A 57,671-nucleotide genomic window follows, 5' to 3' on the forward strand; every position below is an offset into this window, starting at 1 on the left:
CGGTCCCTCCCGCAGCACGCGGGAGGGACCGCCCGGTCCGTGTGCGCTTTCGCGGTCAGCGGCGACGCTTGCGCAGGGCCGCCAGGTTGTCGTAGCTGATCTTGGCCTCGCGCAGCGACTGCCCGGGGTCGGTGGCGCTCGGGGCGGTGTCGTCCTCGACCATCGGGTTGTGGTAGTTCCGCTGCCCGACCCGGGAGAAGAACGTCGTGTAGTCGATGACGCCGGTTCCGAAGGGCACCATCTCGTAGCCCATGCCGTTGGTCGTGCTGACGACGCCGTCCTTGGCGTGGAACAGCGGGTAGCGCTTGTTGTTGCGGGCGACCAGGCCGGCCGGGTCGAAGACGTTCCTGCGCGTGGAGCCGTCGTGGGCGGTGTACGTGTGGAACTTGTACTGGGCGACGTGCGCCCAGAAGATGTCCATCTCCAGCCAGACGGCCTTGGGGTCGGTGACCTTGAGGAAGTACTCCAGCTTCCGGATGCCCAAACTGCGGGTCGGCCGGCCCTGGTCGTCCAGCGGGCCGCCGTCGAGCAGGAAGCCGTAGGCGCCGTCGTGGTTGTGGGTGTAGAGCTTGATGCCCTCGCGGCGGGCGATCGCGCCGAGGGCGTTCCACTTGTCGGCGGCCACGTCCCAGTCGGCGCGGTGGGAGCTGCCGGTGGGGTCGCCGCCGGTGCCCATGTGGTCCAGGCCGAGGATGTTGGCGATCTCGAGGTGTTTCTTGAAGGTGTCCAGGTCCGCCGTGGTCAACGGCCAGGAGGACGGGATGAAGCCGTGGTTGCCCTGGGCGCGCAGGCCGTAGTCGTCGAGCCAGGAGCGCAGCAGCCTCGCTCCCGCGACGGATTCGAGACTGGCGCCGCCGGGTGCGTTCGCGTGCTGGTTGTAGCCGGCGAACTCCACCTGGCGGTAGCCGTGGCGGGCCAGTTGCTTGAAGACCTCGCGGAAGCCGGAGGGCAGATCGGTGGACAGGGGGTCGCGGCCGGTGGCGTCACGGACGGTGTAGAGGATGATGCCGCGCTTGTGCGGCGGGACGAGCACCTGCCCGCCGCTCCCGTGACCGTGGTCGTGCCCGTGGCCGTGGTCTCTGCCTCGGTCGTGGGCCAGGGCGGGGGCGGCCCCGAAGACGGGGAGCGCGACGGCCCCGGCCGCCGCGGCGGTGCAGGTGCTGAGGAAACGGCGCCGGTCCACGCCCAGGGAGCGGCGCAGCCCCTCGTCCGGGGCGTCGGTGGCCGAGGTGGTGACGGTCTCGGCGCGGGAGGGGTCGGAGTACAGGGTCACGAGTGGCCTGCCTTCTCGGTCGTGGCCGGTTCCGGTCCTGCCGGGACCGGCCGTTGTCAGTGCCGTGTGTTTCACTCTCCGTAGCTGGATCTCGGAGGGGCCTGCGTGGTGGTGCGTCAGCCGTGATGGTGCGTCAGTCGAGTCCGGCGAGCCGGAGCAGGAGTTGTTTGACATCGGTGGCCGCCACGCGGTCGCCGACGGCACGGGGGGTGGAGCAAATGAGGAGCGGACCGTCGTCGTCGCTCGCCGGGAGGCGGCCGTGGCTGCCCCGAATAGGTGACGGATCCAGGGGCACGACCGCCATCCGGTAGCGCATGCCGATCTTCTTGCGCGCCAGCGCGGTGGCCGCCTTGACCTTGACGTACGGGTCGAGGGGGTCCATGAAGAGCTCGACCGGGTCGTAGCCGGGTTTGCGGTGGATCTCGACGAGCTGCGCGAAGTCGGGCGCGCGGTCGTCGTCGAGCCAGTAGTAGTACGTGAACCAGGCGTCGGGTTCGGCGACGGCGACCAGTTCACCGGCGCGCGGGTGGTCGAGGTGGTGCGCCTTCTTGCCCTCGTCGTCGAGGAGTTGCTCGATCCCGGGGAGCCCTTCGAGGGCGGCCCGGGTGGCGTCGAGGTCCTCGGGGCGGCGTACGTAGACGTGGGCGATCTGGTGGTCGGCGACCGCGAAGGCGCGCGACGCCATCGGGTCGAGGTATTCCATGCCGTCCTGCGTGTGCACCTCCAGCAGGCCCGCGCGGCGCAGGGCGCGGTTGATGTCCACGGTCCGGTTCACCCGGGTGATGCCGTACTCGGACAGCGCGACGACGGTGCGGCCCTCGGCGCGGGCGTCGTCCAGGAGCGGGGCCAGGGCGGCGTCCAGGTCGGCGGCGGCTTTCAGGGAGCGCGGGTCGTCGGGGCCGAAGCGCTGCAGGTCGTAGTCGAGGTGAGGGAGGTAGCAGAGGGTCAGGTCGGGGTGGCGGGTGCGGTTGATGTGGCGGGTCGCGTCGATGATCCACCGGCTGGAGACGAGGTCCGCGCCGGGGCCCCAGAAGTGGAAGAGCGGGAAGGTGCCGAGTTCTTCGGTGAGTTCGTCGTGCAGGGCCGGGGGCCTGGTGTAGCAGTCGGGTTCCTTGCGGCCGTCGGCGTAGTAGACCGGGCGGGGGGTGACGGTGATGTCGGTGTCGGCGCCCATGGCGTACCACCAGCAGATGTTGGCGACGGTGTAGCCGGGGTGGGCGCGGCGGGCGGCGTCCCAGAGTTTGTCCCCGGCGACGAGACCGTTGTGCTGGCGCCACAGCAGTACGTCGCCGAGTTCGCGGAAGTACCAGCCGTTGCCGACGATGCCGTGCTCGGAGGGGAGGGTGCCGGTGAGGAAGGTGGACTGGGCGGCGCAGGTGACGGCGGGCAGCACGGTGCCGAGCGGTGCGCGGGAGCCGGACTGGCCGAGCTGCTTGAGGTGGGGCATGTGGTCGAGGAGGCGGGGGGTGAGGCCCACGACGTCGAGGACGAGGAGGGGGGTGGGGCCGGCGGTGCGGTCCGCTGTGGGGTTCGGGGTCAAGGGAGTTCCTTCAGGCCTAGGTCCGTCAGCAGGTCGCGGGCGAGGGTGAGTTCGGCGGCGATGCCGTCGGCGAGCTGGGCGCGGCCCCGGGGCCGCAGTTCGGGTGGGAGGGCCTGCCAGGTGTAGGTCTCGACCTCGAGGTGGCGGGTGAGCGGGTGCGGGCCGCCGACGAGCCGGGTCAGGGCGGTCTTCAGGACGGGCAGCGTGGAGGTGAGGGGTGCGGTGGGGGCCGCGTGCAGCGGGACGTGGAAGTGGGCGCGCCAGGGTGCCGCGTCGGGCAGGGCGTTGCCGGCCAGGGCCTCGGCGAGGTCGTCGGTGCCGCGCAGTCCGGCGGCGGTGGGGGTCCCTCCCGCTCGAGCGGAGTCGGGAGTGGGGAAGGTGCGGGTCTGGTGCAGGAAGCGGGGTTCCGCGAAGGCGGCCAAGGCCTCGCGGACCTCGGGGAGGTGGGGCTGTTCGGCGTGGAGTGCGGCGGAGAGCTGGGACTTGACCACGGGGACGCCGGCCCGGGTGAGGTCGTCCAGGGCGGTGTGCGGGTCTTCGAAGGAGGTGGCGAGGTGGCAGGTGTCGACACAGATGCCGATGCGGTCGTGGCCGATCGCGGTGAGCGGTTCGATGGCGTCGTGGGTGGTTTCGACGACGCAGCCGGGTTCCGGCTCCAGGGCGATGCGGATGGAGCGCCCGGTCAGCTCCTGGAGCGCGTCGAGGCGTTCGGCGAGGGTGCGCAGGGCGGTGCGGGAGGTTTCGGCGCGCTCCGGGTCGTGGGCGGTGCGCCAGGCCAGCGGCAGGGTGGAGATGCTGCCGTCGGGGACGTCGTCGGGGAGGAGTCCGGCGAGCAGGCGGGCCAGCGAGGTGGTGTGCTCCAGGCGTTCGGGATCGGCCCAGTCCGGCTTGTAGACGCGGTACTTGACCTCCTCGGCGCCGAAGCCCTCGTAGGGGAAGCCGTTGAGGGTGACGACCTCGAGGCCGCGCCGGTCGAGTTCGCAGCGCAGGCCGCGCAGGGCGGACGGGTCGGTGACCAGGGCGTGGGCGGCGTCCTTGGCGAGCCACAGGCCGATGCCGAGCCTGTCCCGGCCCAGGCGGCGGCGGACGGGCTCGCAGTGGTCCCGCAGCTGGGCGAGGACGCCGTCGAGGGTCTCGGCGGGGTGGACGTTGGTGCAGTAGGCCAGGTGGACGGTGGAGCCGTCGGGGTGGCGGAAGCGCATGGCTCACGCCTCCGCGGCGGGGGTGCCGGCGGCCCGCGCGGGCTCGTTCCCGGGCGCGCCGCGCAGGATGGAGTTGCCCTCGTGGGTGGCCTCGGTGGCGGTGACGTCGAGGGTGAGCCTGCCGCTGAGTCCGTAGAAGGCGACGGGGTTGCGCCACAGCACCCGGTCGACGTCGTCCTCGGTGAAGCCCTCGGCGAGCATCAGGTCGGCGACCTTGCGGGTCTTGAGCGGATCGCTCTTTCCCCAGTCGGCCGCGGAGTTGACCAGGACCCGCTCGGGGCCGTGGGCGCGCAGGATCGCGACCATCCGTTCCTCGTCCATCTTGGTGTCGGGATAGACGGAGAAGCCCAGCCAGCAGCCGCTGTCCTTGGCCTCCTTGACGGTGGTCTCGTTGAGGTGGTCCACCAGGACACGGTCCACGGGCAGCGCGGACTCCCGGACGACGTCGAGCGTGCGGCGCAGACCGGCGAGCTTGTCGCGGTGCGGGGTGTGCACCATCGCGGGCAGGCCGTGGTCGGCCGCGAGCTGGAGCTGGGCGGCGAGCGCGGTGTCCTCGGCGGGCGTCATGGAGTCGTAGCCGATCTCGCCGACGGCCACGACGTTGTCCTTGACGAGATACCGGGGCAGCAGGTCGAGGACGGGCGTGCAGCGCGGGTCGTTGGCCTCCTTGGGGTTGAGGGCGAGGGTGCAGTGGTGGGCGATGCCGTACTGGGCGGCCCGGAAGGGTTCCCAGCCGAGGAGGGCGTCGAAGTAGTCGAGGAAGGAGGCCGGGGAGGTGCGGGGCTGGCCGAGCCAGAAGGCGGGCTCGACGACGGCGCGGACACCCGCCGCGTACATGGCCTCGTAGTCGTCGGTGGTCCGCGAGGTCATGTGGATGTGGGGGTCGAAGAGGCGCATCAGGACTCCTTGCCGTGGGGGCCGTGGGGGTCGTCCGTGGCGGGCGTCGAGGGGGCGGACCCGGATCGGATCAGTGCCTGTACGCGGTGCAGGTCCTCCGGGACGGGGCGGCCCGCGGCGGTGCGTTCGTCGGCGTAGTCGCCGAGCATGCGGGCGAGTTCGCCGTCGCCCCGGGCGCGCCGGGGCAGGTCGGCCACGTGGTCGAGGGAGACGCCGGTGAAGAGGCACTTCAGTACGGCGTGCCGCCAGGCGTGGGCGTCGAGGTGCCGGGCACTGTACGGGCCGACGGCGGCGGAGACGAGCCGGGTGTCGTTGGTGCGCAGCGCGTCCTCGACAAGCGGGCGGGCCTCGGGGCCGGGCACGAGGTGGGGCAGGGCGTGCAGGACGGCCCGGCGTTCGTCGGCGGTGCCCTGGTGGTAGACCCGGGTCAGCGCTTCCAGGTCGGCGCGGGCCGCGTGCAGGATCAGGACGCGGGCGGCGTCGGCGTGGGCGGGGCCGCAGCGGCGGCCCGCCTCGGCCAAGCGCAGCTCCCAGAGGGAGATCGGCCCGTGGGTGCCGGGGCGGCCGGCCGCCTCCTCGAGGGCCTGGTCGAGCCAGGCGCGGGCGGCTCCGCCGAGCTCGGCGGTGAGGGCGGCGCGCAGGTCGGTGGGCGGTACGTGGGCGGGGGTGGTGCCCTGAGGGTCCTGCCCGGCGGGGGTGCCGTCCGCGTCCCGGGTGGCGTGGGTGGCGTGTGGCTGCGTCATGGGGGTGGCTCCCTTCAGTGGGTGGCGGAGGGCTCGCCCGAGCGGTTCGTGAGGGGGGACGCCGCCGCGGCCCGGTGGAGGAACGGGAGGGAGCGTTCGGCGAAGTGGGGCCCCGCGTGGGAGTGGCGGGGCAGTTCGACGACGGTCAGGCCCCGGTAGCCGGTGGCGGCGAGGGCCGCGAGGACGGGCGGGAAGTCGATCTCGCCGTCTCCGAAGGGCAGGTGTTCGTGGACGCCGCGGCGCATGTCCTCGATCTGGACGTGGCGCAGCCAGGGGGCGGCGTCGCGTACGCAGTCGGCGGGCGGGAGGGGTTCGAGGCACTGGCAGTGGCCGAGGTCCAGGGTGAGGCCGAGGGGCTCGGGGTCGCCGAGCGTGCGGCGCAGGTGGTGGAAGTCGGCGAGGGTGGCGAGGAGGTGGCCGGGTTCGGGTTCGACGGCGAGCGGGACGCCGGCGGTGGCGGCGGCGTCCAGGACGGGGGTGAGGGTCTCGGCGAGGCGTTCCCAGGCGGTGTCCTCGGCCGTGCCGTCGGGGACGGTGCCGCTGAAGCAGTGCACGGCGTGCGCGCCGAGGTCGGCGGCGACGCGGACCGCCCTCAGGAGGAGGTCGACGCGGCGGGCGCGGTCGTCCGGGTCGGGGTCCAGCAGCGACGGGCCGTGCTTGCGGCGGGGGTCGAGCACATAGCGGGCGCCGGTCTCCACGGTGACGCCGAGCCCGAGCGCGTCCAGCCGGTGCGCGACCCGGCGGGTGCGGGCGGCGAGGTCCGGGGCGAGCGGGTCGAGGTGCATGTGGTCGAGGGTCAGTCCGACCCCGTCGTAGCCCAGGTCGGCGAGCAGGGCGAGGGCGTCGTCGAGGCGGAGGTCGGCGAGGCCGTTGGTGCCGTAGCCGAAGCGGAGAGGGGGCGAAGAGACGCCGTTCGGGTTCCGGCTCACGTGATGCTCACCTTCCTCATGCCGGGCCTCCTCGCGAACATCCGGCCGGCCGGGGCCAGGGCCGCGACGAGCAGGGAGGTGACGGCCGAGCCGGAGCGGGCGGCGAGCGCGGCCTGGAGCGGGATCGTGGCCCGGATGCCGCTCCCGACGGCGCGTCGGGTGAGCGGGGGCGAGGGGTTGAGCGTGGCGTGGAAGTAGGGCCGGGCGGCCGTGGCGGCGTAGGCGGCGCCCAGGGCGGTGGCGAGGACGCCGGTGGCGCTGGGCGGGCCTTCGGCCGGGCTGGAGCCCGGCAGGCCGGGGGCGGCTGCTGCCCGTCGGCCTGCCGGGGGTCGGGTGGGGCGGGTGACCAGTCGTGTCAGCGCCCCCGTCGTCGCGAGGGCCGCCAGTGGGGCCAGGACCGAGCCGCCGGTGGTCTCCCGGCGGGAGACGGCCGTGACCGCGAGGGTGTGCGTGCCGAGCAGCGCGGCGGAGGGCAGCGCGGCCCGGGTGCCGCCGCCGGTGGCGGCCGCGCCCAGGAGCAGGTCCAGTCCGCGGGCGGCGGCCATGGCCGCGGGACCGGCGGGGGTGTGCTTCAGGGCGAGGTCGTAGGCCCAGACGGTCGCCGCCAGGGGCGCGGCCACCGCGAGGGCGGGGCGTCCCGCACCGGCGGCGAGCGCCAGTCCGGCGCCGGTGAGGGCACCGGCGGCGGTGAGGGCGGCGGCCGGGCGGATGCGGCCGGACGGAAGCGGGCGGTGCGGGCGTTCCACGGCGTCCTCGGCGCGGTCCGCCCAGTCGTTCAGGGCCATGCCGGCCTCGTACAGGCACAGGGAGGAGCCGATGGCGAGCAGGGTGCGGGGCCCGGGGCGCGCGCCGGCCGCCGCCGCGCCGGCCAGGGCGTCGCCGGGGACGGTGAACAGCGCGGGCAGGCGCAGCAGTTCGGCCCAGGCGCCCGCGCGGCCGGAGCGGGGGCGGGAGGTGCGGGGCGCGGCGCCGGAAAGGGGCGTGGCGGCGCTCCCGGGGGCCGGGCCGTCCGTCGCCGTCGGCCCGGCCGTCGCGGGCGTGTCCCGTGCCGGGGCGGCCGCGCGGCTCATCGCCGCACCCCGTGCTCGTCGGCGCCGTCCCGCAGCCGTCCGGCGAAGCGCCTCAGCTCCGCGTACTGCTCGGCCAGCGAGGACGGGCCGTCCCCCACCGGGTCCTTGAAGTAGAAGCCGAGCTCGCCCAGCGGGCCGGACAGGCCCCGCTGCCGGGCGCGGACGACCAGCCGGGCCAGGTCGAGGACGAGCGGCGCGGCGAGCGCCGAGTCGCAGCCCTGCCAGGTGGTCTGCAGGACCATGCGGGCGCCGAGGAAGCCGTCGAAGGCGATGTGGTCCCAGGCCGTCTTCCAGTCGCCGAGCGCGGGTACGTCGTCGATGTGGACCTCGCCCTCGGGGGTGGTGCCGAGGGTGTCGGCGAGGACGCGGTCCTTGCCGGCGTTCTTGGCGGCGGCGGCCGCGGGGTCGGCGAGGGCGGCACCATCGCCGCCGCCCAGGAGGTTGGTGCCGGACCAGGCGCGCACGGCGAGGGCGCGCTGCAGGAACATCGGGCCGAGCACGGAGCGCAGCAGGGTCTGCCCGGTCTTGCCGTCGCGGCCCGCGTACGGCAGACCCGAGGACTCGGCGAGCGGAGCCAGTGCCGGGTGGTGCAGGCCCGTGGAGGGGGTGAAGTTCACGTAGGGGCAGCCGGCGCGCAGGGCGGCCGCCGCGTAGCGGGAGCTCGGCGGCAGGGAGCCGTCGGCGGGAGCGGGCTCGGTGGAGGCGACGTTCACCACGACGGCGCCCGCGAGGCCCTGGCGGCGCACGAAGTCGCGGATGTCGTCGGCGAACACGTCGATCAGTTCGTCGTCGTGGCCGTCCGAGCCGCCGTCCGTGGCACCGGGCAGGGGGCCGCCGGGTCTGATCTCCCGGTCGGCGGCGACGAGTTCGGCGTGCACGGCGGAGGGCAGGCCGTGCGGCAGGACGCCGCCGGCGGCGAGGTGTTCGGCACGTTTGGGCAGCGGGCAGTCGACGGTGTCGTGGCCGCCGAAGACGAGGGAGGACAGCGGCGGCAGGCCGCACGAGGTGAAGTCGGGGGTCTCGGTGACCATGCCGGTCGGCGGGTGGAGTCCGGCGGTGACGGCGGCGCAGCCCGCGATCGCGGTCGTGGCCACGGATCCGCGCGCCCCGATGAGCCAGACGCCGAAGCGCGGGGCCGGGGAGGGGACGGAGGTGGGGGTGGGGAGGGACGGTTCGGCGGACATGGGCAGCCTCCTTGTCGTACGCGAACCGGGTGTGAGGCGCCGGAAGCGGGCCCGCGGGGGCCCGGCGGGGTGCCGGGCGCGGGGCCCGGCCGGACGGCGGGCGGAGGTCCGGCGTCCTCCGCCCGCCGCCGTTCCGGTCGCCCTTAGGAGGGCAGCTCCTTCAGCTGGATGTTGCGGAAGGAGACATGGTCGTCGGCTCCGTGGTTCTGGAGGCCGATGTAGCCGTCGGTCAGGCTCCGCTCGGGGTCCTTGTTGGTGAAGTCGTTGATCTTGACTCCGTTGAGGAACACCTGGAGCCGTTCGCCCTGGACCTTGATCTCGTAGGAGTTCCACTGGCCGGGCGGACGCAGGACCTGGTCACGGGCCTTGATGTTCGCCGACTGGAACGAGTAGACGGAGCCCGTGGTGCGATCGGGCGCGTCCGTGGCGTCGATCTGGATCTCGTAGCCCTTGTTCACCGCGGACCAGGGGTCGTCGGAGGCCGGGAAGCCCACGAAGACACCGGAGTTGTCGTCGCCCCGCATCTTCCAGTCGAGCTTGAGGGAGTACGACTTCAGCTCCTTGGCCTGGTACCAGAGCAGCCCCATGCCGCCCTCGGTCTCCAGGGTGCCGTCCTTGACGTTGAACTTGCCGGGGCCGGCCTGCTTCCAGCCGTCCAGGGTCTGGCCGTTGAAGATCTTCCGGTAGTCCTTGCCGGGCTTGCAGTCCGCCTTGACCTGGCCGGTGGCGTACTGCAGACCGCCGAGCAGATGGGCGCGGAAGGCCTCCTCGGCGTAGGACTCCTTGGTGTGGCCGCCGCCGGTGTAGAAGGAGCGGCCGCCGCCGTAGCTCTGGCACCAGGCGATCGGGTGGTCGCCCTTCATGGTGCCGCCCTGGTAGGTCGTCTCGTCGAGGGTGGCGAGGACCTTGGCCTGCTCACGCGGGTTGGTGCGGTAGTTGTACCACTCGTCGGTGCGCTCCCAGGCGTCGTCCAGGTGCGCGGTGGACGGGTGGTCGTGGTCCTCGACGCGCACGGTGGCCTTCTGGATGGCCGGGTGCGAGTCGAAGTAGGCGCCGACGAGGCCGCCGTAGAACTCCCAGTCGTACTCGGTGTCGGCGGCGGCGTGGATGCCCAGGTAGCCGCCGCCGTTCTCGACGTAGTTCTCGAATGCCTTCTGCTGGGTGGCGTTGAGCACGTCGCCGGTGGTGGACAGGAAGGCCACCGCGTCGTACTTGGCGAGGTTGGCCGTGGTGAACTGTCCGGCCTCCTCGGTCGCGTCGACCGTGATGCCGGCCGGGGTGCCGAGTTCCTTGAGGGCTGCGATGCCGGCCGGGATGGAGTCGTGCCGGAAGCCGGCGGTCTTGGAGAAGACCAGGACCTTCTTGCCGCCCTTGAACGGCCGGGTGGAGAACTCGAAGTCGTCCACGTCGTACAGCGCGCCGTCGCCGCCCCGGAAGACCAGGTAGATCTCCGTGGTCTTCTTCGGCAGCGACCGCAGCGGCACGTCGACGTTCTGGAACGTCTCCCAGCTTCCGGTCGGCGGGATGTACGCCGAGCCGTGCAGCTTGCCGTCGGGCGAGCCGGTGCGCAGTTCGACGAAGCCGCCGGCGCCGCCGGAGGAGGCCCGCACGGTCATCTTCTTCTGCCCGTCGAACCGGTAGGGGCTGAAGGAGATCCAGTCGCCGTCGTGGATGTCTCCGACGGTCTTGCCGCCGTTGGCGGCGGTCTTGTCGAAGGTCTTCACGCCCGACTGGGTGGTGAAGTGCTCGGCCTGGCGGTGCAGCGGCTGGAGCACGGTGCGGGCGGTGCCGGTCAGGGCCTCCTGCCCGTTGGCCCCGCCGTCGGTGTAACTGGCGCCGACGACACCGTAGATGTTGGCGTTGGGATCGTGCCCGCCGTCACCGGGGGGCGGCTTGAGGGTGCCCTCACAGCCCGTCTCGCTGGTCAGCTCGTGGGCGTGGGAGTCGTGGCCGAGGCTGTAGACGACCTTGACCTTGGAGCAGTCGACCTTCTCCTCGGGGTCGGTGACGGTCACCTTGAACGGGACGGGCTCGCCGAAGGCGGCCAGACTGCCGTTGCCCGGGAGGTCGATCGTCACCTCGGGCTCGGTGTTGCCGACCACGATGCGGACGCTGGCGTTGCCGGTGTTGCCCTCGGGGTCCTTCGCGGTGAAGGTCGCGGTGTAGGTGCCGACCTTCTTGTACTTGTGGGTGGGGGTGAGGCCCTCGCCCTTGGTGCCGTCGCCGAAGTCCCAGCTGTAGGTGAGGTCCGGGGAGTCGGCGTCCTTGGCGGAGGCGGTGAAGGCGACCTTGAGGCCGGCCGCGCCGGAGGTCTTGTCCGCGCTCACCTCGGCGATCGGGGAGAAGCCGTCCTGGGCGTTCTCGATCCGGTACAGCGCGGAGTTGTCGTCGCCCTGGAACCAGGAGAGGCCGTAGTCCAGGACGTAGAGCGCGCCGTCGGGGCCGAACTCCATGTCCATGATCTGGGTGCCGGTCCACGGGAAGTCGTTGATCTTCGCGACGGAGCCGTCTTCGGTCTGCTCGATCCGCTTGATCCAGCGACGGCCGTACTCACCCGCGAAGAAGTCGCCGTCGTACGCCTCGGGGAACTTCACCTTGGAGTCGAGCTCGGCGTCGTAGCGGTAGACCGGGCCGGCCATCGGGGACTCGGAGCCGCTGCCGAACTCGGGCACGGAACCGCCGTCGTACGGGATCCAGGCGGGCTGGGCGGGCGGCAGGTCGGTGAGACCGGTGTTGTGCGGCGAGGTGTTCTTCGGGGCGTCGCAGTCGAACTTCTCGCCGGAGGTCTTGGTGGCGAAGTCGTAGTCGACGTAGGCGTCGTTGTCGCCGGTGCAGAACGGCCAGCCGAAGTTGGCGGGCTCGGTGACCTTGGCGAACTCGACCTGTCCCGCCGGGCCCCGCTTCGGGTCGGCGGCGCCGGCGTCGGGACCGTAGTCGCCGACGTAGACGGTGCCGGTCTTCTCGTCGACGCTGATCCGGAACGGGTTGCGGAAGCCCATCGCGTAGATCTCGGGGCGGGTCTTCTCGGTTCCGGGCGCGAAGAGGTTGCCCTCCGGGACGGTGTACGAGCCGTCCTCGGCGACCTTGATGCGGAGGATCTTGCCGCGCAGGTCGTTGGTGTTGCCGGAGCTGCGGCGGGCGTCGAAGGCGGGGTTGCGGCCGGGCCGCTCGTCGATCGGCGTGAAGCCGTCGGAGGCGAAGGGGTTGGTGTCGTCGCCGGTGGACAGGTAGAGGTTGCCCTCGGCGTCGAAGTCGATGTCGCCGCCGACGTGGCAGCAGATGCCGCGGGACGCCTCGACGTCCAGCACCTTCTTCTCGCTGGCCATGTCCAGCGTGCCGTTGGGGTTGAGGACGAACCGGGAGAGGCGGTTGACGCCGTCGAACTTCGCGAAGTCCTCGGCGGTGCCGGTCTCCGGGGCGTCGCCCGCGGGGGTGTCGAGCGGCGGGGCGTAGTAGAGGTAGATCGCCCGGTTGTTCTCGAAGTCCGGGTCGATGCCGACGCCCTGCAGGCCCTCCTCGTCGTGGCTGTAGACGGGGATCTTGCCGGCGACCTTGGTGACGCCGCCCTGGTCGGTGAGGCGCAGTGTGCCGTCGCGCGAGGTGTGCAGGACGCTGCGGTCCGGGAGCACGGCGAGCGACATCGGCTCGCCCGTCTCGGGCTCGCCCTTGGCGAGCGGTACCTGCTGGAACTGCCCCTCGGCGGCCGCCGGTTCGTCGTGCTCCGGGTGGCCCGGATGGGCGCCGGCGACGGTCGCCGGGGCGCCCACGGCCAGCATCAGGCCGGTGAACAGGGCGAGGGTGGTGCGAAGTCTGGGACGCCTCGTGGTGTGGGTGGGTTTGAGTCTGCTTCTGTGCACGAAGTCCCTCCGGGAACGGGGTGGGGCCGTACGGAACGGTGCGAAGACGTGCGGTGCGTGCGGATGCCGGGGTGCGCCGTCACCCCGGAGGCGTGGGTGTCCTGAACACTTCAGGGACGGTAACCGCGTTCTTCCGGAACGAACACCCCTTGGGCCAGGGCTGTCCGAGCTTTTCCCCGACGCAGGACAAAGCGGGATCCGGGCAGGCCGGACCGGGGACCGGCGGATGCTCCGGCCCCCGCCCCCGACCTGCCGTCGGACGTGCGGTTCAGCTGTTGAACGCGGCGTCGAAGGACGCGCTGGGCGGCTCGAAGTCGTAGGCCTTGAGCCGGGTCAGCGCCTCCGGGGCGCCCTGGAGCCGGTCCATGCCGGCGTCCTCCCATTCGACGGAGACGGGGCCCTGGTAGCCGATGGAGCGCAGCATGCGGAAGACGTCCTCCCAGGGGACGTCGCCGTGGCCGGCGGAGACGAAGTCCCAGCCGCGCCGGGGGTCGCCCCAGGGCAGGTGGGAGCCGAGGCGGCCGTTGCGGCCGTCGAGGCGCTTGCGGGCCTCCTTGCAGTCCACGTGGTAGATCCGGTCGCGGAAGTCCCACAGGAAGCCGACCGGGTCGAGGTCCTGCCACACGAAGTGGGAGGGGTCGAAGTTGAGCCCGAAGGCCGGCCGGTGGTCGACCGCCTCCAGGGTGCGCACGGTGGTCCAGTAGTCGTACGCGATCTCGCTGGGGTGCACCTCGTGCGCGAACCGCACGCCCTCGGCGTCGAAGACGTCCAGGATCGGGTTCCAGCGCGTCGCGAAGTCCTCGTAGCCGCGGTCGATCATCGACTCGGGAGCGGGTGGGAACATGGCGACCAGATGCCAGATCGCCGACCCGGTGAACCCGATGACGGTGTCGACGCCGAGGCGGGCCGCGGCGCGCGCGGTGTCCTTGATCTCGGCGGCGGCCCGCTGCCGTACGCCCTCGGGTTCGCCGTCGCTCCAGATCCTGGCGGGCAGGATGGCCTGGTGGCGTTCGTCGATGATGGCGTCGCACACCGCCTGGCCGACCAGGTGGTTGGAGATCGCCCAGCACGTGAGGCCGTACTTGTCGAGGAGCTGGTGGCGGGAGGCGACGTAGGACGGGTCGGCGAGCGCCTTGTCGACCTCGAAGTGGTCTCCCCAGCAGGCGAGTTCGAGACCGTCATAGCCGAAGTCGCGGGCGAGTCGGCAGACTTCCTCCAGGGGCAGGTCCGCCCACTGTCCGGTGAACAGCGTGAAGTTGCGCGGCATCGGTATCCGTCCTCCTCAGGCGGCGATCGGCGTGTAGAGGGAGTTCTTCTCGGCGCTCTCCTCCACGGCCGCGAGCACGCGTTGCACCTGCAGCCCGTCGGCGAAGGAGGGTTCGGGTGTGCGGCCGTCGGCGACCGCGTGGACCAGGTCGCGGGCCTGGTGCACGAAGGTGTGCTCGTAGCCGAGGCCGTGGCCCGGCGGCCACCAGGCGTCCAGGTAGGGGTGGTCGGGTTCGGTGACGAGGATGCGGCGGAACCCCGCGTGCGCGCCGGGCTCGGTGCCGTCGTGGTAGGAGAGCTCGTTGAGCCGTTCCAGGTCGAAGGCCAACGAGCCGCGTTCGCCGTTGAGTTCGATGCGCAGGGCGTTCTTCCGGCCGGTGGCGTACCGGGTGGCCTCGAAGGAGGCGAGGGCGCCGGAGGCGAAGCGGCCGGTGAACAGGGCGGCGTCGTCGACGGTGACCTGGCCGGTGCCGGTAGCCCCGACGGCATCGACGGCGGCCAGTCCGCTGGTGGGCCCGGTGGGCAGCGGCCGCCGGCGGACGAACGTCTCGGTGAGCGCGGAGACACCCGCCAGCGGCTCCCCCGCCAGGTACTGCGCCAGGTCGACGATGTGCGCGCCGAGGTCGCCGAGCGAGCCGGAGCCGGCCTGTTCCCGGCGCAGCCGCCAGGTCAGCGGGAACGCGGGGTCCACCAGCCAGTCCTGCAGGTACGCCACCCGTACGTGCCGCAGGGTGCCGATGCGGCCCTCGGCCACCATCCACCGGGCCAGCGCGGTCGCGGGTATCCGGCGGTAGTTGAAGCCGACCATCGCCAACCGGCCCTGCCCCTGGGCCTCTTCGGCGGCACGGACCATCGCCTCGGCCTCGGACACGGTGTTGGCGAGGGGCTTCTCGCACAGCACGTGCTTGCCCGCGGCGAGGGCGGCCACCGCGATCTCGGCGTGGCTGTCGCCCGGGGTGCAGATGTCGACGAGGTCGACGTCGTCCCGTTCGACCAGGGCACGCCAGTCGGTCTCGGTGTCCGCCCAGCCGTGGCGGTCGGCCGCCGCGCGCACCGCGGTGGCGTCCCGGCCGCAGAGCACGGCCAGCTCGGGGCTCAGCGGCAGGTCGAAGACGCGGCCCGCGGTGCGCCAGCCCTGGGAGTGGGCGGCGCCCATGAAGGCGTAGCCGACCATGCCGACGCGCAGGGGTGGCTTCCCCGTTTCTGCGCCGTCTGCCCCATCTGACTGCTGCGGCTGTGCCATACGGTTGTCCTCCTCGTCGTCGTGGCGGGCGGGGGTGGGCCCCGCCCGGTGGGCCGGTCAGACCCGTGGGGCGGGGCTCCTCACTTGAAGCCGGTGGACATGTACCGGTCGACGTTCTCCTTGTCGACCACGGCCGAGTAGCAGGTCAGCGAGGTGGGGATCTCGAACTCGGCGAGGCCGCCGACGCCCTTGCCCTGGCCGAGGGCGCGGGCCAGGTCGATCGCGGAGGCGGCCATCGACGGCGGGTACAGCACCGTCGCCTTCAGGACGCCGTTGTCCGCCTTGATGGCCTCGAAGGCGGAGAGCGCGCCCGCGCCGCCGACCATCAGGAAGTCGTCGCGCCCGGCCTGCTCGACGGCGCGCAGCGCACCCACGCCCTGGTCGTCGTCGTGGTTCCACAGGGCGTCGAACTTCGACTGTGCCTGGAGGAGTTGGGCCATCTTGGCCTGACCCGACTCGACGGTGAACTCGGCGGCCTGACGGGCCACCTTCTTGATGTTGGGGTAGTTCTTCAGTGCGTCGTCGAAGCCCTGGGTGCGCTGCTTGGTGAGCTCCAGGTTGTCCAGGCCGGCCAGTTCGACGACCCGGGCGTTCGGGGTGTCCTTGAGCTTCTCGCCGATGTAGTGCCCGGCGTTCAGGCCCATCCCGTAGTTGTCGCCGCCGATCCAGCAGCGGTAGGCCTGCGGGGTGTTGAAGATGCGGTCGAGGTTGACGACGGGGATGCCGGCCCGCATCGCCTTCAGCCCGACCTGGGTGAGCGCCTTGCCGTCGGCGGGCAGCACCACCAGGACGTCGACCTTCTTGTTGATGAGGGTCTCGATCTGGCCGATCTGCTGGGCGGTGTCGTTGGAGCCCTCGGTGGTCTCCATGGTGACGTCGGAGTACTTCTCGGCGCGCTTCTTGGCCTGGTCGTTGATGGCGTTGAGCCAGCCGTGGTCGGCCTGCGGTCCGGCGAAGCCGATGGTGACCGGCTTGCCGGGCTTGTCGTCGGCGGCCGGCTGGTCGCCCGCGGCCGGCTTCGCGTCGCTCGGTTCGTTGCTGGTGCAGCCGGTGACGAGGACACCGGCGGACACGGCGGCGGCTGAGAAGAGCAGCCCTCTGCGGCTCGTGGAAGGCGTCGGCTCTGGCATGGCGGTGAACCCTTTCGTCAGGTCGTGCTCGCGGTACGGCGCTGGACCAGCACGGCGGCGACGATGATCGCGCCCTTGGCGATCTGCTGGACGTCGCTCTGCAGGTTGTTCAGGGCGAAGATGTTGGTGATCGTGGTGAAGATCAGGACGCCCAGCACGGAGCCGACGATGGTGCCGCGGCCTCCGGTGAGCAGGGTGCCGCCGATGATCGCGGCGGCGATGGCGTCGAGTTCGTAGAGGTTGCCGTTGGTGTTCTGGCCGGAGCCGGCCAGGACGATCAGCAGGAAGGCGGCGATGCCGCAGCACAGCCCGGACAACAGGTAGAGGTACAGCCGCTGGCGCCGGACGTCGATGCCGGCGAGCCGGGCCGCCTCCGGGTTGCCTCCGACGGCGACGGTGCGGCGCCCGAAGGTGGTCCGGTTGAGCACCAGCCAGCCGATGACGGTGACCGCCGCGAACACCAGGACCAGGGGCGGGATGCCGAGGACGTAGGAGTCGCGTTCACCGAGGTCGAGGACCCCGTCGACGGTGACGACCTGGGTCCGCCCGTCGGTGATCAGCAGGGCCAGGCCGCGGGCCGAGGCGAGCATGGCGAGCGTCGCGATGAACGGGACCATCCCGCCGTAGGCGATGAGCACCCCGTTGACCAGGCCGCAGCCCAGTCCGACGAGGACGGCGGTGAACAGGATGCCGGCGAAGCCGAACTCCTGGGTGGCGACGGTGGTCGCCCACACCGAGGACAGGGCGACGATCGCGCCGACCGACAGGTCGATGCCGCCGGAGGTGATGACGAAGGTCATGCCGACGGTGACGACGCCGATGACGGAGGCCAGGGTGAGGACGAGTTGGAGGTTGCGGGTGTCCAGGAACTCGTCGGGTCTGGTGATGCCGCCGATGAGGACGAGGGCGGCGAGCACGCCGATCAGCGACAGCGTACGGGCGTCGGCGCGGAACAACACGGCGCGCCGGGCGGGCGTTTCGCCGGTGGCCGGCACCTTGTCGGTGCTGTCCCGCGGCGGGGAGACGGGCTGCGTCATGACGCCGGACTTCCTTCCATGACCAGGTCGAGTACACGGTGTTCGTCGAGTTCCCGGGCGGGTGCCGTGTGGACGACGTCGCCTTCCCGGAGCACCAGGACGCGGTCGGCGAGGCCGAGCACCTCGGGCACCTCGCTGGAGACGAGCAGCACGGCGAGGCCTTCGTCCGCCAGGCGGCGGACGACCGCGTACAGTTCGGCGCGGGCGCCGACGTCGACGCCGCGGGTGGGTTCGTCCAGCAGCAGCACCCGGCAGCCGCGCAGCAGCCAGCGGGCGAGCACGGCCTTCTGCTGGTTGCCGCCGGACAGGGTGCGCACCGGCACGTCCGGGTTGTCCGGCCGGAGCGACAGCTCACGGGTGGCGGCGCGGGCGGCGCCCAGTTCCGCACCCCGGTCGATCCAACCGGCGCGGGAGAAGCGGGACATGGCGGAGACCGACACATTGCGGGTGACGGACTCCAGCATGAGCAGGGCCTGCGCCTTGCGTTCCTCGGGGGCGAGCCCGATCCCGGCGCGCACGGCGGCGCGGACGCTGCCCGGCCGCAGCGGGCGTCCGTCGACCAGGACACGGCCGGTGTCCGGTTTGCGGGCCCCGTAGACGGTCTCCAGGATCTCGGAGCGCCCGGAGCCGACCAGACCGGCGAGCCCGACGATCTCCCCGGGGCGCAGCTGGAGGTCGAGGGGGGCGAACTCGCCCTTGCGGGACAGCCCTTCGACGGTCAGCACCGGTTCGCCGGTCGGCGGGGAGGCGGGCCGCCGGGGGAAGACGTACTCGACGTCGCGGCCGGTCATCAGGGAGACCACCTCACGGGTCGGGGTGGACTTCGCGGGCAGCCCGCCCGCGACGGCCCGGCCGTCCTTCAGCACGGTCACCCGGTCCCCGACGCGCCGGATCTCCTCGAGGCGGTGCGAGATGTAGACGACGGCGACTCCGTCGGCGGTCAGATCGGCGACGATGCGGAAGAGGTTCTCGACCTCGTCCGGGTCGAGCGCCGCCGACGGCTCGTCCATCACGATGAGGCGCACGTCGTGCGAGAGCGCCCGCGCCATCGAGACGATCTGCTGCTGTGCCGCCGACAACTCCCCCACCAGCCGGGTCGGTTCGATCTCCGGGTGTCCGAGGCGGGCCAGCAGCCGGCTCGTCGCCTCCCTGGACGTTCTCGGGCGGACCACGAACCCGGCGGTCGTCGGCTCCTGGCCGAGGTGGACGTTCTCGGCGACCGTCATGTGTTCCACCAGGTCGAGTTCCTGGTAGATGGTGGCGATACCGAGGCGCATGGCGGCGATCGGCGAGCGCAGGGTGACCGCTTCCCCGCGCCAGTGGATCGTGCCCGTGTCGGGTTGGTGGGCGCCGGCCAGCACCTTGATCAGGGTGGACTTGCCGGCGCCGTTCTGGCCGAGCAGGCAGTGCACCTCGCCGGCCTGGACGTCGAGGTCGACGCCGTCCAGGGCCCGGACGCCGGGGAACGACTTGGTGATGCCGGACATGCTGAGCAGCGGTGGTTCGGGTGCCATGCGGATTCCCCTCGGCGGGCGTGCGGGCCGGTGTCAGGGCGCGGTCGGGCCAACGTTGTCAGAGCAGGGGTGGAGCGGCGGAGCCGTACGTGGTGCCGGTGCGCTGTTCCGTGCGGTGAGAACGGTTCGAACGGCGTGAACGGTGAGAGCGGTGCGAACGGTGCGGTGGAGCCGTGGGCTGCTTACGCGGGTGAGAACAGGTGGTCGCTGATGAGCCGGGCCGCGCCGATGACTCCGGCGGTGGGGCCCAGCTCCCCGAGGACGATGGGCAGGTTGCCGGTCGCCAGGGGCAGCGACTGGCGGTAGACCTGGGTGCGGATGGCGGCGAGCAGGGTGTGGCCGAGACCTGTCACCCCGCCGCCGATCACCACCAGGCCGGGGTTGAAGAAACTGACCAGGCCGGCGATGACCTGGCCGGTGCGGTTGCCGCCCTCGCGGATCAGCTCGAGGGCGGTGGCGTCCCCCGCGGCGGCCGCGGCGGCGACGTCGACGGCGCTGAGCGTGCCGTTCGTCTCCAGGCGGCTCGCGAGTTCGGCGGAGAGCCGCTGTTCGGCGGCCTCCGTGGCGTCCCGGGCGAGGGCCGAGCCGCTGAAGTGGGCCTCCAGACAGCCCCGGTTGCCGCAGGCGCACGGGCGGCCGTCGGGTACGGCCTGGATGTGCCCGATGTCGCCGGCGCTGCCCGTCGTACCGCGGTAGACCTTACCGCCGACGACGATGCCGCAGCCGATACCGGTACCGATCTTGACGCAGAGGAAGTCGCCGACGGTGCGGGCGACGCCTGCGTGCTGCTCCCCCATGGCCATCAGGTTCACGTCGTTGTCGACCATGACCGGGCAGCCGAGTTCCTGGCTGAGCGCCTCCCGCACGGGGAAACCGTCCCAGCCGGGCATGATCGGCGGTGCCACCGGGATGCCCTCGGGGAAGCGGACCGGGCCCGGGACGCCGATACCGGCGCCGTCGAACCCCTCGGCGAGCCCGGTGGCCTTCAACTTCGCGGCCATGGCCAGGACTTGTTCGAACACCACGACCGGTCCGTCACGGACGTCGATGGGCTGGTTGAGGTGCCCGAGGATCTCCAGTTCGGCGTTGGTGACGGCGACGTCGACCGAGGTCGCGCCGATGTCCACGCCGAGAAGGCGCAGATGCGGGTTGAGGCGGATGTTGTGGGAGCGCCGGCCGCCGCGCGAGGCGGCGAGTCCGTCGGCCACGACGAGTTCCGTCTCCAGCAGCCGGTCCACCTCCACGGCCAGCTTCGACCGGGAGAGGTCGACCTGGTCGCCCAACTGGGCACGGGAGTTGGGGCCACCGTCGCGCAACAGCCGGAGCAGTCGGGCCTGATGCGCGTTCGCGGGTCGTGCGGTCATACGTCTCACGAACCCCTCCCCGCCTCGATCGGCCTGTGCGCGCCGGATTCCGGCCACGTGCGTGGCGTGCTTTCGGAGGGAACGTAGCAGCGGCTGCCGGAGGTGGGAAGAAGTCGCGCAGGAATTGGCCCCTACTTTTTCCACTCACAGGACAAAGGGGCCCGCGCGGAGTTACGCGGACCCCTTCCCGCGGTCGGGTCATCGCGCCCCGGAGGTGCGGTCAGGACTTCCAGGGCTTCACCGTCGGCAGGACGCCGGTGCCGTCAGGGGGGCGGTGCCGTCAGGGCTTCGCCTGCGCGAGGTAGGAACGCCGGGTGTGCTCGGTGTGTTCGCGCATGAGCCGCTCGGCCAGCTGCTCGTCGCGGTCGGCGACGGCGGCGATCAGGTCACGGTGCTCGGCCCAGGACTGCCCTCCGCGCTGCCGGGCGACGGGAGCGTGGTACCAGCGCACGCGGCGGCCGACCTGGGCGGCGAGTTCGGCGAGGACTGCGTTGCCGGCCAGGTCCATGATCTTGGCGTGGAAGCGGGCGTTGAGGACGACGGCGGCGTCCACGTCGTCGGAGGCCACGGCTTCCAGGCCCAGCGCCAGGATCTCCTCCAGGGCCTCGATGCCCGCGCTGTCGGCGTTGAGCGCGGCGAGCCTGGCGGCCTCGGCCTCCAGCAGCGTGCGCACGGTGAGGAGTTGGTCGGCCTCCTGCTCCGTCGGCTCGTGCACGAACGCACCCTGCGCGGGGCGCAGGTCGACCCAGCCCTCGGTGTTCAGCCGCTGCAGTGCCTCGCGCACCGGCTGCCGGGAGACCCCGAGGTGACCGGCGAGTTCGCTCTCGACCAGATGCTGGCCGGGCTGGAGGGCGCGCGTGGTGATGAGCTCGAGCAGTGCCTCGTAGACCCGGTCCCGCAGCGGTCCCGGTCGTTCGAGCTTGGGCACCGCCCCCTGGGGCAGTCCGGTCGACAGCATCGCGGTCCCCCTCCTCGGCAGCCCTCGACCGGCCGCACGGCCGGTCGTTCGGCGCCGCCAGTAGTGATTGTCTTTCGTCTACAGTCTACGGCGCCCACATACCAGGGAGAGGGGGAGTCGATCGCGTCACACCCGTACGAGGGATCTTCAGGGGCAGCGGACGACCTGCCCCGCGTACGACAGGTTCCCGCCGAAGCCGAAGAGCAGGACCGGGTCGCCGGACGAGACCGCGCCCCGCTCGATGAGCTTGGCGAAGGCGAGCGGGATGCTCGCGGCCGACGTGTTGCCCGACTCGGTGACGTCGCGGGCGACGACGGCGTTGACGGCGCCGATCTTGAGTGCGAGGGGTTCGATGATCCGCAGGTTGGCCTGGTGCAGCACCACCCCGGCGAGTTCCTCCGGCGCCAGTCCGGCCTTCTCACAGGCCTGGCGGGCGATGGCCGGCAGCTTCGTGGTCGCCCAGCGGTACACGCTCTGTCCCTCCTGCGCGAACCGCGGCGGCGTCCCCTCGATCCGCACCGCGTTGCCCATCTCCGGCACCGAGCCCCACAGCACGGGCCCGATCCCGGGCCTCTCGGAGGTCTCGGCCGCCTCGACGACCACGGCCCCCGCCCCGTCGCCGACGAGCACGCAGGTGGAGCGGTCGGTCCAGTCCGCCACCTCGGACATCTTGTCGGCGCCGATGACCAGCACGCGGCTCGCGGCGCCGGCCCGCACGGCGTGGTCGGCGGTGGCCAGCGCATGGGTGAACCCGGCGCACACCACGTTGACGTCCATCGCGGCGGGCCCGGGGATGCCGAGGCGGGCGGCGACCCGGGCCGCCATGTTGGGCGAGCGGTCGATCGCGGTGGACGTGGCGACCAGCACCAGGTCGATCTCCGTGGGGGTGCGGCCGGCCGCCGCCAGCGCCTTGGCCGCGGCGTGGGCGGCCAGTTCGTCGACGGGCTCCTCGGGACCCGCGATGTGACGGGTGCGGATGCCGACCCGGCTCGTGATCCACTCGTCGCTGGTGTCGACCATGCCCGCCAGTTCCTCGTTGGTGAGCACCCGGGCGGGCTGGTAGTGGCCGACGGCGGCGATGCGCGAGCCGATCATGGGTGGATCCCCCTCGTGTTGCGGTTGCGGGATCCACCAGTCTGGTCAGTGACCGACGGGTACACCGGCAAGTGATGCGACAGGAATCGGGCGCCGGGCTTGTCGGCTTCGGTCAGGCCCGCGGACGTCCGGACACGCGTCCCGATGTGCCCGGACACCGCCCGTCATCCGGTGAACAGTTGTGTGGCCTTCCGTACGAGTTCGTACAGCCCGTAGGCGAGCGGCGCCCCCACCCACAGCCAGGCGAAGGCGATCAGTCCGCGGCGGGCGGGGCCGGCTCCGCCCGCGAGGGCGCGACGGGAGGACTCTTGGCTTCCTCCTCCTCGTGTACGAGGGGGATTCCTACGGCTCGCGCCGTGGGGTTTTCTGCTTCGCCGCCGACCGCCCGCCCGGAGAACTCCGTTGAGGTCTTACACCGGCTCCACAGACAGACACGGCCAGCCCGGCCGCCAGAAGGTTCTCCGCCGCGTTCACGTCCCGGTCGTGGGTCGTGCCGCAGCCGTCGCACGTCCAGGTACGGACGTGCAGCGGCACCCTCTCTCGCAGGGTGCCGCAGGCGGAGCACAGCCTGGAGGAGGGGAAGAAGCGGTCGACCGCGATCACTTCCCGCCCGTACCAGGCCGCCTTGTACTCCAGCATGGAGCGGAACTCGCTCCAGCCCGCGTCCGAAATGGCTCGGGCGAGCGCGTGGTTCCTGACCAGGTTGCGCACGGTCAGGTCCTCGATCACGATCGTTTGGTTCTCACGAACGAGCCGAGTGGTCAGCTTGTGCAGGTTGTCCCGCCTGCGGTCGGTGATCCGGGCGTAGATCTTCGCGACCCTGATCCGGGCTTTGCGCCGGTTGGCTCCGTCGCCCCTGGCCTTCTTCGCGAGGTTCCGCTGGGCGCGGGCGAGCCGGGTGCGGTCGCGGCGCTCGTGCTTGGGGTTGGCGATCTTCTCGCCGGTGGACAGGGTCAGCAGGTGATCCAGACCGACGTCGACGCCGACCGCCGTATCGGCGGCGGGCAGCGGTTGCACGGTGGGGTCCTCGCACAGCAGCGACACGAACCAGCGCCCGGCCGCGTCCTGCGACACGGTCACCATGGAGGGCGTCGTCCCCTCGGGGAGTGGACGGGACCACACGATGTCCAGCGGCCCGGCCATCTTCGCCAGCGTCAGCTTCCCCTCGCGGAAGCGGAAACCGCTGGTGGTGTACTCGGCGGACTTGCGGGACTTCTTCCGGCTCTTGAAGCGGGGGTACTTGGATCGCTTGGCGAAGAAGTGGGTGAACGCGTTCTGCAGGTGCCGAAGCGTCTGCTGCAACGGCACGGAGGACACGTCGTTCAGGAATGCCAGTTCCTCGGTCTTCTTCCACGCGGTCAGCATCGCCGAGGTGGCGTTGTAGTTGACCCGTTCCTGTCGCGCCCACGCCTCGGTACGGGCGGCGAGGGCCATGTTGTAGACCTTGCGGACGCAGCCGAACGTGCGCGACAGCTCCGCCGCCTGCGCCTCGGTCGGATGGAAGCGGTACTTGAAGGCCCGCTTCACGCGCGTCTCGGTCATGCTCACAAACTAGCTTCACTGCGACTTAAGGCACAACCTGCGGGTCAGCGCACCGGGGTCCACCCTGGGGGCGAACCCCAGCTCCTTGCCCCGCTCCGCGGGGATCCGTTTCTCTCCGCCCTTCAGGAGGGAGCAGCCACGGAGGAACCTGATGAAACCCGGACGGTAGGCAGAGCCCGGGTGGTTGAAAACCCGTCGGGTCGACGGTATGCGGTGAGCGGTATGCAGTCTGCGACGAACGGTCGGATCGCCCGGTGCCCGAAAGGCCGGGCGTGCGCGAACCCTTGCTGAGCCAACCTCCATACTGTAGACAATATTTCGTCGACATAAGTCGAATTCGACCGTCGACCTCCACCTCCGCGGTACTCCCTCGACCGAACGGAGCGTTCCCCAGTGAAAGTGGCAGTTCTCGGCGCCGGGGCCATCGGCGCCTACGTCGGCGCCGCGCTCCATCGCGCGGGTGCCGATGTGCACCTCGTCGCCCGTGGACCGCATCTGGCGGCCATGAGGCAGCACGGCGTGCGGGTGCTCAGCCCACGCGGCGACTTCACGGCGCGCCCCCACGCGACCGACGACCCGGCCGAGATCGGCCCGGTCGACTACGTCTTCCTCGGCCTCAAGGCCAACGCGTACGCGGCGTGCGGGCCGCTGATCGCACCCCTGCTGCACGACACCACGGCGGTCGTGGCCGCCCAGAACGGCATTCCCTGGTGGTACTTCCACCGGCACGGCGGCCCCCACGACGGCCACCGCGTGGAAAGCGTGGACCCCGGCGGCGCGGTCAGTGCGGTGCTCGCGCCCCGGCGGGCGGTCGGCTGTGTCGTCTACGCGGCCACCGAGCTCGAAGGGCCCGGCGTCGTACGGCACTTGGAGGGCACCCGGTTCTCGATCGGGGAGCCCGACCGCAGTGTCTCCGCGCGCTGCCTCGCGTTCAGCGGGGCGATGGTGGACGGCGGGCTGAAGTGCCCGGTGGAGCCCGAACTGCGCGGCGACATCTGGGTCAAGCTGCTCGGCAACATCTCCTTCAACCCGATCAGCGCCCTCGCCCGCGCGACCATGCGGCAGATGTGCCTGCACGGGGGTACCCGCAGGGTCATCGAGATCATGATGAACGAGACGCTCTCGGTCGCCCGCGCCCTCGGCTGCGAGGTCGGCGTCTCCGTGGAGCGCCGGCTGGCCGGCGCCGAGCGCGTCGGCGACCACCGCACGTCCACGCTCCAGGACCTGGAGCGCGGCAAACCGCTCGAACTCGACGTACTACTCGCCGCCGTCGTCGAGTTGGCGGACATCACCGGCGTGGAGGTGCCCACCCTGCGCACCGTGCACGCCATCTCGGACCTGCTCGCGCTGAGGAGCGCCGCATGAAGAGCACCAGGAAACGCGACCGGAGCCCGAAGACCTACACCAGGCTCACCCATCCCCTGGTCCGCGACTCGCGTGACGAGCCGTTCCGGCGGGCCACCTGGGACGAGGCCCTGGAGCGGGCCGCCCGGGGGATCGGCGCCGCGCGCGGCGCGTTCGGGATGTTCTCCTGTGCCCGCGCGACCAACGAGATGAACTACGTGGCGCAGAAGTTCGCCCGGGTCGTCATGGGCACCCACAACGTGGACTCCTGCAACCGCACCTGTCACGCCCCCTCCGTGGCCGGGCTGTCGGCCGCGTTCGGCTCCGGCGGCGGGACCTCGTCGTACGAGGAGATCGAGCACACCGACGTCATCGTGATGTGGGGTTCCAACGCCCGCTTCGCACACCCGATCTTCTTCCAGCACGTGCTGAAGGGCATCCACAACGGCGCCCGCATGTACGCGGTCGACCCGCGGCGGACGTCGACCGCCGAATGGGCGGAGAGCTGGCTCGGGCTGAACGTCGGCACGGACATCCCGATGGCGCACGCGATCGGCCGCGAGATCATCCACGCCGGCCTGGTCAACGAGGCGTTCGTCCGGGGGGCGACCACCGGCTTCGAGGAGTACCGGGCGCTCGTCGAGCCGTGGACGCTGTCCCTCGCCGAGAAGGTGACCGGCGTACCGGCCGCCGCGATAAGGGAGTTGGCGCACGCCTACGCCCGCGCCGAGCGCGCCCAGCTGTGCTGGACCCTCGGCATCACCGAGCACCACAACGGCACCGACAACGTCCGCGCCCTGGTCAACCTCTCGTTGCTCACCGGCCACGTCGGCCGCTACGGCGCCGGTCTGCAGCCGCTGCGCGGCCAGAACAACGTGCAGGGCGGCGGCGACATGGGGGCGATCCCCAACCGGTTGCCCGGCTTCCAGGACATCCTCGACCCCGCGATCCGGCTGAAGTTCGAGTCCGCCTGGGGCACCGTCCTCCCACCGCGCTACGGGATGACGCTCACGGAGATGTTCGAGGCCATGGACGACGGTTCGCTGCGGGCCGTCTACTGCATCGGGGAGAACCCGGCGCAGTCCGAGGCGGACGCCGATCAGGCGGTACGGCGGCTGAGCGGGCTGGACTTCCTGGTGGTGCAGGACATCTTCCTGACGAAGACCGCCGAACTCGCGGACGTCGTCCTGCCGGCCACCGCGGGGTGGGCGGAGACCGACGGCACCACCACCAACAGCGAGCGCAGGGTGCAGCGCGTCCGCCGGGCGGTGACGCCGCCCGGTGAGGCACGCGAGGACATCGACATCATCTGCGACCTCGCCACCCGCCTCGGTCACGACTGGAAGTACGCCGACGCCGAGGCCGTCTGGGACGAGCTCCGGTCCGTCTCCCCCGACCACCACGGCATGACCTACGGGCGGCTGGACGAGCACCAGGGCATCCAGTGGCCGTGCCCGAGCACCGACGCGCTCGAACCGCCCTATCTGCACGGCAGGTTGTGGGACCCGGACCCGGATCGGCGGGGCAGGCCCGCGCCGTTCGGGATCGTGCAGCACGACCCGCCGGTCGACCTCACCGACGAGGAGTACCCGATCCGGCTCACCACCGGACGCCGACTCGACTCGTACAACACCGGTGTGCAGAGCGGCGGTTACTCCTCGCCCCTGCGGCGCGGCGAGGCCGTCGAGCTGTGCCCGGAGGACGCCGAGCGCTACGGCGTGGTGGTCGGCGAGCAGGTACGGGTGACGTCCCGGCGCGGGTCGGTGCTGGCACCGGTGTGGGTGGACACCGCACTGCGGCCGGGGCTCGCCTTCATGAGCTTCCACTTCCCCGACGAGGTGGACACCAACGTGCTGACCATCGAGGCCAACTGTCCCATCGCCGGGACCGCGGAGTTCAAGGCCTCGGCGATCCGGATCGAGAAGCTCCCGGCTCCCAGCCCCGTGATCCAGTGATCCAGTGATCCAGTGAGGTGACGTAAGTGGACCTGCGCTTCGGTGACGGCGAACCGACGGACGAGGAGCGGGCGGCGGTCGACGCGCTGCTCGGTCCTCCCGAGTCCTCGTGGGAGGGTGCCGACCGCGACGGGACGCGGGCCGGCGATCTGAGGTGGGCCCGCGGCGGGCGGGAGGCCCGGGACCGCCGCGACCAGCTGCTGCCGGGGCTGCACGCGGTCAACGACCGGGTGGGCTGGATCAGCGAGGGCGCCCTGGACTACCTGTGCCGGCGGCTGACGGTGCCGCCGTCGGAGGCGTACGGGGTGGCCACGTTCTACGCGATGTTCTCCGTCAAGCCGCGCCCGGCGACCGTGCTGCACGTGTGCACGGACCTGGCGTGCGCGGCGGCCGGGGCCGGGGCGCTGTGCGCCGGGATCGAGTCGCGGCTCGGGCCCGGCAGCGGGGTGAGCGTCGAGCGCAGCCCCTGTCTGGGCCTGTGCGAACGCGCCCCGGCGGCCCTGGCGATCAGGGCCGGGGAGCCGGTGCGTACGGCGGTGTCGGCGCCGGCGACGGTGGACTCGGCGGTGCTCGCGGCGAGCGCGCCCGACGCCGCCCCCGAGGAGCCGGCGGCGGCGATGGCGGTGCCCCAGGCCGGGGACCCCTCGCTGACGCTGCTGCGCCGGGTCGGCGCGGTCGACCCGGCGTCGCTGGACGACTACCGTGCCCACGGCGGCTACGCGGCCCTGCGCCGGGCCTTCGCGCTGGGGCCGGCCGGGGTGATCCGGGAGGTCACCGACTCGGGCCTGGTCGGACGGGGCGGCGCCGCCTTCCCCACCGGCCGCAAGTGGCAGGCCACGGCGTCCCAGCCGGACCGGCCGCACTATCTCGTGTGCAACGCCGACGAGTCCGAGCCCGGGACCTTCAAGGACCGGGTGATCATGGAGGGCGATCCGTACGCGCTGGTGGAGGCGATGACCATCGCCGCCTACGCGACCGGCGCGCACAAGGGGTACCTCTATCTGCGCGGTGAGTACCCGCGAGCGCTCCACCGCATGCGGCACGCCGTCGACCAGGCGCGGGCGCGCGGCCTGCTGGGCGACGACGTCCTCGGCCAGGGGTACGCCTTCGACATCGAGATCCGGCGCGGCGCGGGCGCGTACATCTGCGGTGAGGAGACCGCGCTGTTCAACTCCATCGAGGGCCACCGGGGCGAGCCCCGCTCCAAGCCCCCCTTCCCGGTGGAGAAGGGCCTGTTCGGCAAGCCGACGGTGGAGAACAACGTCGAGACGCTCGTCAACGTCCTGCCCATTCTGACGATGGGCGCCCCGGCGTACGCGGCGATCGGCACCGAGCGGTCCACCGGCCCCAAGCTGTTCTGCGTGTCCGGCAGCGTCGGCCGGCCCGGGATCTACGAACTGCCGTTCGGCGCGACGCTGGGCGAGCTGCTGGAGCTGGCCGAGGTGCGCGACGGGCTGCGGGCGGTGCTGCTCGGCGGGGCGGCCGGCGGCTTCGTGCGCGCCGACGAGCTGGACATCCCCCTCACCTTCGAGGGCACCCGCCAGGCGGGCACGACGCTCGGCTCGGGGGTCGTGATGGCCTTCGACGACACCGTGCCGCTGCCCCGGCTGCTGCTGCGCATCGCACAGTTCTTCCGCGACGAGTCCTGCGGGCAGTGCGTGCCGTGCCGGGTCGGGACCGTGCGCCAGGAGGAGGCGCTCACCCGGATCGTGGAACGCACCGGCTCCGACGCCGCCGGTGACATCGCCCTGCTGCGCGAGGTGGGCAGCGCGATGCGGGACGCCTCGATCTGCGGTCTGGGCCAGACCGCGTGGAACGCCGTGGAATCCGCCATCGACCGTCTGGGGGCATACGAATGACCGTGACACCGCTGGGGATTCCCCGCCGCCTGCTGGAGTTCACCCTGGACGGCGAGCCGGTCAGGGCGCCCGAGGGGTCGACGATCCTGGACGCCTGCCGGGCGGCCGGGAAGGACGTCCCGACGCTGTGCGAGGGCGACACGCTGACGCCGAAGAACGCGTGCCGTGTGTGCGTGGTGGAGGTCGAGGGCTCGCGCACACTGGTCCCCGCCTGCTCGCGCAAGGCCGAGCCGGGCATGGAGGTGCGCACCGGCACCGAGCGGGCCCGGCACAGCCGGAAGGTGGTCCTCGAACTGCTCGCGTCCTCCGTCGACCTGTCGACCACCCCGCGGGCCGCCGAGTGGATCAAGGAGTACGAGGCGAAACCGGACCGCTTCGGCCCGGACGCGGCCCGGGTCGACGAGGAGCCGAGGGTCGACAACGACCTGTACGTGCGCGACTACGGCAAGTGCATCCTCTGCTACAAGTGCGTGGACGCCTGCGGCGACCAGTGGCAGAACTCCTTCGCGATCTCGGTCGCGGGCCGCGGTTTCGACGCGCGGATCGCGGTCGAACACGACGGTCCGCTGACCGAATCGGCGTGCGTGTACTGCGGGAACTGCATCGAGGTGTGCCCGACGGGCGCCCTGTCGTTCAAGTCGGAGTTCGACATGCGGGCGGCGGGCACCTGGAACGAGTCGGCGCAGACGCGGACGACGACGGTGTGCGCGTACTGCGGAGTGGGCTGCAACCTCACGCTGCACGTGCAGGACAATGAGATCGTGAAGGTCAGCTCACCGCACGACAATCCGGTGACCCACGGCAACCTGTGCATCAAGGGACGCTTCGGCTACCAGCACGTGCAGAACCGGGACTGACACCAGGAACGACCAGGAGACTGGGGACTGGGGACATGGGACGAGTCACAGAACGACGCAAGGTGGTCCGCATCCGCGACGGGGTGGTGTCCACCCGCCCGGACACGCTCGTCACCGAGGAGCCCCTGGAGATCCGGCTGAACGGGAAGCCGCTGGCGATCACGATGCGCACCCCGGGTGACGACTTCGCGCTGGCCGTCGGCTTCCTGGTCAGCGAGGGCGTCCTGGCGGCCGGCTCCGACCTGCGGAACGTCGTGTACTGCGCGGGGGCCACGGTGGACGGGTCGAACACGTACAACGTGGTGGATGTGCAGACCGCGCCGGGCGTGGCGATCCCGGACATCACGCTCGAGCGCAACGTGTACACGACCTCGTCCTGCGGCCTGTGCGGCAAGGCGAGTCTGGACGCGGTGCGCACCACGACCCGCCACCCGATCGCCGACAGCCCGCCCCTGCGCCTCACCCCGGAGCTGCTGGCCGCTCTGCCCGACCGGCTGCGCGCCTCCCAGCGGGTCTTCGACCGGACGGGCGGCCTGCACGCGGCGGCCCTGTTCGACGAGGACGGCGAGCTGCTGGACGTGCGGGAGGACGTGGGCCGGCACAACGCGGTCGACAAGCTGGTCGGCCGCGCGCTGCAGAACGGGAACCTGCCGCTGTCCCGGACCGTCCTGATGGTCTCCGGCCGTGCCTCCTTCGAGCTGGCGCAGAAGGCGGTCATGGCGGGCGTCCCGGTGCTGGCGGCCGTCTCGGCGCCGTCCTCGCTGGCCGTGGACCTGGCGGCGGAGACGGGGCTGACCCTCGTGGGGTTCCTGCGGGGCAGTTCCATGAACGTGTACGCGGGTGAGGACCGTATCGTCCTGCGGACCGCGGTCGCCCAGGGCTGACCGGTTCCCCGCGGCACGGCGGCGGGGTCCCTCCCGGCGGGGAGCGCCCCCTGCGCCGTGGGGGCCCCGCCTCGATGCATGACCACCGCACCATGGACCCGGGCCACGGCGGCCACTAACGTCCCGGAGCGTGCCCGACGACACAGCACGAGCACGCATACGGGAAGAAGTACGAGAAGCGGAACGCGCAGGGGTACGCGTACGGAGGAGGACGGCGGCCGGGGCACGCCTGCTGCTCGCGGCGGCGTCGGCGCTGCTCCTCGGCGCCGTGCTGGTCTCCGTCCTGCCGGAGGACGGTGACCGGGGACGGGACGACGGCGCCTGCGCGCCGCACACCGTCGCCTCCTGGGCCGCGGAGGACACCCTCACCGCCGAGTTCGCCCGCTACGGCGACGACGCCGCACGCACCGACGACTGGACGGGCGGCGACGGCACCCACTCGGTGCGGCTGCCCGACGGCCGGCTGCTGTGGCTGTTCTCCGACACCTACCTGGGCCGCGTGCACGGCCCGCCCAACCCGGTCGGCGAGTCCCACGCCTGGCGGGACCCCGCCACGCCGCTGGTGCGCAACTCCGCCGTCCTGATGCGCGACGGCCGGCTCGAGGCCACCCTCCCCGCCCCGCTCTTCCCCGACCCCGCGCCGGACCGGTGGCGCTGGCCGGTCGCCGCCCGGGTCGAGTCCCGCTCCCCCGGCTCCGCGGAGCGGGTCGTCCGGGTCGTGCTGTGGGTGCGCACGGCCGGGCAGCCCCCGTGGATCTACGGCGTGCCCACCGCCACCGAGGTCGCCACGCTCTCCCTGCCCGATCTGCGCCTGGAGTCGGTGGTGGAGGTGCTCGACCAGCGGAACGTCCCCGACCCGTCCCGCCGGGTCCTGTTCGGCACCACCCTGGTCGAGGAGGACGGCTGGACGTACGTCTTCGGCGGCGACGACGGCCGGGCCGTCTCCCGCGGGGCCTCCCACGCGTACGTGGCGCGGGTCGTGGAGGGCGGGCTCGCCGACCCGGCTGCCTGGGAGTACTGGAACGGCTCGGCGTGGCAGACCCGAGCCCGCCCCCGTCCGGTGCTCGGCGACGGACACCGCACCGGCGTGGGCAGCGCCTTCTCCGTGGTGCGGGACGGCGGGACGTACATCCTGTTCACGATGGCCGCGGGCGCCAAGGGACTGAGCACGGTGGCGTCGTACTGGTCCTGCTCCCCCGTCGGCCCCTGGCACGGACCGGCGAAGGAGTTCGCTCCCGCACTGCCTGAGGGCGGGACCGCCGCCTACAACCCGCAGACCCACCCGGAACTGGGCGACGACGGACGACTGGTGCTCAGCTACGACGTCAACCTGCTCGAGCCGTCCGGCGCCGCGGTGCCGCTCAGCCGGAACGTGTCCCTGTACCGGCCACGGTTCGTGACGATCCGGCTGGGGTCCGGACGGTGACGTCCACGTCCTCGGCGGTCCCCGCGTCGAGGGGGTCGGCGTCGTGCGAGCGGCGTTTGGCGATCACCGCGCAGACCATCAGCTGCATTTGGTGGAACAGCATCAGCGGCAGCACGGCCAGCGAGGCCTGCGCGCCGAACAACACGCTCGCCATGGGCAGTCCGGCGGCCAGGGACTTCTTCGAACCCGCGAACTGGATCGCGATCCGGTCCGCCCGGCCGAACTTCAGCGCCTTGGCGCCGTACCAGGTCAGCAGCAGCATCACGGCGAGCAGTACGGCCTCGACGGCGAGCAGGCCGCCCAGCCGGGCCGGGCTCACCTGGTTCCAGACACCCCGCACCATCCCCTGGCTGAACGCGGTGTAGACGACGAGCAGGATCGAGCCCCGGTCGACCAGTCCGAGCGCCTTGCGGTGGCGGGTGACGAACCCCCCGATCCAGCGGCGCAGCACCTGCCCGGCGACGAACGGCACCAGCAGCTGCAGCACGATCTTCGTCACCGAGTCGGCGGAGAACCCGCCGGTGCCCCCGCCCAGCAGCGCCGCCGCGAGCAAGGGGGTCGCCACGATGCCGACGAGTGAGGAGAAGGAGCCGGCGCAGATCGCGGCGGGCACGTTGCCGCGGGCGATGGAGGTGAAGGCGATGGACGACTGGATGGTGGACGGGACGAGCGTGAGGAAGAGCAGGCCCTGGTACAGGGGGTCGGTCAGCAGGACCGGGACGAACCCGCGGGCGGCCAGACCGAGCAGCGGGAAGACGACGAAGGTGCAGGCCAGGACGGTGCCGTGGAGCCGCCAGTGCCTCAGTCCGTCCAGTGCCTCGCGGGTGGAGAGCCGGGCGCCGTAGAGGAAGAAGAGGAGGGCGATGGCGGCGGTGGAGGCACCGGAGGCGAGATCGGCACCGGTGCCGCGCGCCGGGAGCAGTGCGGCCAGGCCCACCGTCCCCAGCAGGAGCAGGATGTACGGGTCGATCGGCATCCGGCTCGGCCGGTGCGGGCGTTTCACGGTGCTTCACTTGCTCCGTTCACTCGGGGCACCCCGGGACTCTCCGGGTCGCTCGGCGGTGCGGCGACGCGGCGGTTCTTCGCGTCGCTCGGGAATCCTTCGGGGCTCCGCCGCGCGGGCACGGCAAGCTCCTCTCCATCCTGCTCCCTCCCGCCGTGATCGGGAATCCCGTATACCGCTCTCACTGTCATCGCGTTCCGCGATAACCTGCCGGGGTGGCCGAGACCGAGATGTACGACCCCACGCAGCTGCGGACGTTCCTGTCCGTGGCGCACACGCTGTCCTTCACCCGGGCCGCTCGGCGCCTCGGGCTGCGGCAGTCGACGGTCAGCCAGCACGTGCGGCGCCTGGAGGACGCCACCGGGCGGCAGCTGTTCACCCGGGACACCCACTCCGTGGAGCTCACCGAGGACGGTGAGGCGATGCTCGGCTTCGCACGGCGGATCCTGGACGTGCACGAGCAGGCGGCGCAGTTCTTCGCCGGCACCCGGCTGCGCGGCCGGCTGCGGTTCGGCGCGTCGGAGGACTTCGTCCTGACCAGGCTGCCGGAGATCCTGGAGCGGTTCCGATACGAGCACCCGGAGGTCGACCTGGAGCTCACGGTCGAGCTGTCGGGCACGCTGCACGAGAAGCTGGCCGCGGGCGAGCTGGACCTGGTGCTGGCCAAGCGCCGGCCGAAGGATCCCCGGGGCGAGCTGGTGTGGCGCGACGAGCTGGTGTGGATCGGCGCGCAGAGGCTGCGCCTCGAACCGAACCGCCCGGTGCCGCTGATCGTCTATCCACCGCCGGGCATCACCCGGGAGCTCGCGCTGCGGGCGCTGGAGCGGCAGGGCCGTGAGTGGCGGATCGTGTGCACCAGCGGCAGCCTCAACGGCCTGCTCGCGGCGGCCCGCGCCGGGCTCGGCGTAATGGTGCACTCGCGCGGACTGATCCCGCCGGGACTGGTGCGGATGCCGGACCGGGCGGGGCTGCCGGAACCGGGCCGGGTGGACTTCGTGGTGGCGCACGGTCGGCGGCGTCCCTCGGCGCAGGGCGCGGCGCACGCGCTGGCGGCGGCGATCCTGGCGGGCGGAGACCGGTTGAAGCGCAGGGCGATCGAGAAGGCGTACGAGAAGGAGGTGGCGGAGGAGACGGAGGTGGCGGCGCCGTACCGCACGTGAATCGTGCCGTCCGGAATGCATCGGGAGCCGTGATCGTTGACGATGGGCGTGTCATCCGATCACAACCCGAAGGATCGAGAGCTCGTGAGCAAGGTCCCCCCGATCACCCTGAACAACGGCGTCGAGATGCCCCAACTGGGCTTCGGCGTCTGGCAGGTGCCGGACGCGGAGGCCGAGACGGCCGTCGCGGCGGCACTGGAGGCGGGCTACCGCAGCATCGACACCGCGGCGGCGTACGGCAACGAGGAGGGCACGGGCAGGGCGATCGCGGCCTCGGGGCTCCCCCGCGAGGACCTCTTCGTCACCACCAAGCTCTGGAACACCGACCACGGGTACGACTCCACCCTGCGCGCCTTCGACGCGTCCCTGTCGAGGCTCGGGCTGGACCATGTGGACCTGTACCTCATCCACTGGCCGACGCCGGCCCGGGGCCGCTACGTCGACACGTACCGGGCGTTCGAGAAGCTCTACGCCGAGGGCCGGGTCCGTGCCATCGGCGTGTCGAACTTCCAGCGCGAGCACCTGGAGCACCTGATCGCCGAGACGTCGGTCGTGCCGGCGGTCGACCAGATCGAGCTGCACCCGCATCTTCAGCAGCGCGCCGCCCGCGAGTACCACGCGCAGCAGGGCATCGCCACCGAGGCCTGGTCGCCGCTGGGCCAGGGCAAGGGCCTGCTGGAGGTCCCGGCGATCGTGGCCATCGCGCAGAAGCACGGCCGTACTCCCGCCCAGGTCGTGCTGCGCTGGCACATCCAGCTCGGCAACGTCGTCATCCCCAAGTCGGTGACGCCGTCCCGCATCAAGGAGAACATCGACGTCTTCGGGTTCAGTCTGGACACCGAGGACCTCGCGGCGATCAGTGCCCTCGACGAGGGCCGCAGGCTGGGCCCGGACCCGGCGACGCTGAACTGACCCGCCGGCCTCCGAGGCACGGAACGCGGCGGCCCCCGGTACTGCTGCACGGCCCGGGAGGCCGCCGCGCGTGTGGCAGGTCCGACCGGTGTCCAGTGCCTCGGCAGGCAGCGTTTGCCCGTCAAGGAGCGGCGTCATGGGGGTGCCACCTGCTCATGGGGGTCCCCCCTGTTCGAGCGAAGCCGAGAACTCGGGGGAGAAGCCGAGAGCTCGGGGGCGCGTGCCGGGCGTCGCGACGGGGCGAACGTTGCCTGCCGGGGCACTACACCGGCCGGACCGCCGTGTGCACGGTGTGGGCGGAGAGGACGAAGAGATCGGGGCGGTGGTGCAGGCTCGCCGCGTCGTCCGGGTCGAGGAGACGGTCGAGGGTGGCGCGGTCCTCGGCGTCCACACCGTCGGCGAGCCTCTCACGGACGTAGCCCAGAGTGGCGACGACGTAGGCGCGGGCACGGTCCGTGACCGGGGCGGGAAGGTCGAGGAGGAAGGTGCGGGAGCGGGCGTGGTGCAGACCGGCCGCGGTCAGCAGCGCCGGCCAGTCCTCGGTGTGCGCGACGGCGCCGGTCAGTTCGGTGCGCATGTGGGTGAACCAGTCGGCCTGCACGGCGTCGAGGCGGGCCTGGAGCCCCGGCCGTCCGATGCCGATGTCGCGCGGCAGGTACCGGGTGGGCAGGCCGCCCTCCATCACGGCCAGCGTGCCGCCGGGCGCGAGCCGGGCGGCGTAGGCGGCGAGTGCGGCGCGCTGGTCGCCCAGGTGGTGGACGCTGCGGCTGGCCCACAACAGGTCGGCGGGGTAGTCCAGTTCGTCGAGCACGCCGGGAAGCTCACCGGCGAGGGTGTCGAAGCGGTCGCCGACGCCGTACCGGGCGGCGCGCTCCGCCGCCCGCTCCAGCAGCGGGGCGGAGCCGTCGACGGCCACGATGCGGGCGCCCTCGAAGACCTCGGCGAACAGACATGAGATGACACCCGGCCCGCTGCCCGCGTCCACGATCAGTCCCGGTTCCGTCACCTCCTTCGCGAGCCAGCCGAGGGCCCGTTCGTACAGGGGCGTGAACAGTTCGGCCTCCGATTCGAGCAGGGACGCCATCTCGGCCCAGTCGATGTCGGTGTGCGTGCCCGTGCCCGTGTGGTCGTGCTTGTGGTGATGGTGGTGCGCCATGGTGGTCAGCCTCTCCGCTCGGATGCGGACAGAGTGCGCCGACGCACCGGGCGGAGGCCAGTGATGTTGCCGCTTCCGCAAAACGGTTTCCCGAAACGGGTCGGTCCGCCGGGACCGGGGCCGGGCGCGCGGCCCGGTCCCTCGGCCCCGGCGGACCAGGGGTCAGCCGGTCAGGACAGCGGCGGGTACGCGTTCCTCATCAGCTCCTGGAACTGGGCGGAGAACCAGTGCCCGGAGACCGGGGCGTCCGGCAGGGCGCCCGACATGTTGTTGTCGTTCCTCGGGTTGCCCGTGTACGTCGGGTCGCACATCCGGTCGAAACCCTTGCCCTCGTCGTTGTCGATGACCTTGCTCGCGCCATCGGACTCGCCCGGGGGCTTCATCCACACGTAGGCGTCGATCCCGGGCTCCGGTGCGGCCTTCGGCCGCTCCCCGAGGCCCGCACCCTTCTGGTTGCACCAGTTGCCCGTGTTGAATCGGCGGTCGTAGCGGCCGCCGTCGACGTAGGTGTCCACGCTGGTCGTGGCGCCGGGCCCGGTGGGCCGGGCGGTGCCGCCCCAGCCGTTGCGGGAGGTGTCGATCAGCATGCCGATCTTCGAGTCGAAGCCGAGCGAGACCAGCTTCTCGCGCAGGGCCTTGGCGTACGACAGTTCGTCGACGTAACGGTTCCAGCTGACCCACTTGGACTCGCGCACCGACTTGCCGGCCACGGTCTGGTCGACCGAGAAGTTGTTCTCCTTCAGCGCGCTGTAGTTGGCGGTGTTGGCGATGAAGCCGTGGACGTCGGCCACGGTCGCGCCCTCGGCGGTGGCGGCCTGCTTGAACACCTCCGCGGAGGCCCCGAAGTTGTCGTCCCAGCCCAGCCAGCCGTGGTGGCCGGCGTCCACGTAGTTGTAGACGTTGGGCACGTCACCGAGCTTGTTCAGGGCGTAGCCCACGCCCTTGACGTAGTTGCCGTTGGCCTTCATCACGTCGCAGTTGGGCGTGGCGGTGGCCCGCGGGGAGACGTTGGTGACCAGGTTGGGCAGCGAGTCGATCTCGACCGTGGTGACGATCCGCAGCGAGGCGTACTTCGGGTCGGCGAGGATCTTGGCGATCGGGTCGATGTACTGCGTCTTGTACTTGTCGATCTCCGTGGCGCCGAGTTCGCCGTTGGAGGCGAGCGCGGCGCAGTCGCGGCCGGGCAGGTTGTAGATGACCACCTGGAAGACGAGTTCGCCCGAGCCCTTCTGCCGCAGGGCCTCGTCGAGGTGGGCACGCAGACCCATCTTGCCGTTGGCCCCGTTGATGGCGGCGGTGCGGTCCATCCAGACACCGGTGGGCTGGTTCGCGATGCGGCTGCCGCCCGGCTCGGCGGCGGCCTTCGCGGACCACTCGGGGTTCACGTACACCTTGGCGCCGGCGTAGGGGTTGTCGACCCGGGCGCCCTGGGGCGGCGGGTCGGTCGGGCCCGGCGGGTCGGTGGGCCCGCCGGAGTCGACGTTGCAGGTCACGCCGTCGAGGGTGAAGGCGGCCGGGATCGCGTTGGTGCCGCTGTAGGTGCCCTGGAAGCCGAAGCTCGCCGAACCCCCGGTGGCCAGCGTGCCGTTGTAGGACTCGTTGGCGGCGGTGACGGCGGCGCCGGACTGGGTGAGCTTGGCGTTCCAGCCGCTGGTGATCTTCTGGTTGCCGGCGTACGACCACTTCACCGCCCACGACGACTTGGCGGCGCCGTGGTTGGTGACCGTCACGGACGCGGTGAAGCCGGTGTCCCACTGGTTCTGCACCTGGTAGTCGACGGTGCAGGGGACGGCGGCGGCGCCTGCGCCGCCGGGAACGGCGGCGTAGGCCGTCCCGGCGGCACCGGCGACCAGTGCCGTGGCAGCGAGGAGCGCGGTTCTGGTACGACTCATGAGTGCGGGTTTCCTATCCGTAGGGGGCTGTCCGTAGGGGGCTGTCCGTCGGGGCGCGCGTGGCTCGCGCGGCCCGGTGCCGTACGGCGTGGGGGTACCTCGGGCTCAGGATCAGGACGGGGTCCGGTCCGCGGTCCGGGACGTTCGGGGCCGGACCGGCCATGAGGGGTCCCACGGGAGTGCGCTGTCCCCGCGTCGGGGGTACGGGTGGCGCCGTCGAGCCGGGACACCGCGGATCCGGTGCCGGCGTCCCTCGGGGAGGCGGTGGCGGACTGCTCCACCGCGCAAGGCTGGGGCGGGGCTAAAAGTACTGAACGCGGGGGGTGCCGCATGAGCGACTCCTTGCAGTTCGGACGCGCCGTGACGGACGCGTCGACTGATGGAACCGCTCCCACTGGTGTCCATGAAGCTAGCGCCAAGTGACGGCAAAGAACAGAGGGGTTGCTGACTTTCGCCCCACTCGGGCCGTCGAATCTTTTCGACTCTCCACAAGCCTTGACCGCTCCGGGCCCCGTCCCCACTATGGGAGCGCTCCCACTGGTTCAAGCCTTGACATCTCCGAGTCGCAGGAGGAACCAGCACCATGCGCCCCCCACCCAGAAGACGCCGCGGTGCGCGGCGACTGTGGACCGCCGCGGCGGCCGCTCTCGCGCTTCCGCTGACGCTGCTGTCATCAGGATCAACTCCCGCTCAGGCTGCGGCTGTCCAGTGCAGCGTGGACTACCGGACGAACGACTGGGGCTCCGGCTTCACCGCGGATCTGACGCTCACCAACCGCGGCACGGACCCCATCGACGGCTGGACGCTGACGTACGACTACGCGGGCAACCAGAAGCTCGCGAACGGCTGGAACGGCAGTTGGTCGCAGTCCGGGAGGACCGTGACCGTGAAGGACGCCGGGTACAACGCCCGGATCGCCGCCGGCGGCGCCGTCACGACCGGCGCCCAGTTCTCCTACAGCGGCACCAACGCCGCACCCACGTCCTTCGCGATCAACGGCACCGCCTGCACCGGTGCCCACCAGCCGCCGATCGCCGTGCTGACCAGCCCCGAGGCCGGCTCCGTCCACACCCAGGGGGAGACCGTCCCGCTCGCGGCGACCGCGGCGGCGGCCGACGGCGCCACGATCACCAAGGTGGAGTTCTACGACGACACCGTGCTGCTGGGCACGGACAGCAGCGCACCGTTCACCCTCTCGGTCGCCGGCTTGACCGTGGGCAGTCATTCACTGGTGGCGAAGGCCTACGACAGCATGGGGGCCTCCGCGAGCTCGACCCCGGTCGGCATCACGGTCGCCTCGGGCCCCGCCGTGGTGGCCACCCCCTCCCAACTGGGCGTCAAACAAGGTGAGTCGGGCACGTACGAGGTGAAGCTGTCGAAGCAGCCGAGCGGGAACGTGACCGTCACGACGACCCGTGCGAGCGGTAACTCGGGGCTGTCGGTCACCGGGGGCGCCTCGCTCACCTTCACACCGTCGAACTGGAACACCGCGCAGAAGGTGACCGTCGCCGCCAACGGCTCCGGCACCGGCTCGGCGGTCTTCGAGTCCGCCGCACCGGGGCACGCCAAGGCCGCGGTCACGGTGACGCAGCTGGGCGCGACCAAGACGTACGAGGCGCGGTTCCTGGAGCTGTACGGCAAGATCACCGACCCGGCGAACGGCTACTTCTCTCCCGAGGGCATCCCGTACCACTCGGTCGAGACGCTGATCGTCGAGGCGCCGGACCACGGTCACGAGACCACCTCGGAGGCGTACAGCTACCTGCTGTGGCTGCAGGCCACGTACGGCAAGGTGACCGGTGACTGGTCGAAGTTCAACGGGGCCTGGGACATCATGGAGCGGTACATGATCCCCACCCGCGCCGACCAGCCGACCAACTCCTTCTACAACGCCTCGAAGCCGGCGACCTACGCGCCCGAGTACGACACCCCGAACGAGTACCCGTCCGCGCTCGACACGGGTGCTCCGGTCGGTCCCGACCCGATCGCGGCCGAGCTGAGGTCCGCCTACGGCACGGACGAGGTCTACGGCATGCACTGGCTGCAGGACGTCGACAACGTCTACGGCTACGGCAACGAGCCGGGCAAGTGCGAGGCCGGCCCGACGGCGACCGGCCCGTCCTACATCAACACCTTCCAGCGCGGCCCGCAGGAGTCGGTGTGGGAGACCGTCCCGCAGCCCACCTGCGACGCCTTCAAGTACGGCGGGAAGAACGGCTACCTGGACCTGTTCACCAAGGACGCCTCGTACGCCAAGCAGTGGAAGTTCACCAACGCCCCGGACGCCGACGCGCGCGCCGTGCAGGCCGCGTACTGGGCGGACAAGTGGGCCAAGGAGCAGGGCAAGGGCTCCCAGGTCTCCGCGACCGTCGCCAAGGCCGCGAAGATGGGTGACTACCTGCGCTACGCCATGTTCGACAAGTACTTCAAGAAGATCGGCAACTGCGTGGGGCCGTCGTCCTGCCCGGCCGGCACCGGCAAGGACTCCTCGCACTACCTGCTGTCCTGGTACTACGCGTGGGGCGGTGCCACCGACTCCTCGGCGGGCTGGGCCTGGCGCATCGGCTCCAGCCACGCGCACGGCGGCTACCAGAACCCGTTCGCCGCGTACGCGCTGAGCACCTACGCGCCGCTGAGGCCGAAGTCGGCGACCGGCGCGGACGACTGGGCCAAGTCGATGCAGCGGCAGCTGGAGTTCTACCGCTGGCTGCAGTCCTCCGAGGGCGGCATCGCGGGCGGCGCGACCAACAGCTGGGCGGGCCGGTACGCCACCCCGCCGGCCGGCACGCCGACCTTCTACGGCATGTACTACGACGAGAAGCCGGTCTACCACGACCCGCCGTCCAACCAGTGGTTCGGCTTCCAGGCCTGGTCGATGGAGCGGGTCGCCGAGCTGTACCAGCAGACCGGCAACGCGCTCGCCAAGTCGGTCCTCGACAAGTGGGTCGACTGGACGCTGTCCGAGACCACGGTCAACCCGGACGGCACCTTCCGGATCCCGTCGACGCTCCGCTGGTCGGGCAGGCCCGACACGTGGAACGCCACGAGCCCCGGTGCCAACAACGGTCTGCACGTCACCGTCGTCGACTACACCAACGACGTCGGTGTGGCGGGCGCGTACGCCAGGGCCCTGACGTACTACGCCGACCGCTCCGGTGACACCGAGGCCGCGGCCACCGCGAAGAAGCTCCTCGACGGCATGTGGACCCACCACCGGGACGCCCTCGGCGTCGCCGTCCCGGAAACCCGCACCGACTACAACCGCTTCGACGACCCGGTCCACGTCCCCAGCGGCTGGACCGGCACCATGCCCAACGGCGACGCGATCAACGCCTCGTCGACGTTCGACTCGATCCGCTCCTTCTACCGGGACGACCCGGCCTGGTCGAAGATCGAGTCCTATCTGGCGGGCGGCGCCGCGCCCACCTTCACGTACCACCGGTTCTGGGCCCAGGCCGACATCGCCCTGGCTCTGGGCTCGTACGCGGAGCTGCTCGAATAGCCCCCGCCGGCGCTCCGTGTGCCGGCCCCGGCACCTGACGCCGGGGCCACGGCGGCCGGGCGGGTCCCCTCGCGCACGGGGGACCCGCCCGGCCCTCGCACGCTCCCTCTCCCCCCACTTCGAGGAAGGACCTCACCGTGCGAAGAACCCGCGTCCTGACGGCCGTGCTCACGCTGGCGGCCGGCCTGCTCACGGGCGGCCCGCCCGCCCTGGCCGCCGGCGCCCCGGAGCCGGCCACCGCCCTCGCCGCCGACACCTACACCTGGAAGAACGCCCGCATCGACAGCGGCGGCTTCGTCCCCGGCATCGTCTTCAACCGCAGCGAGCGGAACCTGGCCTACGCCCGCACCGACATCGGCGGCGCCTACCGGTGGCAGAAGGCGCCGAAGACCTGGACCCCGCTGCTGGACTCGGTCGGCTGGGACGACTGGGGCCACACGGGCGTGGTCAGCATCGCCTCCGACTCCGCCGACCCCGACCGGGTGTACGCGGCGGTCGGCACGTACACCAACGACTGGGACCCGAAGAACGGCGCGGTGCTGCGCTCCACCGACCGGGGCGCGAGCTGGCGCAAGGCCGACCTGCCGTTCAAGCTGGGCGGGAACATGCCGGGCCGGGGCATGGGGGAACGCCTGGCCGTCGACCCGAACCGCAACAGCGTGCTCTATCTGGGCGCGCCCAGCGGGAAGGGGCTGTGGCGGTCGACCGACTCGGGGGCGAGCTGGTCGCGGGTGGCGAACTTCCCCAACGTCGGGAACTACGCGCAGGATCCGAGCGACACCTCCGGGTACGCCAGTGACAACCAGGGGATCGTCTGGGTCACCTTCGACGAGTCCACGGGGACGTCCGGCCGTGCGACGAGGACGGTCTACGTCGGGGTCGCCGACAAGGAGAACGCCGTGTACCGGTCCACCGACGCGGGCGCGACCTGGGAACGGCTGGCCGGGCAGCCGACGGGGTACCTCGCCCACAAGGGCGTGCTCGACACCGGGAACGGCCACCTGTACCTCTCCTACAGCGACTCGGGCGGCCCGTACGACGGGGGCGAGGGACGGCTGTGGCGGTACGCCACCGCGACCGGCACCTGGACCGACGTCAGCCCCGTGGCCGAGGCCGACACGTACTACGGCTTCAGCGGACTGACGGTGGACCGGCAGGACCCGGGCACGGTGATGGCCACCGCCTACAGCTCCTGGTGGCCGGACACCCAGATCTTCCGCTCCACCGACAGCGGCGCGACCTGGACCCGGGCCTGGGACCACACCTCGTACCCGAACCGCGAGAACCGGTACACGATGGACGTCTCGTCCGTGCCGTGGCTCACCTGGGGCGCCCACCCCTCCCCGCCCGAACAGACCCCGAAGCTCGGCTGGATGACCGAAGCGCTGGAGATCGACCCCTTCGACTCGGACCGCATGATGTACGGCACGGGTGCGACGATCTACGGCACCGAGAACCTCACGGACTGGGACGGCGGCTCGAAGTTCACCGTCACGCCGATGGTGCGCGGCCTGGAGGAGACGGCCGTCAACGACCTCGCCTCTCCCCCGTCGGGCGCGCCGCTGCTCAGCGCGCTCGGCGACATCGGCGGCTTCCGGCACACGGACCTGGCCAAGGTCCCGTCGATGATGTTCACCCAGCCCACCTTCACCTCGACGACGAGCCTGGACTTCGCCGAGTCGAACCCGAACACCGTGGTCCGGGTCGGCGACCTGGACTCCGGCCCGCACATCGCGTTCTCCACCGACAACGGCGCCCACTGGTTCGCGGGGACGGACCCTTCCGGCGTCAGCGGCGGCGGGACGGTCGCGGCGGCGGCCGACGGCAGCCGGTTCGTGTGGAGCCCCCGGGGCGCCGGCGTGTACCACACGAGCGGTTTCGGCACGTCCTGGTCGGCGTCGTCCGGCATCCCGGACGGGGCGGTCGTGGAGTCCGACCGGGTGGATCCGAAGACCTTCTACGGCTTCAAGTCCGGGAAGTTCTACGTCAGTAGGGACGGCGGCGCGACGTTCAGGGCATCGGCGGCGACCGGTTTGCCCGGCGGTGACAGCGTGCGGTTCAAGGCGCTGCCGGGCGCCGAGGGCGACATCTGGCTGGCCGGCGGGGCGAGCGACGGTGCGTACGGGCTGTGGCACTCCACCGACGGCGGGAAGAGCTTCACCGCACTGCGGGGCGTCGACGAGGCCGACACCATCGGCTTCGGCAAGGCGGCGCCGGGCGCCTCGTACCAGACGCTCTTCACCAGCGCGAAGATCGACGGGGTGCGCGGCATCTTCCGCTCCACGGACCGGGGTGAGAGCTGGACCCGCATCAACGACGATGCCCACCAGTGGGGTTGGACGGGTGCGGCGATCACCGGCGACCCGCGGGTGTACGGCAGGGTGTACGTGGCGACCAACGGCCGCGGCATCGTCTACGGCGACACCTCGGCCACCGGGGGCGGGGACGACGGCGGCGGAGGCACCGGTCCCGGCCCGGATCCGGGGCCGACGGGCGCCTGCGCCGTGTCCTACGAGATCATCAACCAGTGGCCCGACGGTTTCCAGGCCCAGGCCCAGGTGACCAACACCGGTTCGACAGCCTGGAACGGCTGGTCGCTGACCTGGGCGTTCCCGGACGGTCAGCGGGTGTCCCAGCTCTGGAACGGGGCCCACACACAGTCCGGTTCGGCGGTGACGGTGCGCAACACCGACTGGAACGGCACCGTCGCGGCGGGCTCGTCGGTCGGTTTCGGCTTCACGGCGAGCCGTTCGGCGACGAACACGGAACCGACCGCCTTCGAACTGGACGGGCGGGCCTGCACGGTGACGTGATCCGGCGGGAGAACCCACACGGGGCACGTGCCCCGTGGTCCGAGCTCTCGGTCCTCAGGGTGTGTAGACCGCCGGCCGGGGCGGGGTCGGCATGTTGGCGCCGCGGAACTGGACGGCGTGCACGGAGTCGCCCTGCTCGACGCCGTTCACGACGGCGCGGACGGTGTGGTCGGCGTGGGAGGGGGCGCCGGAGTGGAAGAACGTGGTGGAGCCGGTGACCGGGCCGGAGTTGACCTTCGTACCGGCCCGGTAGACGTTGAAGGAGACGTTGTCCGGGTCGGTGCCGAGCCAGCGCCGACTGACCAGGTTGCCGCTGCCGTTGTACACGCTGACCACGCCCCGGTCGAGCCTCTCGACCTGCCGTGCGGTGGCGGCCTCGGCGGTGTCGGTGCCGAGTCCGGTGAGCCCGGCCCCGGCGAGGGCCGCGGCGGTGAGGACCGCGGGGAGGGCGAACCGGCGTCCGCGTTGCCTGTGGGGATGCTGCACGAGACGGACCTCCAGAGAGGACGAATGGGTTTCGCCCCTCAGTCGCCACCGGCCCCACTCGGGTTGCCGTACTCCGCAGGGGAGTTCACCCGTCCCCGGGCACCGGCGGCTTCCGGAACGCCCGTAGTCGGAAGACCGGGTCCGGGCGGGGGCGGTCCTGGTCGGGGAGGGCGGCGAGGGCGGCGGCGAAGCCGTCGGCGCGGGGGTCGCCCGGGGGCAGGGTGACGAACCAGCCGCGGCGCAGGTCGGCGATGGTGCGGCGGGGGCTGCGGCCCTGACCGTGGCCCCGGAACACGGCCTGTCCGGCCGGGACCAGGCCGTGTTCGGCGGCGCGGGCCGTCACGTCTGCGGCGGCGTCGTGCACCGGGCTGCGCGGGCGGGCGGCGAGGACGGCGTCGATGTCACTGCCCACACGGTGCGAGGCGCCCTTGTCGACGGTGGTGACGTACACCCCGCCGGGCCGCAGGACCCTGGCGCACTCGCCGATGAGGGCCCGCACGTCCTCCGGGCCGGACACCAGGTGCAGCAGCCACACGCTGACGACGGCGTCGAACCGGGCGTCGCCGAACGGCAGTCGGCGGCCGTCGGCGCGGACCACGGCCCCGGGCAGTCGGGCCGCCGCCCTCCGGGCCATCGCCGACGCGAGGTCGACACCGGTCACGCGCAGGCCGTCCCGGGCGGCGGGGAAGCGCCGGGTCACGATGCCGGTGCCGCAGGCCATGTCCAGCAGATCCCGCGCGCCGGCCGGTATCAGGGCCAGTACCGCCGCCGCGGCCGCGGCGGCCCGGGGCTCACCGCCGCGTGAGGCGTCGTACCGTTCCGCTTCCTCGTCGTAGTCGAGCACACACCTCAGTGTGCACCGTGAGAGGGCGCCAAGTCCTGTACTCTGCGCGCCAGTTCGAGGTCCTTCTCGGTGACGGCGCCGCCCGCGCTGTGCGTCTGGACGGCCAGGGACACGGTGTTGTAGCCGAGGGTGAGGTCGGAGTGGTGGTTCAGCTCCTCCTGCACCTGGGCGACGTGGACGACCATCGCCGTCGCCGCGAAGTGGGAGCCGAGCCGGTAGGAACGGGTGAGGCGGCCGCCGTCGAGCGCCCAGCCCGGCAGGTCGGCCAGCCGCTCCTCGATCTCCTTCGGCGACAGCGGTTCGTCGGACATGGGCACGCTCCTCTTCGGTCCCCTGCGGGCCGGTTCCTGCGGTGGCGGGGCTCCGTCCCAGCGTGCCACAGGAGGAGTCGCGAGGCCCTGGTCAAGGCGGTGCGGCTCCCCCGTACGGCGCCTTCCCGGCCGAGGACCGGGATCGCCCGGAGCAGGGGCGCCGGCCCGCGACCCGTGAGAGGGTCGGTGCGGCATGGCAGACTGAACCGGTGTCCGGGGGCGTTGGGGAGACGTGGCGTGAGTGAACGGCGGGCCGCACCCACCGTGGGCCAGGTGGTGCTCGGCAGGCGGCTGCAGGAACTGCGGGAGACGGCGGGCCTCACCCGTGAGGAGGCCGCCCGGGTGCTGCGGGTGGCCCCCGCGACCGTACGGCGGATGGAGACGGCCGAGGTCGCGCTGAAGATCCCGTACGTCCAGATCCTGCTGACGGCCTACGGGGTGCGGCAGAGCGAGGCGGCCGCGTTCATCGGGCTCGCGGAGGACGCGAACCGTCCGGGCTGGTGGCAGCGGTTCCACGACGTGCTGCCCGACTGGTTCAGCCTGTACGTGAGCCTCGAGGGCGCCGCTCGCATCATCCGCTCCTACGAGCCGCACTTCGTGCCGGGGCTGCTGCAGACGGAGGACTACGCACGTGCCGTCCTGGAGGCCGGGACGATCGGGAACCAGGAGCCGGAGGCGGTCGAGCGGCATGTGTCGCTGCGTCTGGAGCGGCAGCGGCTCCTCGAACGGCCGGATCCGCCCCACCTGTGGGTGATCATCGAGGAGACGGTGCTGCGCAGGCCGGTGAGCGTGGACGGCCGGGTGATGCGCGACCAGTTCGACAGGCTGCTGGAGTGGTCCGAGCGGGACCGGATCACCATCCAGGTCGCCGAGTTCGCCGACGGCCCGCACCCGGGGACGTACGCGCCGTTCTCGCTGTTCCGTTTCGCCGAGCCGGAGCTGCCGGACATGGTGTTCACCGAGTATCTGACCGGCGCCCTGTATCTGGACTCCCGCAAGGAGGTCTCGGCGCACCTGGAGGTCCTGGACCACATGGTGGCGCGGGCCGCCACCACCCAGCACACCCAGAAGCTGCTGCGGGAGTTCCGGGACGGCTACTGAGCACCGCGCCCCTCCTTCCCGCGGTCCCCGTCACCTCCGCCCTTCTCGTCGTCGACGATCTCCGCGTCGACGACGCCCTCCTCCTCCTGCGGTGCGGTGTGCTGCCCGGCGTCGCCGGGGGACGTCCGGTCGGCCTGGGCGTACATCGCCTGCCCCATCTTCTGGCTGACCGCGGCGAGTTTCTCGACGCCGGCACGCAGGGCGGCCGTGTCGGCGGACTGCTCCAGCAGGGGCTTGAGCTCCGCGACGGCGGCCTCGACCTCGGACTTGGTTTCCGCGGGGATGCGGTCACCGTTGTCCCGGATGAAATTCTCGGTCTGGTAGACGAGTTGCTCGGCCTGGTTGCGGGTTTCGGCGGCTTCGCGGCGCTTGCGGTCCTCGTCGGCGTACTGCTCGGCCTCGCGCATCATGCGGTCGATGTCGTCCTTGGGCAGCGCCGAGCCGCCGGTGACGGTCATCTTCTGTTCCCGGCCGGTGGCGAGGTCCTTGGCGGAGACGTGCATGATGCCGTTGGCGTCGATGTCGAAGGCCACCTCGATCTGCGGGACGCCGCGCGGCGCCGGGGGCAGACCGGTCAGGTCGAAGACGCCGAGCTTCTTGTTGTACGCCGCGATCTCGCGTTCGCCCTGGTAGACCTGGATACCGACCGAGGGCTGGTTGTCGGTGGCCGTGGTGAAGGTCTCCGAACGCCGGGTCGGGATGGTGGTGTTGCGTTCGATCAGTTTGGTCATGATGCCGCCCTTGGTCTCGATGCCGAGGGACAGCGGGGTGACGTCGAGCAGCAGCACGTCCTTCACGTCGCCGCGGATGACGCCCGCTTGGAGGGACGCTCCCACGGCGACGACCTCGTCCGGGTTGACGCCCTTGTGCGGGTCCTTTCCGGTGAGTTCGCGGACCAGGTCGGTCACGGCGGGCATCCGGGTGGAGCCGCCGACGAGGATGACGTGGTCGACCGCGGAGAGCTTGACGCCGGCGTCCTTGACCGCCTGGTGGAAGGGCGTCTTGCAGCGCTCCAGCAGGTCGGCGGTGAGTTCCTGGAACTGGGCCCGGGTGAGTTTCTCGTCCAGGTGCAGCGGGCCGTCGGCGGAGGCCGTGATGTAGGGCAGGTTGACGGTGGTCTCGGAGGAGGAGGACAGCTCGATCTTGGCCTTCTCGGCGGCCTCCCGCAGCCGTTGCACGGCCATCTTGTCCTGCGCCAGGTCGATGCCGTACTGGTTCTTGAAGCGCTGGGCGAGATGCTCGAGGAGGCGCTGGTCCCAGTCGTCGCCGCCGAGATGGGTGTCACCGTTGGTGGCCTTCACCTCGATGACTCCGTCGCCCATCTCCAGGAGCGACACGTCGAAGGTGCCGCCGCCCAGGTCGAAGACGAGGACGGTCTGCTCGTTCTCCTTGTCCAGGCCGTACGCGAGGGCCGCCGCCGTGGGCTCGTTGATGATCCGCAGGACCTTCAGCCCGGCGACCTCCCCGGCCTCCTTGGTGGCCTGCCGCTGGGCGTCGTCGAAGTACGCCGGGACGGTGATCACGGCGTCCGTGATGTCCTCGCCCAGGTAGGCCTCCGCGTCCCGCTTCAGCTTCTGCAGCACCCGGGCGGACAGTTCCTGCGCCCGGTAGCGGGTGCCGTCCACGGTGCCCTGCTCGGGGAAGTGCCACTGGCTGTCGCCCATGTGCCGCTTGACCGAGCGGGCGGTGCGGTCGACGTTCGTCACTGCCTGCCGTTTGGCGACCTCGCCGACGAGCACCTCGCCGTTCTTGGCGAAGGCCACCACCGAGGGGGTGGTCCGTGCGCCCTCCGCGTTGGCGACGACGGTCGGCTCACCGCCCTCCAGCACGGCCACCACCGAGTTCGTGGTTCCCAGGTCGATTCCGACCGCACGTCCCATCGCTGTCCCCTTCCGCCAGGGCACACCTCTTCGGACCTCAAGGCTTCCAGCACAAAACTTGAGCGGGCTGTTGTCAATAGTTTACGTGGGCTGTTTGTCAACCGCTCGTTCAGGCGGCCACACCCGCAGGCCGCCCCGACGGGGCGGCCTGCGGGTGTGCTGCGGTGTGCTGCGGGGGCCGACGAGTCAGGAGAGCTTCGCCGTCAGCGTGATCTCGGTACCCTTCAGCGCCTGGCTGACCGGGCAGTTGACCTTGGCGTCCTCGGCCGCGGACTGGAAGGCCGCCTCGTCCAGGCCGGGGACGGTGGCCTCCACGGTGAGGTGGATCCCGGTGATGCCCTCGCCGGGCACGAAGGTGACGTCGGCGGAGGTCACCAGGCGGGTCGGCGGGTTGCCGGCCTTGTCGAGGATGTTGGAGAAGGCCATCGAGTAGCAGCTGGAGTGCGCGGCGGCGATCAGCTCCTCGGGGCTGGTCCTGCCGTTCGCCTCCTCCGCCCGCGACGCCCAGGTGACCGGCTGCTCACCGATGCTGCCGGAGGAGTCGAAGGTGACGACCCCGCTGCCCTTGAAGAGGTTGCCTTCCCAAACGGTGTGTGCGGAGCGCGTGGCTGCCATGACGCATCCTTTCGAAGATGTCCGGCCGTGTGTCCGGTCCGTGCTCTGTCCGGGGCCGCCCGGGTCACCGGGATTCCCGACCCCATCCGATCACACTACGGCTCGACTCACCCGCAGGACCGGCCCCTCACCCGGAAGACCGGCCCTCCTCGGTTCAGGCCGCGCGCTCCTGGCCGGGACGGGTCGGATGGGCGAAGTCACCGGACTCGGCCAACCAGCGGCGCAGTACCCGGTGGACCTGTTCGGCACCGACGAGTTCGGTTCCGTCGGCGACCGGCGGGGACAGCGCGACCGGGGACAGCAGGAAGGGGTGGGACTGGGCGCCGCCGAGGCCTCCGTGGGAGCCGATCTGCTCCTCGAAGGCGTGGACCTCCCCGGTGGCGGGGTCGTGGAAGGAGTTGACCATGATGTCGGCGGTGTGCGGGAAGGAGTGGGTGCGGCGTACGACGTCGGCGGCGCCCGGCCCGAACGCGGCCAGGGGCCCGGGATCGTCGTCGAGTGCGTCGAGGGGGACCTCCGCGCCGTGCGGGCCGAGGACGACACCGCCGTGCCGTTCGCTGCGCACCAGCAGGAAGCCGATGCCGGGGTGGTTGGCGAGGGTCGGCAGCAGTGCCGGATGGCGGGCGTCGATCTCCTCCTTGCTCATCCGGTGCGGCACGTCCGGGAAGGAGACCAGGCCGAGGTTGCCGGAGGCCAGCACGACGGGCTCGGAGCCGCGCGGGGGACGGTACTGCTCGACGCCCTCCTCGACCGGCCGGTGCAGTGCCGCCCGGACCGCCGCGCGGGCCTCGGCGCCGCTGTGGGTGCGCCGCGCGCGGCGCGGTACGGGCAGTCCGCAGCCGGCCCGGACCAGGTCGCCGAGGGTGAGGCCGTAGCGGGCGCGGAAGGTCTCGCCGGGGCTCTGGCCGTGGTCGGAGAGGACGACGATCCGGTACGGACGGGGGGCGTGCCCGGCGACGTGCTCGATCAGGGCGAGGGAGCGGTCGAGGCGTTCCAGGACCTTCTCGGTGTCCCGGCTCGCGGGGCCGGAGTGGTGGGCCACCTCGTCGTAGGCGACCAGGTCGGCGTAGACGGAGGTGCGGCCGGCCAGCAGGTCGCCCATGACGGCGGCGACGACCACGTCCCGCTGGACGACGGTCGCGAAGGCCCGCACGAACGGGTAGAGCCCGCCGCGGGACACGCGTGGGAGCTGCTCGGTCCACCGGGCCCGGGTGGACTGGGCGATCTCGCGGACCACCTCGGCACCGAAGGACAGGGCGGTGCGCACGGCGTTGGCGGGGTCGGAGAAGTAGGCGAAGTAGCCCGAGCGGGAGCGGTTCTCCCGGGTGCGGCGGCGTGCGGTGATGGACAGCACCAGGGCCTGTTCGCCGGCGCCGCCGCTGAACAGGTTGCCGCGGCTGGCGCCGTCGGCGGCCAGCAGCCCGGCGTGGCCGGCGTGGCGGGCGGCCCGCCGCTGCAGCTCCACGGCGCTGGTGGGCCGGTTGCAGACCATCACCTCCCGGCGGTCCTTCTCGTACCAGCGGAAGGCGGGGACGTCGTGGTTGCTGCCGTGCAGGATGGCTAGCTGACTGGCGCCGGTCTGGCTGGACCAGTCGGTGTGCCAGGAGACGAGACGGTGGGAGGGGGGACGGGTGTCGTCGGCGCCGAGCCAGCGGGCGACGGTCGGCATCAGGCCCCGGTCGACCGCGTGCAGCAGGACGTCGTGGCCGACGCCGTCCAGTTGCAGGAAGACGGTGCCGTGGGTGGCCGGGACGGGCGGTGCGGAGCCGCGGCGGCGGTAGGCGAGCCGGTAGAGGCGGCGGCGGTAGGCGTCGTCGTCGCGCACGGCGAGGGCGGCTCCGGTGGCGGAGGCGACGGCGGACATCACGGCGGCGACCACGACCGCGGTCTCCCACGCGGCGGTCCCGCGTTCGATCGGGTTGAGCCGCAGCGCCAGCAGCAGCAGCGCGCCGTTGAGGAAGAACACCAGCAGGCCGAGGACGAGTGCCGGTACGAGCAGCAGCAGCCGCACCAGCAGCGGCCACACCAGCGCCGACAGCAGACCGAAGGCACCGGCGCCGAGCGCGGCGGTGACCGCGATGTCGGTGGCGCTGTCGCCGTCGGCGGAGCGCAGCCGGAAGTCGGGGAGGATGCCGGCGAGCACCAGCATGGTGAGGGTGGCGACCGCCCACACGGTGACGCTCCGCCCGATCTGACTGGCGATCCGTCGCCACCGCACGCCGCCCACGCCCAGTCCACCTCACGTCCCGGCTCGTCGCCGCCAGCCAGGGCGGCCTGCGAACCGGCCCCTGCCCGTACCCACCCTGCCACAACGTCCGGAAGTGCCGATTCGTCCCCCGGGGGGCCCGGGAAAAGGGCCGGGGGCGGCTCAGCGGCCGTCGTAGCCGGCCGTCGGCATGGACAGGCGGCGGTGCACCCGGGCCTTCATCGCGGCGTCGTACGCCGGTTCGGCGCGGCCGACGGTCTCCACCCGTACCCCGCGCCGCGCGCACTCGGCGGTGAACTCCTCGACGGAGGCCAGGGCGCTCTCCAGCACCCGGCGGCTGGGTGCCACGAACAGATCGGCGCCCGCCCGTACGCCGTCCCACAGAAGGCCGTGGTCGCAGCGCAGTCCCCGCACCAGCAGCTCCCGGGTCACCACGTAGCCGCGTTCGCGGGCCCAGTGGGCGCACATCTCGTGCTGACTGCGAAAGTCCACGAGGAAGGGGTCGGCGTCCAGTTCCGCCAGCGGTGTCAGACTCGCGATCGCCGTCACCCGCAACGCCCCCATGGCGCCCCCTCACCTCCGGACTGCGTCGCCGACCCTACTCCTGCGCGTAGGCTTCGGGGAGTCGCGGAGGGAGGCGAAGAGGTGCCGGTGGAGATCACCTGGTGGGGGCACGCCACCTGCACGATCGAGGACTCGCACACCCGCGTGCTCACCGATCCCCTGTTCGCCCGCCGCCTCGCGCATCTGCGGCGGCGGCGCGGTGCCGTGCCACCGCCGGGCGCCCGGCACGCGGACGTGGCGCTGGTCTCCCATCTGCACGCCGATCATCTGCATCTGCCCTCGCTGGCGCTGCTCGCCCCGGGCACGCGCCTGCTCGTGCCCCTGGGCGCACGCCGTGCGGTGCCGGGGCTGCGCCGGCTCACGCACCTCGAGGTGAGCGAGGTGGCACCCGGCGACGTGCTGACGGTCGGCGGCCTGGCCGTACGGGCCGTGACCGCCCGGCACGACGGGCGGCGGCTGCCGCTCGGACCGCACCGCTCCCCCGCGCTCGGCTACGTCGTGGAGGGCGAGGCGCGCACGTACTTCGCGGGCGACACCGGCCTGTTCGACACGATGGCCAAGGAGGTCGGGCCGGTCGACGTGGCGCTGCTGCCGGTGGGCGGCTGGGGCCCGTACCTCGGTGAGGGGCACCTGGACGCAGCGCGCGCGGCCGAGGCGCTGGCCCGGCTCGAGGCGCGCAGCGCGGTGCCGGTGCACTACGGCACGTACTGGCCGATCGGCATGGACGCCGTGCGTCCGCACGAGTTCCACTCGCCGGGCGACGAATTCGTACGGCGGGCGGCCCAGCAGGCTCCCGGGGTGCCGGTGCACCGGCTGGGGCACGGGGAGAGGGTGCGTCTGGGAGGCCCGTGGTGATTCTGCCCGCCGCCCTGATACAGGCGGCCGGTGCGCCCGTGTCGGCCCTGGCCTCGTTGGCCGCTCTGGTCGCCCCTGTCGCCCCTGTCTCGGTGTTCACCGCGCCGACGACCGTGGTTCCGGAGTCCACCCAGCAGGCGATCGGGTATCCCTCGCTGTTCCTGCTGGTGCTGATCGGGGCGCTGGTGCCGGTGGTGCCGACGGGGGTGCTCGTGAGTTCGGCGTCGGTGGTCGCCTTCCACCGGACGGCGCCGCTCTCGATGGTGCTGGTGTTCGCGACGGCGTCCCTGGCCGCGTTCCTCGGGGACGTCGCCCTGTACTGGCTGGGGCGGCGCGGGATGCGGTCGCGGAACGGTTCGCGCTGGCTGGAGGCGATCCGGGCGCGGGCGCCGGAGGACCGGCTGGCGCAGGCACAGACCAAGCTCGCCGAGCACGACGTGACGGTGCTGGTGCTGTCCCGGCTGATTCCGGCGGGGCGCCTTCCGGTGATGCTGGCCTGCCTGATCGCCGAGTGGCCCTTGCGCCGCTTCGTCCGCGGCAACCTGCCGGCCTGCCTGGCCTGGGCGTTGACGTACCAGTTGATCGGTGTCCTCGGCGGCTCGCTGTTCGAGGAGCCCTGGCAGGGCGTGCTCGCGGCGGTCGTCCTGACCGTCCTGATCAGCGCGGCCCCGAGCCTGTGGCGGCACCTGCGGGGCTGATCACCACCGGCCGGAGCCTCCCGGGGCCCGCGGGGGAGGGGCTCTTATCGCCGGGCTTCGTCGCGGAGGTCGTCGAAGACCGTCCTCAGGTGGTCCACCGCACGTCGCACGTGCGGAAGTTCCAGCGGCTCGGACGCGGCGAGGCATTCCGCTCGCCGCTCGGCGGTGTCGCCGAGCAGGGGCGCGGTGGACAGCCGTACGCGCGGCGCCTCGAGGTCGTCGCCGAAGCGGTGGCCGCCCGGCGCGGGCATGCCGAGCCGCCCGGTGAGGAAGTCCTCCAGTTCCTGGGCATCGCCGACACCGTGCGCGGTGAGTGCGGGGGCCAGTGGCGTGAGGTCGACGTAGAGGTGCCGTCCGGCCTGCGGGGGGCGGGCCAGAGCTCCCGCGGCGACGACCGCGTCCCGCGCGGCGGCGGCCACGCGGGCGTGCAGGCGTACGGCGGCGGCCGTCCGCGCGGTGACCGGTTCCGGCTCGGTCAGCGCGTAGGCCACCGCGACGGCGACCGGGGCGGCCACCCGCGCGTCGAGCGCGGTCAGTACGTCGAGCACGCGCGCGTGGAGCGCGCCACCGTCCGCGCCCGCCGGGAAGCGGCCGATCGCGGCGGGCCAGCCGGACGGGAGCAGGGCGCCCGCCAGGTCGGTGACCACGGTGACGTGTTCGGGCAGCATCTCGGCGGGGCTGAGCAGCACGGTCTCGCGCGGTGCGTGCAGGGTGTCCCGCCAGGTCTCGTCGCTGACCAGGTGCAGCCCCTCGGCGACGGCGGCCTCGATGGTCTCGTGCAGCAGTTCGGGCGGGGCGACGGTGGCGGTGGGGTCGTCGGCGACGGAGATCACCAGAAGACGCGGGTCACCGCCCTCGGCGCGCACCCGCCGCACGGTCTCCAGCAGGGCGTACGGATCGGGGACGCCGCCGCTCTCGGGGGGCGTCGGCACGTAGAAGGCGGGGCGGCCGAGCAGCCGGGCCTCGGGGGCCCACCAGGCGGCGCAGGGCCGGGGTACCAGTACGTCCCCGCCGACGGCCGCGGTGAGCGCCATGAGGAGGGCGGGCGCGCCGGGGGCGACGGCCACCCGGTCGGGGGCGGCGGGCAGACCGCGCCGGTCGCCGTGGCCGCACGCGGCGTCCAGCAGGGCGGGGCCGCCGCCGACCGGCTCGGCCTGCGCGCAGGACGCGGCGGCGGCGAGGACGGCGGAGAGTTCGGGCAGGACGGGCAGCCCGTCCTCGGGCAGTGCCGGTCCGAAGCGGACAGGGCCGTGCCCTCCGGGGTCCGTCCGCCGCATACGCACCTCCGCGCAGTGTCTGGTGCCCCGGCGCGCCCACGGGGGTCACCCGAGTCGGTCACCCTGGTCAGTACCCACGGTGCCACTTCGCGCGGGCGACCGCGGGCCGCTCGGGGAACATCAGCGGCCCGTACGCGCGGTCCTGTCGCGGTACAGCCGGTGGGCGGCGGCGCCGAACGCGCCCGCGATCAGCAGGCCGCCCGCGGCCAGGGCGGGAACGGAGTCGTTGAACCCGCCGCCCGTGCCGGCGTGGACACCGCCCGGGACCGCCGTGCCGTCGCAGTCGGCGCGCTCGCGTTCGGGGCAGCGCGAGGACGGGGGCGAGGGAGAGGGAGAGGTCGCGCCGGAACCGCCGGGGTGGCGGGCGACGGTGAAGGAAGCGCTCCACGGCTTGCCCTTCTTCCCGGGCGCGGCAGGACATGTGCCCTCGACGGTCCGCGCGGAGTCCTCGCCGGCGGGGTCTGCCTCGGAAACCGCGGAGAGCGGATCGATGTCGTAGAGCGGGTCGGCCTCGCCCAGGGGGTCGGTCTCCTCCGAAGGGCCGGTCTTCCCCGGCGGATCGGGTTCGTCGAACGGGTCGCCGCCCGGGCCCCCGGCACCCCCGGCAGCCCGGATGTTCGCGGTGCCCCGGTAGGCCGGGCCGGACTCCTCCTCGTCGGAGCCGGTCACCTTCTTCAGTTCGACGCCCTTGTCGAAGGCTTCCGAGATCGCCTCGATGGTCTCCGGCGGGCGGCCGTCGACCGGATCACAGAGGACCGAGACGGTGACGGTGCCGCCCGGGGCCGGCCTGCCCGGACTGACCTCGGCGGACGGATCCGCGAGCGCAGCCGCGAACGCAGTCGGTGCGAGCGCGCCGAGCACGGTGCCGGTGACGGCGGCGAGAGACAGGGCGCGGGCGGTGCGGGACATGGTGCGGGCTCCTTCGGGCGACGGACGGGGCACGGTGGTCCCGTTCGCAGAAGTCGCGCCCCGCACCCATCCCAGCCCGTCGGCCGCGGCACCGCGCGCGGCCGGCCGCCATTGGTGGGGCGGGCACATCCGAGTGGGTGAAAGGCCGGGCACCCGGCGCGCCCCGGGCCCGGTCGGTCGGTCGGTCGATCGATCAACGACTGCCGGCAACGCCCCTGTCGTGAGGCGCGGGGAGACCGTCCGGATCCTGTTCCTGCATGCCGGGCAGCACGAGGTCCTCGTAGCGGCCCAGCATCAGCAGTACGCCGAGCATGAGTATCGGAATGAGCACGGCAAGCACCGCCATGGCCGGTCCTTTCGCAGGAGGCGCGGGGGGTGGGAGACCGGGTCTCCCGTCGTTCACCGGCCAAACCCGGCGGTGCCCGGCACACGACGGTGACGATCCGCCCGCCGAACCCCGTGTCGGTGTCCGCCGGCCGGGTACGCGGTGCACACCCCGAGCCATCTGGAGAGAGACATGCAGCGAGGCAGTGACCGGCTGAGCGTTCACCGCGACGACGAGATGAAGCACGAACTGCAGGGTCTGCTCAGGTCAGGGCACCCCACCCGGACCGAGGAGTGGAACGACCCGGAGCCGTTCGCCGAGGACGACCCCGCGGTCGCGCACGGCCCGGTGACGCCGAACCGCGGGCCGACGTCACTGGAGTCGGTGCGCCTGGAGCTGGCCAGGATCCTGAGCCGGGGGTCGTTCCCCGCCGGCCCGCGCGAGCTGATGCGCACCCTGGACCGGCGGCACGCGCCCGACACCCTCGTCGAGGCGCTGGGCCGGCTGCCGCGACAGGCGCGCTACAACAGCGTCCAGGAGCTGGCAGAGGCACTGATGCGGTCCCGGGAAGCGGGCAGCCCGTAGCCGGTCGGTCCGGACGAACCCGATCGTGAACCCGAACGTCTTGCACGAAATACACGAAAGGACACGGTCCCCCATGCGTATCGCATTCCTCGTCGCGCCCGAAGGCGTCGAGCAGGTCGAGCTGACCGAGCCGTGGGAGGCGGCCGTCGGCGCCGGTCACGAACCCGTGCTCGTGTCGACCCGCCCGGGCGAGATCCAGGCGTTCAACCACCTCGACAAGGCGGACACCTTCCCGGTGCAGGAGGTCGTCGGCGACACGTCCGCCGACTCCTTCGGCGGGCTGGTGCTGCCGGGCGGGGTGGCCAATCCGGACCTGCTGCGCACGGACGAGAAGGCCGTGGCGTTCGTCCGGGACTTCTTCGAACAGGGGCGGCCCGTCGCCGCGATCTGTCACGCGCCCTGGACCCT

General features: G+C 72.1%; 45 protein-coding genes and 1 pseudogene (1 of these 46 running past the window's edge). 15 read left to right on the forward strand and 31 right to left on the reverse strand.

Annotated elements, in window-relative coordinates:
* Positions 1–55: 55 nt before the first annotated feature.
* The 18 genes from AB0I73_RS13390 to AB0I73_RS13475 all read right to left on the reverse strand — a co-directional run bounded on the left by AB0I73_RS13390 (position 56) and on the right by AB0I73_RS13475 (position 23,844).
* A complete protein-coding gene (locus tag AB0I73_RS13390; protein ID WP_363036788.1) occupies positions 56–1,273 on the reverse strand; it encodes a sugar phosphate isomerase/epimerase family protein in 1,218 nt (405 codons plus the stop codon).
* Positions 1,274–1,406: 133 nt separating this feature from the next.
* A complete protein-coding gene (locus AB0I73_RS13395; RefSeq protein WP_363036790.1) occupies positions 1,407–2,813 on the reverse strand; it encodes a nucleotide pyrophosphatase/phosphodiesterase family protein in 1,407 nt (468 codons plus the stop codon).
* Positions 2,810–4,015 carry a metabolite traffic protein EboE gene (eboE, locus tag AB0I73_RS13400; protein WP_363036792.1) on the reverse strand — a complete coding sequence of 402 codons (1,206 nt, stop codon included), beginning with the start codon at positions 4,013–4,015 and terminating at the stop codon, positions 2,810–2,812. Before eboE ends, AB0I73_RS13395 begins: the two co-directional genes overlap by 4 nt.
* 3 nt (positions 4,016–4,018) lie before the next feature.
* Positions 4,019–4,912 carry a TatD family hydrolase gene (locus tag AB0I73_RS13405; protein WP_363036794.1) on the reverse strand — a complete coding sequence of 298 codons (894 nt, stop codon included), beginning with the start codon at positions 4,910–4,912 and terminating at the stop codon, positions 4,019–4,021.
* The gene (locus AB0I73_RS13410) at positions 4,912–5,655 is read right to left on the reverse strand and encodes an EboA domain-containing protein (protein WP_363036796.1); all 744 of its coding nucleotides are present in this window, start codon (positions 5,653–5,655) and stop codon (positions 4,912–4,914) included. The genes AB0I73_RS13405 and AB0I73_RS13410 overlap by 1 nt, the downstream gene beginning before the upstream one ends.
* 14 nt (positions 5,656–5,669) lie before the next feature.
* A complete protein-coding gene (locus AB0I73_RS13415; protein WP_363036798.1) occupies positions 5,670–6,584 on the reverse strand; it encodes a sugar phosphate isomerase/epimerase family protein in 915 nt (304 codons plus the stop codon).
* Positions 6,581–7,654, reverse strand: coding sequence for an SCO3242 family prenyltransferase (locus AB0I73_RS13420; protein ID WP_363036800.1), 1,074 nt, complete (start codon positions 7,652–7,654; stop codon positions 6,581–6,583). The genes AB0I73_RS13415 and AB0I73_RS13420 overlap by 4 nt, the downstream gene beginning before the upstream one ends.
* Complete coding sequence (locus AB0I73_RS13425) at positions 7,651–8,838, reverse strand: inositol-3-phosphate synthase (protein ID WP_202277032.1); 1,188 nt, start codon at positions 8,836–8,838, stop codon at positions 7,651–7,653. Before AB0I73_RS13425 ends, AB0I73_RS13420 begins: the two co-directional genes overlap by 4 nt.
* 143 nt (positions 8,839–8,981) lie before the next feature.
* Positions 8,982–12,695 carry a ThuA domain-containing protein gene (locus AB0I73_RS13430; RefSeq protein ID WP_363036803.1) on the reverse strand — a complete coding sequence of 1,238 codons (3,714 nt, stop codon included), beginning with the start codon at positions 12,693–12,695 and terminating at the stop codon, positions 8,982–8,984.
* Between the two features lie 268 nt (positions 12,696–12,963).
* Complete coding sequence (locus AB0I73_RS13435) at positions 12,964–13,962, reverse strand: sugar phosphate isomerase/epimerase family protein (protein WP_363036805.1); 999 nt, start codon at positions 13,960–13,962, stop codon at positions 12,964–12,966.
* A gap of 15 nt (positions 13,963–13,977) precedes the next feature.
* Positions 13,978–15,204, reverse strand: coding sequence for a Gfo/Idh/MocA family oxidoreductase (locus AB0I73_RS13440; protein ID WP_363036807.1), 1,227 nt, complete (start codon positions 15,202–15,204; stop codon positions 13,978–13,980).
* An 80-nt stretch (positions 15,205–15,284) separates the two neighbouring features.
* On the reverse strand, positions 15,285–16,334 hold the full coding sequence (locus tag AB0I73_RS13445; RefSeq protein ID WP_363036809.1) for a substrate-binding domain-containing protein: 1,050 nt from the start codon (positions 16,332–16,334) through the stop codon (positions 15,285–15,287).
* Between the two features lie 17 nt (positions 16,335–16,351).
* Positions 16,352–17,371, reverse strand: a complete 1,020-nt coding sequence (locus tag AB0I73_RS13450; protein ID WP_363036811.1) for an ABC transporter permease — start codon at positions 17,369–17,371, stop codon at positions 16,352–16,354.
* A complete protein-coding gene (locus AB0I73_RS13455; RefSeq protein WP_363036813.1) occupies positions 17,368–18,885 on the reverse strand; it encodes a sugar ABC transporter ATP-binding protein in 1,518 nt (505 codons plus the stop codon). The genes AB0I73_RS13450 and AB0I73_RS13455 overlap by 4 nt, the downstream gene beginning before the upstream one ends.
* Before the next feature lie 182 nt (positions 18,886–19,067).
* Positions 19,068–20,249 (reverse strand): ROK family protein, encoded by a 1,182-nt coding sequence (locus AB0I73_RS13460; protein WP_363036815.1) that lies wholly within the window; start codon positions 20,247–20,249, stop codon positions 19,068–19,070.
* 280 nt (positions 20,250–20,529) lie between these two features.
* Positions 20,530–21,207, reverse strand: coding sequence for a GntR family transcriptional regulator (locus AB0I73_RS13465; protein ID WP_363036817.1), 678 nt, complete (start codon positions 21,205–21,207; stop codon positions 20,530–20,532).
* 147 nt (positions 21,208–21,354) lie between these two features.
* Positions 21,355–22,302 (reverse strand): beta-ketoacyl-ACP synthase III, encoded by a 948-nt coding sequence (locus AB0I73_RS13470; RefSeq protein ID WP_363036819.1) that lies wholly within the window; start codon positions 22,300–22,302, stop codon positions 21,355–21,357.
* A gap of 342 nt (positions 22,303–22,644) precedes the next feature.
* On the reverse strand, positions 22,645–23,844 hold the full coding sequence (locus AB0I73_RS13475; protein WP_363036821.1) for an RNA-guided endonuclease TnpB family protein: 1,200 nt from the start codon (positions 23,842–23,844) through the stop codon (positions 22,645–22,647).
* A 393-nt stretch (positions 23,845–24,237) separates the two neighbouring features.
* Here AB0I73_RS13475 and AB0I73_RS13480 point away from each other — a divergent pair, with 393 nt between their 5' ends.
* The 6 genes from AB0I73_RS13480 to AB0I73_RS13505 all read left to right on the forward strand — a co-directional run bounded on the left by AB0I73_RS13480 (position 24,238) and on the right by AB0I73_RS13505 (position 32,169).
* A complete protein-coding gene (locus tag AB0I73_RS13480; protein ID WP_363036823.1) occupies positions 24,238–25,209 on the forward strand; it encodes a 2-dehydropantoate 2-reductase in 972 nt (323 codons plus the stop codon).
* The gene (locus tag AB0I73_RS13485; RefSeq protein ID WP_363036825.1) at positions 25,206–27,143 is read left to right on the forward strand and encodes a molybdopterin-dependent oxidoreductase; all 1,938 of its coding nucleotides are present in this window, start codon (positions 25,206–25,208) and stop codon (positions 27,141–27,143) included. The genes AB0I73_RS13480 and AB0I73_RS13485 overlap by 4 nt, the downstream gene beginning before the upstream one ends.
* A 26-nt stretch (positions 27,144–27,169) precedes the next feature.
* Positions 27,170–29,002: an NAD(P)H-dependent oxidoreductase subunit E gene (locus AB0I73_RS13490; protein ID WP_363036827.1), complete on the forward strand. Its 1,833-nt coding sequence runs from the start codon at positions 27,170–27,172 to the stop codon at positions 29,000–29,002.
* Positions 28,999–29,859: a 2Fe-2S iron-sulfur cluster-binding protein gene (locus AB0I73_RS13495; RefSeq protein WP_363036829.1), complete on the forward strand. Its 861-nt coding sequence runs from the start codon at positions 28,999–29,001 to the stop codon at positions 29,857–29,859. The genes AB0I73_RS13490 and AB0I73_RS13495 overlap by 4 nt, the downstream gene beginning before the upstream one ends.
* Positions 29,860–29,894: 35 nt before the next feature.
* Positions 29,895–30,743, forward strand: a complete 849-nt coding sequence (fdhD, locus tag AB0I73_RS13500) for a formate dehydrogenase accessory sulfurtransferase FdhD (protein ID WP_363036831.1) — start codon at positions 29,895–29,897, stop codon at positions 30,741–30,743.
* Between the two features lie 229 nt (positions 30,744–30,972).
* On the forward strand, positions 30,973–32,169 hold the full coding sequence (locus tag AB0I73_RS13505; RefSeq protein ID WP_363036951.1) for a DUF4185 domain-containing protein: 1,197 nt from the start codon (positions 30,973–30,975) through the stop codon (positions 32,167–32,169).
* Here the strand turns inward: AB0I73_RS13505 and AB0I73_RS13510 are convergent.
* On the reverse strand, positions 32,105–33,145 hold the full coding sequence (locus tag AB0I73_RS13510) for a bile acid:sodium symporter family protein (protein ID WP_363036953.1): 1,041 nt from the start codon (positions 33,143–33,145) through the stop codon (positions 32,105–32,107). The two genes, AB0I73_RS13505 and AB0I73_RS13510, sit on opposite strands and share 65 nt — an antisense overlap.
* A gap of 257 nt (positions 33,146–33,402) precedes the next feature.
* On the opposite strand from AB0I73_RS13510, the gene AB0I73_RS13515 reads away from it, so the two are divergent.
* Both AB0I73_RS13515 and AB0I73_RS13520 read left to right on the forward strand, forming a co-directional pair.
* Positions 33,403–34,332: a LysR substrate-binding domain-containing protein gene (locus AB0I73_RS13515; protein ID WP_363036955.1), complete on the forward strand. Its 930-nt coding sequence runs from the start codon at positions 33,403–33,405 to the stop codon at positions 34,330–34,332.
* Between the two features lie 84 nt (positions 34,333–34,416).
* Positions 34,417–35,244: an aldo/keto reductase gene (locus AB0I73_RS13520; protein WP_363036833.1), complete on the forward strand. Its 828-nt coding sequence runs from the start codon at positions 34,417–34,419 to the stop codon at positions 35,242–35,244.
* A gap of 262 nt (positions 35,245–35,506) precedes the next feature.
* On the opposite strand, the gene AB0I73_RS13525 is transcribed toward AB0I73_RS13520, so the two are convergent.
* Positions 35,507–36,400, reverse strand: coding sequence for a class I SAM-dependent methyltransferase (locus AB0I73_RS13525; protein WP_363036835.1), 894 nt, complete (start codon positions 36,398–36,400; stop codon positions 35,507–35,509).
* Positions 36,401–36,570: 170 nt separating this feature from the next.
* A complete protein-coding gene (locus AB0I73_RS13530) occupies positions 36,571–38,292 on the reverse strand; it encodes a glycoside hydrolase family 6 protein (protein ID WP_363036837.1) in 1,722 nt (573 codons plus the stop codon).
* A 583-nt stretch (positions 38,293–38,875) separates the two neighbouring features.
* On the opposite strand from AB0I73_RS13530, the gene AB0I73_RS13535 reads away from it, so the two are divergent.
* Positions 38,876–41,794 (forward strand): glycoside hydrolase family 48 protein, encoded by a 2,919-nt coding sequence (locus AB0I73_RS13535; RefSeq protein WP_363036839.1) that lies wholly within the window; start codon positions 38,876–38,878, stop codon positions 41,792–41,794.
* Between the two features lie 137 nt (positions 41,795–41,931).
* Positions 41,932–44,607, forward strand: a complete 2,676-nt coding sequence (locus AB0I73_RS13540) for a cellulose binding domain-containing protein (protein WP_363036841.1) — start codon at positions 41,932–41,934, stop codon at positions 44,605–44,607.
* Positions 44,608–44,709: 102 nt separating this feature from the next.
* Here the strand turns inward: AB0I73_RS13540 and AB0I73_RS13545 are convergent.
* From AB0I73_RS13545 to AB0I73_RS13555, 3 genes and pseudogenes are all read right to left on the reverse strand, one after another.
* Positions 44,710–45,093: pseudogene (locus AB0I73_RS13545) on the reverse strand (rhamnogalacturonan lyase); the annotation flags it as partial.
* A gap of 85 nt (positions 45,094–45,178) precedes the next feature.
* Positions 45,179–45,937, reverse strand: a complete 759-nt coding sequence (locus AB0I73_RS13550; RefSeq protein ID WP_363036843.1) for a class I SAM-dependent methyltransferase — start codon at positions 45,935–45,937, stop codon at positions 45,179–45,181.
* Positions 45,938–45,942: 5 nt separating this feature from the next.
* The gene (locus tag AB0I73_RS13555) at positions 45,943–46,248 is read right to left on the reverse strand and encodes a 4a-hydroxytetrahydrobiopterin dehydratase (protein ID WP_363036845.1); all 306 of its coding nucleotides are present in this window, start codon (positions 46,246–46,248) and stop codon (positions 45,943–45,945) included.
* 237 nt (positions 46,249–46,485) lie between these two features.
* Between AB0I73_RS13555 and AB0I73_RS13560 the strand changes: the two genes are divergently transcribed.
* Positions 46,486–47,349: a helix-turn-helix transcriptional regulator gene (locus tag AB0I73_RS13560; RefSeq protein ID WP_363036847.1), complete on the forward strand. Its 864-nt coding sequence runs from the start codon at positions 46,486–46,488 to the stop codon at positions 47,347–47,349.
* On the opposite strand, the gene dnaK is transcribed toward AB0I73_RS13560, so the two are convergent.
* From dnaK to AB0I73_RS13580, 4 genes are all read right to left on the reverse strand, one after another.
* Positions 47,343–49,229 carry a molecular chaperone DnaK gene (gene dnaK / locus AB0I73_RS13565; RefSeq protein ID WP_363036849.1) on the reverse strand — a complete coding sequence of 629 codons (1,887 nt, stop codon included), beginning with the start codon at positions 49,227–49,229 and terminating at the stop codon, positions 47,343–47,345. The two genes, AB0I73_RS13560 and dnaK, sit on opposite strands and share 7 nt — an antisense overlap.
* 186 nt (positions 49,230–49,415) lie before the next feature.
* Positions 49,416–49,844, reverse strand: coding sequence for an OsmC family protein (locus AB0I73_RS13570; protein WP_109376322.1), 429 nt, complete (start codon positions 49,842–49,844; stop codon positions 49,416–49,418).
* A gap of 154 nt (positions 49,845–49,998) precedes the next feature.
* A complete protein-coding gene (locus AB0I73_RS13575; RefSeq protein ID WP_363036957.1) occupies positions 49,999–52,017 on the reverse strand; it encodes a phage holin family protein in 2,019 nt (672 codons plus the stop codon).
* A 195-nt stretch (positions 52,018–52,212) separates the two neighbouring features.
* Positions 52,213–52,614 carry a hypothetical protein gene (locus AB0I73_RS13580; RefSeq protein WP_363036851.1) on the reverse strand — a complete coding sequence of 134 codons (402 nt, stop codon included), beginning with the start codon at positions 52,612–52,614 and terminating at the stop codon, positions 52,213–52,215.
* Positions 52,615–52,695: 81 nt separating this feature from the next.
* On the opposite strand from AB0I73_RS13580, the gene AB0I73_RS13585 reads away from it, so the two are divergent.
* Together AB0I73_RS13585 and AB0I73_RS13590 are read left to right on the forward strand one after the other, a co-directional pair.
* Complete coding sequence (locus AB0I73_RS13585; RefSeq protein WP_363036853.1) at positions 52,696–53,469, forward strand: MBL fold metallo-hydrolase; 774 nt, start codon at positions 52,696–52,698, stop codon at positions 53,467–53,469.
* 92 nt (positions 53,470–53,561) lie between these two features.
* A complete protein-coding gene (locus AB0I73_RS13590) occupies positions 53,562–54,167 on the forward strand; it encodes a VTT domain-containing protein (protein WP_363036959.1) in 606 nt (201 codons plus the stop codon).
* Positions 54,168–54,211: 44 nt separating this feature from the next.
* On the opposite strand, the gene AB0I73_RS13595 is transcribed toward AB0I73_RS13590, so the two are convergent.
* From AB0I73_RS13595 to AB0I73_RS13605, 3 genes are all read right to left on the reverse strand, one after another.
* A complete protein-coding gene (locus AB0I73_RS13595) occupies positions 54,212–55,444 on the reverse strand; it encodes an aminotransferase class I/II-fold pyridoxal phosphate-dependent enzyme (RefSeq protein ID WP_363036855.1) in 1,233 nt (410 codons plus the stop codon).
* Between the two features lie 120 nt (positions 55,445–55,564).
* Complete coding sequence (locus tag AB0I73_RS13600) at positions 55,565–56,353, reverse strand: hypothetical protein (protein WP_363036857.1); 789 nt, start codon at positions 56,351–56,353, stop codon at positions 55,565–55,567.
* 193 nt (positions 56,354–56,546) lie between these two features.
* Positions 56,547–56,699, reverse strand: a complete 153-nt coding sequence (locus tag AB0I73_RS13605) for a hypothetical protein (protein ID WP_181383325.1) — start codon at positions 56,697–56,699, stop codon at positions 56,547–56,549.
* Between the two features lie 171 nt (positions 56,700–56,870).
* Between AB0I73_RS13605 and AB0I73_RS13610 the strand changes: the two genes are divergently transcribed.
* Both AB0I73_RS13610 and AB0I73_RS13615 read left to right on the forward strand, forming a co-directional pair.
* Entirely contained in the window at positions 56,871–57,263 is a 393-nt protein-coding gene (locus tag AB0I73_RS13610) for a DUF2795 domain-containing protein (protein ID WP_363036859.1), read from the forward strand.
* 73 nt (positions 57,264–57,336) lie between these two features.
* Positions 57,337–57,671, forward strand: partial view of a type 1 glutamine amidotransferase domain-containing protein gene (locus tag AB0I73_RS13615; RefSeq protein WP_363036861.1) — the 5' portion only. Its footprint extends 208 nt past the window's final position; 335 of the gene's 543 nt are visible here — the first part of the coding sequence; it begins with the start codon at positions 57,337–57,339; the stop codon falls past the right edge of the window.

This window comes from Streptomyces sp. NPDC050388 (assembly GCF_040655635.1).
Classification (GTDB): domain Bacteria; phylum Actinomycetota; class Actinomycetes; order Streptomycetales; family Streptomycetaceae; genus Streptomyces.

What these genes read in the sequence shown, in the direction of transcription:
- eboE (WP_363036792.1), bottom strand. Translation starts at nt 4,015, where the DNA reads ATGCGCTTCCGCCACCCCGACGGCTCCACCGTCCACCTGGCCTACTGC.
- AB0I73_RS13405 (WP_363036794.1), bottom strand. Translation starts at nt 4,912, where the DNA reads ATGCGCCTCTTCGACCCCCACATCCACATGACCTCGCGGACCACCGAC.
- AB0I73_RS13410 (WP_363036796.1), bottom strand. Translation starts at nt 5,655, where the DNA reads ATGACGCAGCCACACGCCACCCACGCCACCCGGGACGCGGACGGCACC.
- AB0I73_RS13420 (WP_363036800.1), bottom strand. Translation starts at nt 7,654, where the DNA reads ATGAGCCGCGCGGCCGCCCCGGCACGGGACACGCCCGCGACGGCCGGG.
- AB0I73_RS13425 (WP_202277032.1), bottom strand. Translation starts at nt 8,838, where the DNA reads ATGTCCGCCGAACCGTCCCTCCCCACCCCCACCTCCGTCCCCTCCCCG.
- AB0I73_RS13435 (WP_363036805.1), bottom strand. Translation starts at nt 13,962, where the DNA reads ATGCCGCGCAACTTCACGCTGTTCACCGGACAGTGGGCGGACCTGCCC.
- AB0I73_RS13440 (WP_363036807.1), bottom strand. Translation starts at nt 15,204, where the DNA reads ATGGCACAGCCGCAGCAGTCAGATGGGGCAGACGGCGCAGAAACGGGG.
- AB0I73_RS13445 (WP_363036809.1), bottom strand. Translation starts at nt 16,334, where the DNA reads ATGCCAGAGCCGACGCCTTCCACGAGCCGCAGAGGGCTGCTCTTCTCA.
- AB0I73_RS13450 (WP_363036811.1), bottom strand. Translation starts at nt 17,371, where the DNA reads ATGACGCAGCCCGTCTCCCCGCCGCGGGACAGCACCGACAAGGTGCCG.
- AB0I73_RS13455 (WP_363036813.1), bottom strand. Translation starts at nt 18,885, where the DNA reads ATGGCACCCGAACCACCGCTGCTCAGCATGTCCGGCATCACCAAGTCG.
- AB0I73_RS13460 (WP_363036815.1), bottom strand. Translation starts at nt 20,249, where the DNA reads ATGACCGCACGACCCGCGAACGCGCATCAGGCCCGACTGCTCCGGCTG.
- AB0I73_RS13465 (WP_363036817.1), bottom strand. Translation starts at nt 21,207, where the DNA reads ATGCTGTCGACCGGACTGCCCCAGGGGGCGGTGCCCAAGCTCGAACGA.
- AB0I73_RS13470 (WP_363036819.1), bottom strand. Translation starts at nt 22,302, where the DNA reads ATGATCGGCTCGCGCATCGCCGCCGTCGGCCACTACCAGCCCGCCCGG.
- AB0I73_RS13475 (WP_363036821.1), bottom strand. Translation starts at nt 23,844, where the DNA reads ATGACCGAGACGCGCGTGAAGCGGGCCTTCAAGTACCGCTTCCATCCG.
- AB0I73_RS13485 (WP_363036825.1), top strand. Translation starts at nt 25,206, where the DNA reads ATGAAGAGCACCAGGAAACGCGACCGGAGCCCGAAGACCTACACCAGG.
- AB0I73_RS13495 (WP_363036829.1), top strand. Translation starts at nt 28,999, where the DNA reads ATGACCGTGACACCGCTGGGGATTCCCCGCCGCCTGCTGGAGTTCACC.
- fdhD (WP_363036831.1), top strand. Translation starts at nt 29,895, where the DNA reads ATGGGACGAGTCACAGAACGACGCAAGGTGGTCCGCATCCGCGACGGG.
- AB0I73_RS13510 (WP_363036953.1), bottom strand. Translation starts at nt 33,145, where the DNA reads ATGCCGATCGACCCGTACATCCTGCTCCTGCTGGGGACGGTGGGCCTG.
- AB0I73_RS13515 (WP_363036955.1), top strand. Translation starts at nt 33,403, where the DNA reads ATGTACGACCCCACGCAGCTGCGGACGTTCCTGTCCGTGGCGCACACG.
- AB0I73_RS13525 (WP_363036835.1), bottom strand. Translation starts at nt 36,400, where the DNA reads ATGGCGCACCACCATCACCACAAGCACGACCACACGGGCACGGGCACG.
- AB0I73_RS13530 (WP_363036837.1), bottom strand. Translation starts at nt 38,292, where the DNA reads ATGAGTCGTACCAGAACCGCGCTCCTCGCTGCCACGGCACTGGTCGCC.
- AB0I73_RS13535 (WP_363036839.1), top strand. Translation starts at nt 38,876, where the DNA reads ATGCGCCCCCCACCCAGAAGACGCCGCGGTGCGCGGCGACTGTGGACC.
- AB0I73_RS13555 (WP_363036845.1), bottom strand. Translation starts at nt 46,248, where the DNA reads ATGTCCGACGAACCGCTGTCGCCGAAGGAGATCGAGGAGCGGCTGGCC.
- dnaK (WP_363036849.1), bottom strand. Translation starts at nt 49,229, where the DNA reads ATGGGACGTGCGGTCGGAATCGACCTGGGAACCACGAACTCGGTGGTG.
- AB0I73_RS13570 (WP_109376322.1), bottom strand. Translation starts at nt 49,844, where the DNA reads ATGGCAGCCACGCGCTCCGCACACACCGTTTGGGAAGGCAACCTCTTC.
- AB0I73_RS13580 (WP_363036851.1), bottom strand. Translation starts at nt 52,614, where the DNA reads ATGGGGGCGTTGCGGGTGACGGCGATCGCGAGTCTGACACCGCTGGCG.
- AB0I73_RS13595 (WP_363036855.1), bottom strand. Translation starts at nt 55,444, where the DNA reads ATGCGGCGGACGGACCCCGGAGGGCACGGCCCTGTCCGCTTCGGACCG.
- AB0I73_RS13600 (WP_363036857.1), bottom strand. Translation starts at nt 56,353, where the DNA reads ATGTCCCGCACCGCCCGCGCCCTGTCTCTCGCCGCCGTCACCGGCACC.
- AB0I73_RS13605 (WP_181383325.1), bottom strand. Translation starts at nt 56,699, where the DNA reads ATGGCGGTGCTTGCCGTGCTCATTCCGATACTCATGCTCGGCGTACTG.
- AB0I73_RS13610 (WP_363036859.1), top strand. Translation starts at nt 56,871, where the DNA reads ATGCAGCGAGGCAGTGACCGGCTGAGCGTTCACCGCGACGACGAGATG.